The sequence below is a fragment of the Streptomyces sp. NPDC051684 genome (assembly GCF_044453445.1).
Classification (GTDB): domain Bacteria; phylum Actinomycetota; class Actinomycetes; order Streptomycetales; family Streptomycetaceae; genus Streptomyces.
This window is the reverse complement of sequence record NZ_JBITCS010000002.1, coordinates 320,114-376,535: the sequence shown is the minus strand read 5'-3', so window position 1 is coordinate 376,535 and position 56,422 is coordinate 320,114. Positions and strand designations below refer to the sequence as shown.

Annotated in this window: 54 protein-coding genes (1 of these 54 only partly in view); 21 read left to right on the top strand and 33 right to left on the bottom strand. The window is 69.0% G+C overall.

All coding sequences use genetic code 11. The annotated features are described in order from the left end of the window. On the bottom strand, positions 1–440 hold the 5' end (the start) of the coding sequence (gene dapA, locus ACIA8D_RS04190) for a 4-hydroxy-tetrahydrodipicolinate synthase (protein WP_399228510.1). 460 nt of this gene lie to the left of the window's left edge; only the first 440 of its 900 coding nucleotides appear in the window; its start codon is at positions 438–440; its stop codon lies off the left edge, out of view. Positions 441–639: 199 nt separating this feature from the next. Beyond that, on the bottom strand, positions 640–1,380 hold the full coding sequence (thyX, locus tag ACIA8D_RS04185; RefSeq protein WP_399228509.1) for an FAD-dependent thymidylate synthase: 741 nt from the start codon (positions 1,378–1,380) through the stop codon (positions 640–642). 221 nt (positions 1,381–1,601) lie between these two features. On the opposite strand from thyX, the gene ACIA8D_RS04180 reads away from it, so the two are divergent. Continuing rightward, the gene (locus ACIA8D_RS04180) at positions 1,602–1,841 is read left to right on the top strand and encodes a hypothetical protein (protein WP_399228507.1); all 240 of its coding nucleotides are present in this window, start codon (positions 1,602–1,604) and stop codon (positions 1,839–1,841) included. A 115-nt stretch (positions 1,842–1,956) separates the two neighbouring features. Continuing rightward, positions 1,957–2,511, top strand: a complete 555-nt coding sequence (locus tag ACIA8D_RS04175; RefSeq protein WP_399228505.1) for a hypothetical protein — start codon at positions 1,957–1,959, stop codon at positions 2,509–2,511. A gap of 78 nt (positions 2,512–2,589) precedes the next feature. On the opposite strand, the gene ACIA8D_RS04170 is transcribed toward ACIA8D_RS04175, so the two are convergent. From ACIA8D_RS04170 to eccD, 6 genes are all read right to left on the bottom strand, one after another. Further along, positions 2,590–3,042, bottom strand: a complete 453-nt coding sequence (locus tag ACIA8D_RS04170; protein ID WP_399228503.1) for a hypothetical protein — start codon at positions 3,040–3,042, stop codon at positions 2,590–2,592. A 9-nt stretch (positions 3,043–3,051) separates the two neighbouring features. Continuing rightward, positions 3,052–3,807 carry a 4-hydroxy-tetrahydrodipicolinate reductase gene (dapB, locus tag ACIA8D_RS04165; RefSeq protein WP_399228502.1) on the bottom strand — a complete coding sequence of 252 codons (756 nt, stop codon included), beginning with the start codon at positions 3,805–3,807 and terminating at the stop codon, positions 3,052–3,054. 36 nt (positions 3,808–3,843) lie between these two features. Further along, positions 3,844–5,220 carry a M16 family metallopeptidase gene (locus ACIA8D_RS04160; protein WP_399228500.1) on the bottom strand — a complete coding sequence of 459 codons (1,377 nt, stop codon included), beginning with the start codon at positions 5,218–5,220 and terminating at the stop codon, positions 3,844–3,846. Then, positions 5,217–7,433, bottom strand: a complete 2,217-nt coding sequence (locus ACIA8D_RS04155) for a polyribonucleotide nucleotidyltransferase (protein WP_399228499.1) — start codon at positions 7,431–7,433, stop codon at positions 5,217–5,219. The genes ACIA8D_RS04160 and ACIA8D_RS04155 overlap by 4 nt, the downstream gene beginning before the upstream one ends. A gap of 293 nt (positions 7,434–7,726) precedes the next feature. Continuing rightward, positions 7,727–8,014 (bottom strand): 30S ribosomal protein S15, encoded by a 288-nt coding sequence (rpsO, locus tag ACIA8D_RS04150; RefSeq protein ID WP_306323305.1) that lies wholly within the window; start codon positions 8,012–8,014, stop codon positions 7,727–7,729. A 201-nt stretch (positions 8,015–8,215) separates the two neighbouring features. Then, a complete protein-coding gene (gene eccD, locus ACIA8D_RS04145) occupies positions 8,216–9,685 on the bottom strand; it encodes a type VII secretion integral membrane protein EccD (protein ID WP_399228497.1) in 1,470 nt (489 codons plus the stop codon). 282 nt (positions 9,686–9,967) lie between these two features. On the opposite strand from eccD, the gene eccCa reads away from it, so the two are divergent. From eccCa to ACIA8D_RS04120, 5 genes are all read left to right on the top strand, one after another. Further along, positions 9,968–13,909, top strand: coding sequence for a type VII secretion protein EccCa (eccCa, locus tag ACIA8D_RS04140; protein WP_399228495.1), 3,942 nt, complete (start codon positions 9,968–9,970; stop codon positions 13,907–13,909). A 180-nt stretch (positions 13,910–14,089) separates the two neighbouring features. Further along, entirely contained in the window at positions 14,090–14,362 is a 273-nt protein-coding gene (locus tag ACIA8D_RS04135) for a hypothetical protein (RefSeq protein WP_399228494.1), read from the top strand. A gap of 119 nt (positions 14,363–14,481) precedes the next feature. Next, on the top strand, positions 14,482–16,068 hold the full coding sequence (locus tag ACIA8D_RS04130) for an ATP-binding protein (protein ID WP_399228492.1): 1,587 nt from the start codon (positions 14,482–14,484) through the stop codon (positions 16,066–16,068). After that, positions 16,065–17,093, top strand: a complete 1,029-nt coding sequence (locus ACIA8D_RS04125; protein ID WP_399228491.1) for an SUKH-4 family immunity protein — start codon at positions 16,065–16,067, stop codon at positions 17,091–17,093. The genes ACIA8D_RS04130 and ACIA8D_RS04125 overlap by 4 nt, the downstream gene beginning before the upstream one ends. A 41-nt stretch (positions 17,094–17,134) precedes the next feature. Next, positions 17,135–17,614, top strand: a complete 480-nt coding sequence (locus ACIA8D_RS04120) for a hypothetical protein (protein WP_399228489.1) — start codon at positions 17,135–17,137, stop codon at positions 17,612–17,614. A 35-nt stretch (positions 17,615–17,649) separates the two neighbouring features. Here ACIA8D_RS04120 and ACIA8D_RS04115 read toward each other — a convergent pair whose 3' ends face one another. The 3 genes from ACIA8D_RS04115 to ACIA8D_RS04105 all read right to left on the bottom strand — a co-directional run bounded on the left by ACIA8D_RS04115 (position 17,650) and on the right by ACIA8D_RS04105 (position 25,706). Beyond that, positions 17,650–18,021 (bottom strand): hypothetical protein, encoded by a 372-nt coding sequence (locus ACIA8D_RS04115; protein WP_399228487.1) that lies wholly within the window; start codon positions 18,019–18,021, stop codon positions 17,650–17,652. 421 nt (positions 18,022–18,442) lie between these two features. Continuing rightward, entirely contained in the window at positions 18,443–20,812 is a 2,370-nt protein-coding gene (locus ACIA8D_RS04110) for an SUKH-4 family immunity protein (RefSeq protein ID WP_399228486.1), read from the bottom strand. A gap of 40 nt (positions 20,813–20,852) precedes the next feature. Then, entirely contained in the window at positions 20,853–25,706 is a 4,854-nt protein-coding gene (locus ACIA8D_RS04105; RefSeq protein WP_399228483.1) for a toxin glutamine deamidase domain-containing protein, read from the bottom strand. 76 nt (positions 25,707–25,782) lie between these two features. On the opposite strand from ACIA8D_RS04105, the gene ACIA8D_RS04100 reads away from it, so the two are divergent. Next, entirely contained in the window at positions 25,783–28,476 is a 2,694-nt protein-coding gene (locus tag ACIA8D_RS04100; RefSeq protein WP_399228481.1) for an SUKH-4 family immunity protein, read from the top strand. Positions 28,477–29,106: 630 nt separating this feature from the next. Here ACIA8D_RS04100 and ACIA8D_RS04095 read toward each other — a convergent pair. From ACIA8D_RS04095 to ACIA8D_RS04085, 3 genes are all read right to left on the bottom strand, one after another. Beyond that, positions 29,107–30,483: a S8 family serine peptidase gene (locus ACIA8D_RS04095; protein WP_399228479.1), complete on the bottom strand. Its 1,377-nt coding sequence runs from the start codon at positions 30,481–30,483 to the stop codon at positions 29,107–29,109. A gap of 92 nt (positions 30,484–30,575) precedes the next feature. Further along, positions 30,576–31,970 (bottom strand): WXG100 family type VII secretion target, encoded by a 1,395-nt coding sequence (locus ACIA8D_RS04090; RefSeq protein ID WP_399228477.1) that lies wholly within the window; start codon positions 31,968–31,970, stop codon positions 30,576–30,578. Positions 31,971–32,049: 79 nt separating this feature from the next. Beyond that, entirely contained in the window at positions 32,050–32,430 is a 381-nt protein-coding gene (locus tag ACIA8D_RS04085) for a hypothetical protein (RefSeq protein WP_399228476.1), read from the bottom strand. A 456-nt stretch (positions 32,431–32,886) separates the two neighbouring features. On the opposite strand from ACIA8D_RS04085, the gene ACIA8D_RS04080 reads away from it, so the two are divergent. The 4 genes from ACIA8D_RS04080 to ACIA8D_RS04065 all read left to right on the top strand — a co-directional run bounded on the left by ACIA8D_RS04080 (position 32,887) and on the right by ACIA8D_RS04065 (position 34,879). Next, entirely contained in the window at positions 32,887–33,213 is a 327-nt protein-coding gene (locus tag ACIA8D_RS04080) for a WXG100 family type VII secretion target (RefSeq protein WP_399228475.1), read from the top strand. Positions 33,214–33,253: 40 nt separating this feature from the next. Further along, entirely contained in the window at positions 33,254–33,994 is a 741-nt protein-coding gene (locus tag ACIA8D_RS04075; protein ID WP_399228473.1) for a hypothetical protein, read from the top strand. Between the two features lie 50 nt (positions 33,995–34,044). Next, entirely contained in the window at positions 34,045–34,476 is a 432-nt protein-coding gene (locus tag ACIA8D_RS04070) for a hypothetical protein (protein ID WP_399228472.1), read from the top strand. Positions 34,477–34,567: 91 nt separating this feature from the next. After that, positions 34,568–34,879, top strand: coding sequence for a hypothetical protein (locus ACIA8D_RS04065; RefSeq protein WP_399228469.1), 312 nt, complete (start codon positions 34,568–34,570; stop codon positions 34,877–34,879). Positions 34,880–35,059: 180 nt separating this feature from the next. Here the strand turns inward: ACIA8D_RS04065 and ACIA8D_RS04060 are convergent, their stop codons facing one another. The 6 genes from ACIA8D_RS04060 to ACIA8D_RS04035 form a co-directional block, all read right to left on the bottom strand. Next, positions 35,060–35,761 (bottom strand): SMI1/KNR4 family protein, encoded by a 702-nt coding sequence (locus ACIA8D_RS04060; RefSeq protein WP_399228468.1) that lies wholly within the window; start codon positions 35,759–35,761, stop codon positions 35,060–35,062. A 6-nt stretch (positions 35,762–35,767) separates the two neighbouring features. After that, on the bottom strand, positions 35,768–36,577 hold the full coding sequence (locus ACIA8D_RS04055; RefSeq protein ID WP_399228467.1) for a hypothetical protein: 810 nt from the start codon (positions 36,575–36,577) through the stop codon (positions 35,768–35,770). A gap of 82 nt (positions 36,578–36,659) precedes the next feature. Beyond that, the gene (locus ACIA8D_RS04050; RefSeq protein WP_399228464.1) at positions 36,660–37,313 is read right to left on the bottom strand and encodes a hypothetical protein; all 654 of its coding nucleotides are present in this window, start codon (positions 37,311–37,313) and stop codon (positions 36,660–36,662) included. Beyond that, the gene (locus ACIA8D_RS04045) at positions 37,310–38,044 is read right to left on the bottom strand and encodes a hypothetical protein (RefSeq protein WP_399228462.1); all 735 of its coding nucleotides are present in this window, start codon (positions 38,042–38,044) and stop codon (positions 37,310–37,312) included. The genes ACIA8D_RS04050 and ACIA8D_RS04045 overlap by 4 nt, the downstream gene beginning before the upstream one ends. Before the next feature lie 173 nt (positions 38,045–38,217). Further along, a complete protein-coding gene (locus ACIA8D_RS04040; RefSeq protein WP_399228461.1) occupies positions 38,218–39,468 on the bottom strand; it encodes an amidase domain-containing protein in 1,251 nt (416 codons plus the stop codon). Between the two features lie 2 nt (positions 39,469–39,470). Then, positions 39,471–39,794, bottom strand: a complete 324-nt coding sequence (locus ACIA8D_RS04035) for a type VII secretion target (RefSeq protein WP_399228460.1) — start codon at positions 39,792–39,794, stop codon at positions 39,471–39,473. Between the two features lie 268 nt (positions 39,795–40,062). On the opposite strand from ACIA8D_RS04035, the gene ACIA8D_RS04030 reads away from it, so the two are divergent. The 5 genes from ACIA8D_RS04030 (at position 40,063) to ACIA8D_RS04010 (ending at position 43,525) form a co-directional block, all read left to right on the top strand. Beyond that, entirely contained in the window at positions 40,063–40,233 is a 171-nt protein-coding gene (locus tag ACIA8D_RS04030) for a hypothetical protein (RefSeq protein ID WP_399228458.1), read from the top strand. A 124-nt stretch (positions 40,234–40,357) separates the two neighbouring features. Beyond that, positions 40,358–40,714 (top strand): hypothetical protein, encoded by a 357-nt coding sequence (locus tag ACIA8D_RS04025; protein WP_399228457.1) that lies wholly within the window; start codon positions 40,358–40,360, stop codon positions 40,712–40,714. 401 nt (positions 40,715–41,115) lie between these two features. Continuing rightward, entirely contained in the window at positions 41,116–41,775 is a 660-nt protein-coding gene (locus tag ACIA8D_RS04020) for a WXG100 family type VII secretion target (protein ID WP_399228455.1), read from the top strand. Continuing rightward, entirely contained in the window at positions 41,763–42,080 is a 318-nt protein-coding gene (locus tag ACIA8D_RS04015) for a hypothetical protein (RefSeq protein WP_399228452.1), read from the top strand. Before ACIA8D_RS04020 ends, ACIA8D_RS04015 begins: the two co-directional genes overlap by 13 nt. Before the next feature lie 353 nt (positions 42,081–42,433). Continuing rightward, on the top strand, positions 42,434–43,525 hold the full coding sequence (locus ACIA8D_RS04010) for a hypothetical protein (RefSeq protein ID WP_399228450.1): 1,092 nt from the start codon (positions 42,434–42,436) through the stop codon (positions 43,523–43,525). A gap of 22 nt (positions 43,526–43,547) precedes the next feature. Here the strand turns inward: ACIA8D_RS04010 and ACIA8D_RS04005 are convergent, their stop codons facing one another. The 5 genes from ACIA8D_RS04005 to ACIA8D_RS03985 form a co-directional block, all read right to left on the bottom strand. Further along, positions 43,548–44,165, bottom strand: coding sequence for a hypothetical protein (locus tag ACIA8D_RS04005; RefSeq protein WP_399228449.1), 618 nt, complete (start codon positions 44,163–44,165; stop codon positions 43,548–43,550). A 108-nt stretch (positions 44,166–44,273) separates the two neighbouring features. Then, a complete protein-coding gene (locus ACIA8D_RS04000) occupies positions 44,274–44,564 on the bottom strand; it encodes a WXG100 family type VII secretion target (RefSeq protein WP_399228447.1) in 291 nt (96 codons plus the stop codon). A gap of 107 nt (positions 44,565–44,671) precedes the next feature. Further along, complete coding sequence (locus ACIA8D_RS03995) at positions 44,672–44,998, bottom strand: WXG100 family type VII secretion target (protein WP_356389436.1); 327 nt, start codon at positions 44,996–44,998, stop codon at positions 44,672–44,674. Positions 44,999–45,296: 298 nt separating this feature from the next. Next, positions 45,297–46,496 (bottom strand): PE-PGRS family protein, encoded by a 1,200-nt coding sequence (locus ACIA8D_RS03990; RefSeq protein WP_399228445.1) that lies wholly within the window; start codon positions 46,494–46,496, stop codon positions 45,297–45,299. A gap of 67 nt (positions 46,497–46,563) precedes the next feature. Continuing rightward, complete coding sequence (locus ACIA8D_RS03985) at positions 46,564–46,917, bottom strand: WXG100 family type VII secretion target (RefSeq protein WP_399228444.1); 354 nt, start codon at positions 46,915–46,917, stop codon at positions 46,564–46,566. 300 nt (positions 46,918–47,217) lie between these two features. Between ACIA8D_RS03985 and ACIA8D_RS03980 the strand changes: the two genes are divergently transcribed. Next, a complete protein-coding gene (locus ACIA8D_RS03980; RefSeq protein WP_399228443.1) occupies positions 47,218–47,832 on the top strand; it encodes a hypothetical protein in 615 nt (204 codons plus the stop codon). Positions 47,833–47,850: 18 nt separating this feature from the next. On the opposite strand, the gene ACIA8D_RS03975 is transcribed toward ACIA8D_RS03980, so the two are convergent. From ACIA8D_RS03975 to ACIA8D_RS03965, 3 genes are all read right to left on the bottom strand, one after another. Beyond that, positions 47,851–48,381 (bottom strand): hypothetical protein, encoded by a 531-nt coding sequence (locus ACIA8D_RS03975; protein WP_399228442.1) that lies wholly within the window; start codon positions 48,379–48,381, stop codon positions 47,851–47,853. A gap of 111 nt (positions 48,382–48,492) precedes the next feature. Beyond that, positions 48,493–49,137 (bottom strand): hypothetical protein, encoded by a 645-nt coding sequence (locus tag ACIA8D_RS03970; RefSeq protein WP_399228440.1) that lies wholly within the window; start codon positions 49,135–49,137, stop codon positions 48,493–48,495. A gap of 14 nt (positions 49,138–49,151) precedes the next feature. Next, positions 49,152–49,505: a hypothetical protein gene (locus ACIA8D_RS03965; protein WP_399228439.1), complete on the bottom strand. Its 354-nt coding sequence runs from the start codon at positions 49,503–49,505 to the stop codon at positions 49,152–49,154. A 238-nt stretch (positions 49,506–49,743) separates the two neighbouring features. On the opposite strand from ACIA8D_RS03965, the gene ACIA8D_RS03960 reads away from it, so the two are divergent. After that, positions 49,744–50,349 (top strand): hypothetical protein, encoded by a 606-nt coding sequence (locus ACIA8D_RS03960; protein ID WP_399228437.1) that lies wholly within the window; start codon positions 49,744–49,746, stop codon positions 50,347–50,349. A gap of 78 nt (positions 50,350–50,427) precedes the next feature. Here ACIA8D_RS03960 and ACIA8D_RS03955 read toward each other — a convergent pair whose 3' ends face one another. The 4 genes from ACIA8D_RS03955 to ACIA8D_RS03940 all read right to left on the bottom strand — a co-directional run bounded on the left by ACIA8D_RS03955 (position 50,428) and on the right by ACIA8D_RS03940 (position 53,053). Next, a complete protein-coding gene (locus tag ACIA8D_RS03955; RefSeq protein WP_399228435.1) occupies positions 50,428–51,066 on the bottom strand; it encodes a hypothetical protein in 639 nt (212 codons plus the stop codon). Between the two features lie 5 nt (positions 51,067–51,071). Continuing rightward, positions 51,072–51,422 carry a hypothetical protein gene (locus tag ACIA8D_RS03950; protein WP_399228433.1) on the bottom strand — a complete coding sequence of 117 codons (351 nt, stop codon included), beginning with the start codon at positions 51,420–51,422 and terminating at the stop codon, positions 51,072–51,074. Positions 51,423–51,463: 41 nt separating this feature from the next. Next, on the bottom strand, positions 51,464–52,621 hold the full coding sequence (locus ACIA8D_RS03945) for a hypothetical protein (RefSeq protein WP_399228431.1): 1,158 nt from the start codon (positions 52,619–52,621) through the stop codon (positions 51,464–51,466). 93 nt (positions 52,622–52,714) lie between these two features. Continuing rightward, positions 52,715–53,053: a hypothetical protein gene (locus tag ACIA8D_RS03940; protein ID WP_399228429.1), complete on the bottom strand. Its 339-nt coding sequence runs from the start codon at positions 53,051–53,053 to the stop codon at positions 52,715–52,717. 315 nt (positions 53,054–53,368) lie between these two features. Between ACIA8D_RS03940 and ACIA8D_RS03935 the strand changes: the two genes are divergently transcribed. Both ACIA8D_RS03935 and ACIA8D_RS03930 read left to right on the top strand, forming a co-directional pair. Beyond that, a complete protein-coding gene (locus ACIA8D_RS03935; RefSeq protein ID WP_399228428.1) occupies positions 53,369–53,917 on the top strand; it encodes a hypothetical protein in 549 nt (182 codons plus the stop codon). Positions 53,918–54,122: 205 nt separating this feature from the next. Further along, the gene (locus ACIA8D_RS03930; protein WP_399228426.1) at positions 54,123–54,866 is read left to right on the top strand and encodes a sporulation protein; all 744 of its coding nucleotides are present in this window, start codon (positions 54,123–54,125) and stop codon (positions 54,864–54,866) included. An 83-nt stretch (positions 54,867–54,949) separates the two neighbouring features. Here ACIA8D_RS03930 and ACIA8D_RS03925 read toward each other — a convergent pair. After that, positions 54,950–56,422: AAA family ATPase (locus ACIA8D_RS03925; protein ID WP_399228425.1), on the bottom strand; the 1,473-nt coding region annotated here is incomplete at its 5' end.

Genomic DNA, 56,422 nt, shown 5'->3' with positions numbered 1-56,422 from the left:
CGACCCGGGATGTCGTAGAGCATCACGGGGAGCTCGGTGGCGTCGGCGATCGCCGTGAAGTGGCGGAGCAGGCCCTCCTGCGGGGGCTTGTTGTAGTACGGCGTCACCGTGAGCAGGCCGTGCGCGCCGGCCTGCTGGGCCTGGCGGGCGAGCTCGATGCTGTGGCGGGTGTCGTTGGTGCCGACGCCCGCGACGACGTGGGCTCGGTCGCCGACGGCCTCGACGACGGCTCGTACGAGATCCGCTTTCTCCGCGTTGCTGGTGGTCGGGGACTCGCCGGTGGTGCCGTTGACGACCAGGCCGTCATTGCCTGCGTCCACCAGGTGGGCGGCGAGCCGCTGCGCGCCGTCGAGGTCGAGTGCGCCGTCCGCCGCGAAGGGCGTGACCATGGCGGTGAGGACCCTCCCGAAGGGGGTCTGCGGAGTCGAGGTCGGAGCCATGGGTAACACGCTACTCGCTGCTCAGTACCGGGTCCCCCCTCGGGGGATGCGACAAGTCGGAACAAAGGTGGAGCCCGGCACTGCCTGCTCGGGGGTTCAAGCAGTGCCGGGTCCGTTTGATCAGGCTAGATGAACTTTCCGAAAAGCCGCAATACGGACACTTCAGACGAGCATCCGTACATCTGTGCCGGTGCCCGAACTACGGCGCCACGCGGCCGTTGGCGTTGAACGCCGCGTACGTGAGCGGCATGAGGGCGGCCCACTCCGCCTCCATCTTCTCGCCGACCATCTCGATCTCCCGCTGCGGGAAGGACGGCACCTTGGCGAGCTCGTGCTGCGTGCGCAGGCCGAGGAAGTGCATCAGCGAGCGCGCGTTGCACGTCGCGTACATCGACGAGAACAGGCCGACCGGGAGCACCGCGCGGGCCACCTCGCGGGCGACACCCGCGGCCAGCATCTCCTGGTACGCCTCGTACGCCTGACGGTACGAGTCCTCCATCACGCGGCCCGTCAGCTCCTGCTGCGCCTGCGTGCCCTCGACGAACTGGTACTTGCCCGGGCGCCCCTCCTGGACCAGCTTGCGCTCGGCGTCCGGGACGTAGAACGTCGGCTGGAGCTCCCTGTAACGACCCGACTCTTCGTTGTACGACCAGCCCACGCGGTGCCGCATGAACTCCCGGAAGACGAAGATCGGGGCACTGATCAGGAACGTCATCGAGTTGTGCTCGAAGGGGCTGCCGTGCCGGTCCCGCATCAGGTAGTTGATCAGGCCCTTGGAGCGCTCCGGGTCCTTCGACAGCTCGTCGATCGACTGCTCGCCGAGCGTGGAGACGCGGGCCGCGAACAGCACGTCCGTGTCGCTCGCGGTGTGCTTCACCAGCTCGACGGTGACGTCGCCGCGGAACGTCGGCTTGAGGTCTTCAGCTGGGGTTTCGGTCATGCTGCCGGGGTCCTTCCCATCACTTCGCAAGGGCGGCGCCCACTCTACGGGCCGCCACTGACAACAGGGCATTCGCTCGCTTGTCACGACGATCTCCGGCGAAGAGGAGCGAAGTTTGGTGAATTTGGTGAAACAGGGCACCCTTTGAAGCGATCGCTCGTCTGTGTAGATGAACACATTTTTGATCGAGCATCACGAGTCGCTTGAGGAGAAGCAGTCCCATGTTCCGTCGGCGCGAGCCCGTACCGTTCGCCTTCATAGCCGAAGCCGACAAGTTCCGCAGCAACGTCACACCGCCCGCGCGCGAACGCCCCTCCGCGGGGCAGCGCGCAGGCCGCGCCCTCGTCGGCCTCACCGTCGTGGCCGGTCTCGTCGGCGCACTGTTGATCGGCATGCCGGCCCTGTCCATCGATCAGACCTCGCAGCACGTGAAGCAGTCGGAGGCAGCCGACAGCCGCTGACGGTCGCCGGCCGGCCCCCGCCCCCTCCGGACCCCCTGGAGTGGAAGGGCGGTGCGACCCCGGATAGCCTCACCGGGCACAGCCCCATACCGCATGGACCGAGTGAGGACCCGTCGTGCCCCTGCCCTTCCTGACGGCCGACCGTGCATTGGACCAGGCCGCGGACATCCCGCTGCCCTTCGACGACCGCGACCAGTGGCGCCGCCCCTACCGCCCGGGCCCGTACCGGGTGGGCGCGGCCGCGCTGCTGCTGCTCCTGGCGTCGTACGTGCTGTTCGCCTCGGTGATCATCGCCGTCGCGGGCGACACTTCCGCCGCGACGGTCTGCGGCGTGCTCGCGGTGCTGATCATCGCGGCGGCGCTGCGGCTGCTGCGCATGGGCACCTGGGTGAGCGCGCGCGGGGTGCGGCACGTCGCCTTCTTCGTCACCCGGACGGCGCCGTGGGACCGGGTCGCCACCGCGCGCACGGTGCAGCAGCCCGTGCGCTGGCTCGGGCTGCCCCGCACCGTGCAGGGGCAGGCGCTGGTCCTCGTACAGCGGGATCAGCAGGGGGATCGGACGACGCTGCTCACCAGTCACAGCGCCGACTTCCTGGGGCGGGGCACGGCGTTCGACCGGGCCGCCGACACCATCGAGGTCTGGGCCGAGGAGTACCGCGCCCAACGTTGACGCACGCGCGCGTGCACGTACGCGTACGACGAAGGGGCGGCACCGGCACGATGCCGGTGCCGCCCCTTCGTACGTGGCTCAGACGCCCACGGAGCGGCCCTCATGGAGTGCGATCGCGCGCTGCATCGCCTTTCGCGCGCGCGGGGTGTCCCGTGCGTCCCGGTAGGCGACGGCGAGGCGGAACCAGCAGCGCCAGTCCCCCGGCGCGTCCTCCGTCTCGGCCCTGCGGCGGGCGAAGACCTCGTCGGCGGAGTCGCGGTCGATGCGGCCGTACTGGTCGCGGCGGAGTTCGTCGACGGGCAGGCCGCCCTCCGCCTCCAGGAGTTCGCCGAGCCGGTTGGCCTTGGTGACGAACCGGGTGTTCGCCCACAGGAACCACACCCCGATCAGCGGCAGGATCAGCACCGCGACACCGAAGGTGATCGTCAGCGCCGTGCCCTGCTGGAGGAGCATCACGCCGCGGTCGCCGGCCAGGACGAAGTAGAAGACCAGGACCAGGGCCGTGCCGGCGTAGGTGAATTTCGCGCGCATCGCAGCAGGTCAGCCGTTCAGATCGAGGAAGTGTTCCAGGCCGAAGGTGAGGCCGGGGTTCGTGGTGACCTTGCGGGCGCCGAGCAGGATGCCGGGCATGAAGCTGCTGTGGTGCAGCGAGTCGTGCCGGATCGTCAGCGTCTCGCCCTCGGCGCCCAGGAGGACCTCCTGGTGCGCCAGCAGGCCGCGCAGGCGGACCGAGTGGACGGGGACGCCGTCGACGTCCGCGCCGCGCGCTCCGTCGAGCGCTGTGGCCGTGGCGTCGGGAGCGGGGGCGCTGCCCGCCTTCTCCCGTGCCGCCGCGATCAACTGCGCGGTGCGGGCAGCCGTGCCGGACGGGGCGTCGACCTTCTTCGGGTGGTGCAGCTCGATGACCTCGACGGACTCGAAGTACGGCGCCGCCGCCTCAGCGAACTTCATGGTCAGGACCGCGCCGATGGAGAAGTTCGGGGCGATGAGCACGCCCGTCTCCGGGGAGTCCGCGAGCCACTGCTGGAGCCGCGCGAGGCGCTCGTCGGTCCAGCCGGTCGTGCCGACGACCGCGTGGATGCCGTGTCCCGTGCAGAACTCCAGGTTCTCCATCACCGAGTCGGGCGTGGTCAGTTCGACCGCGACCTGGGCGCCGGACTCGACGAGGGTGTCCAGCTTGTCGCCACGGCCGAGGGCCGCGACCAGCTCCATGTCCTCGGCCGCCTCGACGGCCCGTACGGCCTCGGAGCCGATGCGGCCCTTGGCCCCGATGACCGCCACGCGCAGCTTGCTCATGATCTCCCAGTTCCTTCGGTGCGTACTGAAAACGGTTTACGCGACCGCTTCGTGCAGGCGCGCGGCCTGCTTGTCCTTGAGCGGGCCGATGACCGACAGGGACGGGCGCTGTCCCAGGATGTCGCGTGCGACCGCGCGCACCTCGTCCGGGGTCACCGCCGAGATGCGCTCCAGCATCGCGTCGACCGACATCTGCTCGCCCCAGCACAGCTCGCTCTTGCCGATGCGGTGCATGAGCGCCCCGGTGTCCTCGAGGCCGAGGACCGTGGAACCGGCGAGCTGGCCGATCGCGCGGCTGATCTCGTCGTCGCTGATGCCGTGCTGCGCGACCTGGTCCAGCTCGTCGCGGCAGATCTTCAGCACGTCGTGCACCTGGCTGGGCCGACAGCCCGCGTAGACGCCGAACAGGCCGCAGTCGGCGAAGCCCGACGTGTACGAGTACACGCTGTACGCGAGGCCGCGCTTCTCCCGGACCTCCTGGAACAGACGGGACGACATGCCGCCGCCGAGCGCCGTGTTGAGCACGCCCATCGCCCAGCGGCGGTCGTCCGTGCGGGCGAGGCCCGGCATGCCGAGGATGACGTGGGCCTGCTCGGTCTTGCGGCCGAGGAGCTCCATGCGCCCGGCGGTGCGCAGGGTCTTGCGGCCGCCGCGCGGGGCGACCGGCGCGGCGAGGTCTTGCGGGGCACCGGCCCTGTCGAAGGCGGCGCGGACCTGGCGGACGACCTTGTTGTGGTCGACGTTTCCGGCCGCGGCCACGACGAGGTGCGTCGGGTCGTAGTGCTTCTTGTAGAAGCGCGTGATCTGGTTCCTGCTGAGCGCGTTGATCGTGTCGACCGAGCCGAGAACCGGGCGGCCCAGCGGAGTGTCGCCGAGCATCGTGTGCGAGAAGAGGTCGTGCACGACGTCGCCGGCGTCGTCCTCGGTCATCGCGATCTCTTCGAGGATCACGCCGCGCTCCGCGTCGACGTCCTCCTCCTCGATGAGCGAGCCGGTCAGCATGTCGCAGACGACGTCGATGGCGAGCGGCAGGTCGGTGTCGAGCACGCGCGCGTAGTAGCAGGTGAACTCCTTCGCGGTGAAGGCGTTCATCTCCCCGCCGACCGCGTCGATGGCAGCCGAGATGTCCAGCGCGCTGCGCTTCTTGGTGCCCTTGAAGAGCAGGTGCTCCAGGTAGTGCGTCGCGCCGTTCAGCGTCGGCGTCTCGTCGCGCGAGCCGACGTGCGCCCAGATGCCGAAGGTGGCCGAGCGGACCGAGGGCAGCGTCTCGGTGACGATGCGCAGGCCGTTCGGCAGCGTCGTCTTGCGGACCGTACCGATGCCGTTCGCGCCCTTGATGAGGGTTTGGGTACGGGCGACGGCCCGCCCCTCCGAAGAGGTGCGGGCCGTCGCCTGGGTGCTACGGGACGTCACTTGTCGGTGTCGTCCTTCGCCTCGTCGCCCTCTTCACCCTCGACCACGGGGATCAGGGAGAGCTTGCCGCGGGAGTCGATCTCGGCGATCTCGACCTGGACCTTCTGGCCCACGCCGAGGACGTCCTCGACGTTCTCCACGCGCTTGCCGCCGGCGAGCTTGCGGATCTGCGAGATGTGCAGCAGACCGTCCTTGCCCGGGAGCAGCGACACGAACGCACCGAAGGTCGTCGTCTTCACGACGGTGCCCAGGTAGCGCTCGCCGACCTCCGGCATGGTCGGGTTGGCGATGCCGTTGATCGTGGCGCGGGCGGCCTCGGCGGCCGGACCGTCGGCGGCACCGATGTAGATCGTGCCGTCGTCCTCGATCGTGATGTCGGCGCCGGTGTCCTCCTGGATCTGGTTGATCATCTTGCCCTTCGGGCCGATGACCTCACCGATCTTGTCCACGGGGATCTTGACCGTGATGATCCGCGGAGCGTTCGGGGACATCTCGTCCGGGACGTCGATCGCTTCCATCATCACGTCGAGGATGTGGAGGCGGGCGTCCTTGGCCTGCTTGAGGGCGGCGGCCAGGACGGAGGCCGGGATGCCGTCGAGCTTCGTGTCCAGCTGGAGGGCCGTGACGAAGTCCTTGGTACCGGCGACCTTGAAGTCCATGTCACCGAACGCGTCCTCGGCACCGAGGATGTCGGTCAGGGCGACGTAGTGCGTCTCGCCCTTGATCTCCTGGGAGATCAGGCCCATGGCGATACCGGCGACGGGGGCCTTCAGCGGCACACCGGCGTTCAGCAGCGACATGGTGGAGGCGCAGACCGAGCCCATGGACGTCGAGCCGTTGGAGCCCAGCGCCTCGGAGACCTGGCGGATCGCGTAGGGGAACTCCTCGCGCGTCGGCAGGACCGGCACGATCGCGCGCTCGGCGAGCGCGCCGTGGCCGATCTCGCGGCGCTTCGGGGAGCCGACGCGGCCCGTCTCACCGACGGAGTACGGCGGGAAGTTGTAGTTGTGCATGTAGCGCTTGCGGGTCACCGGGGAGAGGGTGTCCAGCTGCTGCTCCATGCGCAGCATGTTCAGCGTGGTGACGCCCAGGATCTGGGTCTCGCCACGCTCGAACAGGGCGGAGCCGTGCACGCGCGGGATGGCCTCGACCTCGGCGGCCAGGGTGCGGATGTCGGTGACACCGCGGCCGTCGATGCGCTTCTTCTCCTTGATGACGCGCTCACGGACCAGGGACTTGGTCAGCGAGCGGTACGCGGCGGAGATCTCCTTCTCGCGGCCCTCGAACTCCGGGAGGAGCTTCTCGGCGGCCAGACCCTTGACGCGGTCCAGCTCGGCCTCGCGCTCCTGCTTGCCCGCGATGGTGAGGGCGGAGGTGAGCTCGGGCTTGACCGCGGCGGTCAGCGCCTCGAGGACGTCGTCCTGGTAGTCCAGGAAGATCGGGAACTCGGCGGTCGGCTTGGCGGCCTTCGCGGCGAGGTCGGCCTGGGCCTTGCACAGCACCTTGATGAAGGGCTTCGCGGCGTCCAGACCGGCGGCGACGACCTCCTCGGTCGGCGCCTCGGCGCCGCCCTTGACCAGCTGGATGGTCTTCTCGGTGGCCTCGGCCTCGACCATCATGATCGCGACGTCGCCGTCCTCCAGGACGCGACCGGCGACGACCATGTCGAAGACGGCGTCCTCGAGCTCGGTGTGCGTCGGGAACGCGACCCACTGGCCGTTGATCAGCGCGACGCGGACGCCGCCGACCGGGCCGGAGAAGGGCAGACCGGCCAGCTGCGTCGACGCGGACGCGGCGTTGATCGCCACGACGTCGTACAGGTGGTCGGGGTTGAGCGCCATGATCGTGGCGACGACCTGGATCTCGTTGCGCAGGCCCTTCTTGAAGGACGGGCGCAGCGGGCGGTCGATGAGGCGGCAGGTGAGGATGGCGTCCTCGGAGGGACGGCCCTCACGGCGGAAGAAGCTGCCGGGGATCTTGCCGGCCGCGTACTGCCGCTCCTCGACGTCCACCGTGAGGGGGAAGAAGTCGAGGTTGTCCTTGGGGTTCTTCGAGGCCGAGGTGGCCGACAGCACCATGGTGTCGTCGTCGAGGTAGGCGACGGCGGAGCCGGCGGCCTGGCGGGCCAGCCGGCCCGTCTCGAAGCGGATGGTGCGGGTGCCGAAGGAGCCGTTGTCGATGACGGCCTCGGCGTAGTGGGTCTCGTTCTCCACTAGCGTTTTCTCCGTTACTTTCGTCTGTTACGTCTTTTGTCCGCTGCTGCCCGTGTGGCAGAGGGACGAGGTGGAGAAGCGCGCCTTGGGTGCGGGCCGGTCTTCGATCGAAGCTCCCGGGGATCCTCTTGCGTCTCCGGGGGCCACTACCGAGGACCGGCGGCGGCGAGGTGGCGCTCCTCCTCGTATGCGCAGTCTTACGTCACCAGACTACAAAGGCTCGGTGACAGTGCGCACGTACGGCAAAAGGGAGCGGCCCCCTCAATCGGGAACCGCCCCCTCTCACAGCGTCTTTATCGGGCGCCGGCCGCACCGCGGCGGATGCCGAGGCGCTCGACCAGCGTACGGAAGCGCTGGATGTCCTTCTTGGCCAGGTACTGCAGCAGGCGGCGACGCTGGCCGACCAGGATGAGCAGGCCACGACGCGAGTGGTGGTCGTGCTTGTGCGTCTTGAGGTGCTCGGTCAGGTCCGAGATGCGGCGGGAGAGCATGGCGACCTGGACCTCGGGGGAGCCGGTGTCGCCCTCCTTGGTGCCGAACTCGGTCATGATCTGCTTCTTCGTAGCGGTGTCGAGAGCCACGCTTACTCCTCGTAGAGTCTGATCGCCGCCGAGTGCCCCTGGTCTACATCTCAGGAGAGCTTCCGAAACTCGGGAGGCGGGGATCCGCTGGGCGCTGCCCCCAGGAATGTCCTGCAATGCCGGGGGCGCGTACACAAACGGCCGTCACACAGCGTACCAGCAGCCCGGCGGCCCGCCGGACGGCGGCCGCCGGGCCCCGGATCAGCTGACCATGCTGCGCACCTGCGTGTAGAGGCCGAGCACCGCGAGGCACAGCGGTACGAGGGTCAGCAGCACGAAGCCGTCGAACAGGTCGAGCATGCGGCCCCAGAACGGGGAGACACCCTTGCGCGGCACGGACAGGCCGACGATCACGAGCAGGGCCGCTCCCCCGCCGATCGCGGCGGCGAACCAGAGGATGTGGATGTTGAGCGGCGCGCTGTCGCCCTGGAGGAAGCTCTGCAGCAGGTCGTGCGGGGTGTTCAGGGTCACGCCGAGGATCAGCAGACCGAGGATCAGCAGACCGCCGACCACCAGAGAGGCGACCTGCGCGGTGTAGTCGAACAGACGGGCGCGCAGCATGACGGCGATACCGGCGGCCAGGGCGAGCAGCTGCGCCCAGACGTCGTCGGAGAAGCCGAGGACGACACCGGCCGAGGCGACGGCGAGGGCCGCGCAGCCGATGACGAGGCCGAGGAGCAGCTCGTGCGCGCGGCGGACCTGGGCGCCGATGCGGTCGAAGTCGATGTTCTCTTCCTCGTCGCGCCCGTAGTCGCGGCCCTGGGAGATCTGGTCGGGCGAGCGGTAGCCGATGGGCAGCCGGGCGGAGCGGGCGGACATGCCGGGCAGCCAGGCCATCGCGATGATCGAGACGACCGCCGTGACACCGGCGACCTCGCTCGGCGATGCCTCGGTGATCAGCGCGCCGAACGTGGCCAGAGCGCCGACGGCCGAGCCGAGGGCGGCGGCGACGAAGACGGCGTCGCCGTGCGGCAGCAGCACCACGAGCAGCGCGGCGGCGATCAGCACCACGACACAGCCGGACAGCAGCTGGAGCCGGCCCGGGCCCGAACCGGCCTCGGCCGGGAAGATCCCCGAACCCGCGATGAGCAGGTGCGGCAGGGCGGCGAGGCCCAGCGAGGTGGACGCGGCACGGTCGTCGTACACCCTCGCGCGCACCACGGAGAGCGCCACGAGCAGTCCGCCGACGACACCGGCGATGATGCCGGGCAGGCTGTGCATGTCACGGTCGACCGGGTTCGAGAACCAGAGGGCGAACGCCATCAGCGTCAACAGCAGGACGCCCGCGCCGAGGCCGACGACGCTCATCAGGGCGTCGCTCCAACGGCGCCGGTCGCGGCGGACCGCGGAGGCGACCGCGTCGGACACGTCGTCGAACACCGCGGCGGGCAGCGACTCGGCGAACGGGCGCAGCAGCAGCACGTCGCCGTCGAGGACCCGCTGGTCGGCGAGGGAGCGGCCGGCGTCGAGGACGGTGCCGTCCCGGCGGACCAGGTGGTACCCGGTCGGGTCGCCCTCGGCCTGGCTCTGCCCGGAGAGCTGGAGGATCTCCGGGTAGATGTCGGCCAGGGCGGCGTCTTCGGGCAGGGCCACATCGATACGTGCGTCCGGTGCGGCGACGGTGACCCGGCAGAAGCCGGTTCCGCCCCCGGCAAGAGCTGTGGTGCTCACCTCGCGGTTCCCCCTAATGTCATGACTTGGTGTGGCATCGGTGCGGCGGCGCGGCATCCGGACGGCGTCACGCGCGGTGCGACAGCGTAGCGTCCTGAGCCCATCTCACCCCACAGGCCCCGCTACTTGACGGGAGTCAGTAGGATCACCGGGCACGCCGGAGCTCTTTGCCTTCGGCCTGGGGGAACCGCCAGTAACGGGGGCGGTCCGACATGTCCCGACGTGCACGACATCCGTGCGCGCCAACTGATCGACGACTGTGATTTAAGGACTGGTGCTGCGGTGAGCGTGGTCATCGTCAAGCGACCGCCTCGGGTGTTGCCACCCGACGTACCGACGGACGAGGTGCGTCTCGAACCGCCGCCGGAGCTGGCGCGGGCCGAGGACCAGAACCTGATGATGAGCCTGCTGCCCATGCTGGGCATGGGCACCTCCTCGGCCTTCTTCTTCACCTCGGGCCAGTCGATCATGAAGATCATGGGTGGCGTCATGATCGTCTCCACCCTGGCGATGGCGCTCGCACAGCTGATCAAGGCCCGGCAGGGCGGCGGGGCCGAGATGGCCCAGGAACGCCAGGACTACCTCAAGTACTTGACGCAGGTCCGGCGCGACGTGCGGACCACCGCGCGCATGCAACGGGACGGACAGTACTTCCTGCACCCCAACCCGGAGCAGCTGTGGGCGCTCGTCGCCGAGGGCCGCCGGGTGTGGGAACGCCGCTCCAGCGACTCGGACTTCACCCAGGTGCGCCTCGGGCTCGGCCCGCAGCAGCTGTCAACTCCCCTGATGGCGCCGGAGACCGCACCGCTCGACGAGCTGGAACCGCTCACCGCGCACGCGATGAAGTCGTTCCTGGAGACCCACGGCACGCTGGACGCGCTGCCGTTGGCCGTGTCCCTGCGCTCCTTCTACCACGTGAGCGTCTCCGGCGATCCGGACACCACGTACGGCGCCGCGCGCGCCATGGTCTCCCAACTGTGCACCCTGCACTCCCCCGAGGACCTGCGGGTCGCCGTCGTGGCCTCGCCCGGCGCGATGGCCGAGTGGGAGTGGACGAAGTGGCTGCCGCACGTACAGCACAGCAGCAGCGACGGCGCCGGCTCGCAGCGCGTGATCGTGGACGACCTCGGTGAGGTCGAGGCCATGCTCGCCGACGAGTTGGAGGGCCGCGGCCGGTTCAACCCGCAGGGCCCGCCGGTCGTCGACCAGCCGCACCTCGTCGTCGTCATGGACGGCGGCGACATCCCCGACGAGTCGATCATCGCGGGCGCCGAGGGGCTGCAGGGCGTCACGATCATCGAGGTCGTCCCCGGTGTCGTGGAGGAGCTGCGCGGCTCGCTGTCCGTGCAGGTGCAGCCGGGTGAACTGCTGCTCGAATCGCAGGGCGGCACCCAGTACTCCGGCGTCTGCGACACCCTGTCGCTCACCGAGGCCGAGGCGCTCGCGCGCCAGCTCGCGCCGCTGCGCGCCGGTTCGGCGGACGGCGACGAACCGCTCCTCGCCAACCTGGACTTCACCGAGCTGATGGGCATCGGCGACGCCGGTTCGGTCGACGTCGCGCGCACCTGGCGGCCCCGCACCCTGCACGAGCGGCTGCGGGTGCCGCTCGGTGTGGACCGCGACGGGCAGCCGGTCATGCTCGACATCAAGGAGGCCTCGCAGGAGGGCATGGGCCCGCACGGCCTGTGCGTCGGCGCCACCGGTTCCGGTAAGTCCGAGGTGCTCCGCACGCTCGTGCTCGCCCTCACGGTGACGCACTCCTCGGAGACGCTGAACTTCATCCTCGCCGACTTCAAGGGCGGCGCGACCTTCGCGGGCATGTCCGAACTCCCGCACGTCGCCGCCGTGATCACCAACCTGGCCGACGACCTCACCCTGATCGACCGCATGCGCGACTCGATCACCGGTGAGCTCCAGCGCCGCCAGGAACTGCTCCGCTCGGCGGGCAACTACGCGAACATCACCGACTACGAGAAGGCCCGCGCGGCCGGCGCCCCGCTGGATCCGCTGCCCTCCCTCGTCATGGTGCTCGACGAGTTCTCCGAACTCCTCACCGCGCGCCCGGACTTCATCGAGATGTTCATCCAGATCGGCCGCATCGGCCGTTCCATGGGTGTTCACATGCTGCTCGCCTCGCAGCGCCTGGAGGAGGGCAAGCTCCGCGGCCTGGACACCTTCCTCTCGTACCGGATCGGTCTGCGTACGTTCTCGGCCGCCGAGTCCCGTACCGCGATCGGTGTCCCGGACGCGTACCACCTGCCGAACGTCCCCGGCTCGGGCATCCTCAAGTACGACACCGAGACGATGATCCAGTTCAAGGCCGCGTACGTCGGTGGCGTCTACCGGGCCGGTGGCTCCGGTGGCGGCGGATCGCGCACGCACCGGCAGCCGGTGCTGTTCACGGCCGCGCCCGTCGCCGAGCAGATCATCCACGAGCCGGAGCCCGAGGTCGTTCCCGACCAGGTCGACGACGCGCTCGCGGACACCGTCCTCGACGTGATCGTGGCGCGCATCGTCGGCCAGGGCCCGCCCGCCCACCAGGTGTGGCTGCCGCCGCTGGAGGAGTCCCCTTCGGTGGACTCGCTGCTGCCGCCGCTGTCGACGACGCCGGAGCGCGGCCTGCACGCCGCCGACTACCCGGCGCTCGGCAAGCTGGTCGTGCCGATGGCGCTGGTGGACAAGCCGTTCGAGCAGCGTCGCGACATCCAGTACCTGGACTTCTCCGGTTCGGCCGGTCACGGTCTCGTGGTCGGTGGTCCGCAGTCCGGCAAGTCGACCCTGATCCGGTCGATCATGACCTCGTTCGCGCTCACCCACACCCCGTCCGAAGTGCAGTTCTACTGCCTGGACTTCGGTGGCGGCGGCATGCTCGCGATGGAGGGTCTGCCGCACGTCGGCGGGGCCGCCTCACGCCTCGACTCCGAGAAGGTGCGCCGTACGGTCGCCGAGGTCCGCGGCATCCTCAACGAGCGCGAGGAGTTCTTCCGCGCCAACAACGTCGACTCGATCGGCACGTTCCGGTCCCGGCGCGCCGCCGGACAGTACCCGGACCAGCGGTGGGGCGACGTCTTCCTGGTGATCGACGGCTGGGCCGCCTTCAAGACCGACTACGAGCAGCTCGACCCGGTCATCCTGGACCTGGCCTCCCGCGGTCTCGGCTTCGGCATCCACCTGATCATCGGCTCCGGCCGCTACACCGAGGTCAGGCCCGCCCTGCGCGACCAGCTCCTCAACCGCGTGGAGCTCAAGCTCGGTGACCCGATGGAGTCGGAGTTCGACCGCAAGAAGATGGAGGCCGTGCCGCTCGGCATGCCCGGTCGCGGTCTGACCCCCGACAAGCTCAGCTCGCTCGGCGGACTGCCCCGGATCGACGCGTCGTCCGACGTGGAGACCCTCGGCCAGGCCATCGAGCACATGGTGACGACGGTCTCCGAACACTGGCAGGGCCCGCCGGCCCCGCCGGTGCGGATGCTGCCGACCAAGCTGCACATCAGCGAGATCCCCAAGGGCAACGACTTCCCGGAGCGCGGTGTCGCGATCGGTGTCGACGAGACGACGCTGTCGCCGTCGTTCATCGACTTCGAGAACGACCCACTGATGGTCGTCTACGGAGAGTCCGAGTCCGGCAAGTCCGCGTTCCTGCGCATGATCGCCAAGCAGATCTCCGAGCGGTACGCGACCGACAAGGCGCTCATCGTCGCCGGTGACTACCGGCGCGCGCACCTGAGCGAGCTGCCCGAATCGCACCTCTACAAGTACTGCGCCTCGGGCCCGCAGCTCCAGGAGGTCGTCACCGGCCTCGCGGGCTCCATGGGCCGCCGTATGCCGGGTCCGGACGTCACGCCGGAGCAGCTGCGCAACCGGTCCTGGTACGACCTGCCGGACGCGTTCGTGATCGTCGACGACTACGACCTGGTGGCGACCAGCTCCGGCAACCCGCTCCAGTCGCTGCTGGAGTACCTGCCGTTCGCCCGCGACCTGGGTCTGCGCATCATCGTCGCGCGCAGCTCCTCGGGCGCCGCGCGTTCGTCCTTCGAGCCGGTCATGCAGCGCATGAAGGAGCTCGGCGCGACCGGTGTCGTGCTGTCCGGCGACCCGGCCGAGGGCCAGATCTTCGGCCCGCTCAAGCCGCAGAAGCTGCCGCCGGGCCGAGGCATGCTCGTCACCCGCAAGGGTGGGGCGCAGCTGGTGCAGACGGCGTGGCTGCCGATGCGCAGTGGCTGACGGGTGCCGCTGACGCGCGCGTAGTTCTTGCGTACGGTACGGCGCCGGGGATCGGGACACCGATCCCCGGCGCCGTTCTTGCAACGAGGCCACTGACAACGGGACGACTTGCCACCAGATCACTCGCACCGAGTTCACTTGCACCAAGTTCACTTGCAACGGGACCAGAGGAGACGGAAGTTGACCACCGCACCGCGCACCGCCGACGAGGCCCTCGCGATCGCCCGGACGACGTTCCAGCCGCTGTGCGCGGACGGGACACCGGCGACGCTCAACGTCCAGGAGTTCGACCTGGGCTTCCTGATCTACGCGACCTTCCCGCCGACCGAGCCGCCGTCGTACGGGGGCAGCCACCTCGTCATCTCGAAGGCGGACGGCTCGACGATGTACGTCCCGAACTTCCCGCCGGAGTCGGCGATCAGCCTTTATCGACGACAGGTGGGGCAGGGCTGAGGCCGGCCCCACCGGGCCTCGGCCGGCCCACTGTCACCGGGCGGCACTAGACTTCGCGCACAGTGGTCAGCACGCTGGTGGGCGAGAGGTCACCGCGCAACTTCGGGGGAAGCGGAACCATGGGGGAACACGAACAACTCGGCCATGAGCCACACCCGTTGATCGGGGGCCGCGGTGCCGCGCTGCGGGATCTGGCTGTCTGGCGGGCCGGCGGGGCGGGCGCGCCTCGCGTCGTGGCGCTCACCGGGTCGCCGGGGTGCGGGAGTTCGCGACTGCTGACCGGGTTCCTGATGCTGTGCGACCCCGGGTATCGCGAGCGCATCGCCCTTGAGCGGCTCGATCCCGCGACGGTTCCGCCGCCGCTGCCCGCTCCCGCCGTGCCGAGCACCGCGGGGCGCACACCCGCGCAGGTGCTGTGGCTGCTCGCCGACCACTACGGCTTCGATGTCGCGCGCGATGCCGCGGTGTACGAGGCGTTGGGCACGGCCGAGCGCGTCGTCGTCGTGCCCGATGTGGCCCAGGCCGGTCCCGTGCGGGCCGGGCGGGGGCCCGAGCGGATGGTGCGGGAGCTGTTGCTGCCGCTGGCGGGGATCGAGGGCGTGCGGCTGCTCGCCGAGGTTCCGCGCGAGGGGGCGTCGGCGCTCGTATCGGCGCTGCCCGCCGGGACGGTCCAGGTGATCGATCTGGACGCGCCCGAGTACCTCGACGTCCCGGGGCTCTCCTTGCAGGCCGAGGTGGCGCTCGATCCGGCGTTCGGCGCGCCTGAGCTGCCGTTCACGGTGGACGCGGGGGCGCGGCGCGCGCTCGCCTCCGCGCTCGCCGGGCGGGCCGCGTCCGGGGGCGACGGCAGTCGGCTGACCGTGCAACTGGCCACCAGTGGCTGGCTGTTGGCGCCCGAGCCCGCGCCGCGGCCCGATCTCGTTCCCGGCACGCTCGCCGAAGCACTCGCCCTCCACGCGCGCCGTCTCGGCGCCGACCCGGTCGTCCTGCACGCGCTGCTCGCGCCGCTCGCGCTCGCGGAGGGCGAGGGGCTGCCGCTGGACCTGTGGGCGCCGCTCGCTTCCTCGCTCGCGGGGCGGGACATGGCGGCGGAGGTCGCGGGCGGGATGCTTCTCATGGGGCCGTTCGTCCAGCCGGTCGAGGGGGCGGCGGCCGAGGGCGAGGGCGACCGTGATGATTCGGGCGAGGTGCTGATCGCGCTCGCGCACCCGGCCCTCGGCGAGACGATCCGCGCTCGGCTTCCCGACCTGGCGGCCGCCCAGCTGAGCCTCGCGCAGGCGCTGCTCGGACGGGTCCCCGAGCAGGACTGGGCCCGGGCAGCCCCGTACGTGCGCGACGGGATCGCGGGGCACGCCCTCGGCGCCGGCCAGTTGCCGCGGCTGCTCACCGACCCGTCGCTGATGGCGTACACGGACCCCGTGGTGCTGCGCGCGGCGGTCGAGGAGGTCGCGGCGGACGAGGCGTCGGCCGCGCAGCTGCCGCCTCCGGCGCGTACGTATCTGCGCACCGCCCCGCTCCTCACCCGTACGCAGGCCGATCCGCCGTTGCGGGCGAAGTTCCTCGCGGCGGCGTTCGACGAGGACGGGCTGCCCGAGTACGCGCAGGCCCTGCGGTCCCGCCCCGAGTTCGCCGAGCAGGCCGGTCGGCTAGCCTCGACACCTTCCCCGACCGTCCCCCGCCCCCGTCCGATGGAGACCCAGCCGTGACCACGCACGACCAGGACGAACGGCACGCCGCGCAGCCGGACGGCGGCGGCTCCCCCGCCGCCACGGGCCCGGGCAACACCGCGGTGTTCACGTACGTCGATCCGCGCACCGGCGAGGAGACGCACCTGACGCGCGTCTCGGGGCCCGGCCTGCCGCACGTCGAGTACCAGGTGTGGGCGGACCTGCGCGCCGCGGAGGTGCCCGCGAGCAACGTGGTGGCGGTCCACACCGACCTCAGCCCCAGCTCCCTGCCTGGCGGCTACACAATCAACGCGCTCAGGGCCGGTTTCCCGAACGCGGCCCTCTCCTCCGGCCACTCGTACGGGACGGACCCGGCCGAGCGTGCGCAGGGCGTCGCCGCACTGACCGCGCAGGTCGAGTCGATGGCGCAGCTCACGGGCCAGGCACCGCCGCCGCGCCCGCACCGCGTGCCGCTGCCGGAGCCGGATCCGGCGGCCTCGGCGCCGACGCTGTCGGCCGAGCTCCCGGGGAATCTTCCGGTCCAGGTCTACGGGACGGAACTGCTCGCTTCGGCCGCGCTCCCCGACGCCGCGCGTGCCTTCCTCGCGAGCCCCGGACTCCCCGCCGACGTCCGCTTCTTCTTCACCGCGGACCGGCCCGACAACCCGCCGCGCGGCGGCCTGTTCGTGGACGCGGCGACCCACTTGCGGGAGCTCGGGGCGGAGCTGACCCCTGCCGCCGCCGACATCCTCTCCGCGCACACCCGCCTCGGCACGGACGGCCAGTACATCGTCACGGTGCAGCAGGAGGCCGGCAGCGTATGGGCAGCCAACCCGGCGACAGGCAGCGGCCGTTACGTCAACGCGTCGGTCGCCGCCTTCGCGCACTGCCTCGCGACGCTCGCCACCACACGCGAGCTCATGGTGGGCATGAACCCGTACGAGGCGGGGTCGACGGTCGCCGACCTCCAGGCCCGCCTGATCGCGCTCGACCCCACGTGCTTCGACGACGCCGACAACTGGTGGTCCGTGATCATCGAGCAGATGTGGCACGGCCTGTTCTGACGCACTGACCGACCGCTGAAATCCCACCCGAGAGGAGCCTCATGCCCCGCGAAGGATTCGGCACCGATACGACGTCCCTGGCCAAGGAAGGCACCAACTTCCAGGACCTCGGCACCGCGTTCGCCGAAGCGGCCAAGGCCCTGCAGAACGGCCTGGCCTCGGTCAACGCCTGCGCCCCCACGAGCGGCGAGGCCCCCGCGCCCGAGAAGGGCCAGGTGGAGGGCTTCGTCCAGGGCCTGACCAGCTTCGCCGACAAGGCGGACATGCCGCCGTGGGGCGACGACGAGATCGGCGAGAAGTTCGGCATCGCCTACGAGGGTCTACAGACCGGCATGTTCGAGTCGATGCAGCACCTCGCGCAGGAGCTGACGAACATCGGCGGCGCGCTCGGCGCGATGGCCAAGAATCACGACGAGAACGAGTCCTTCAACGAGGAACTCATCAAGCAGGAGAAGAACGACATCAACTTCGCGGCGGGCGGGGGCGGCGGCACGATCTCCACCATGAGCAAGATGACGTGACGGGAGCGGAGGGGCGGGGCCGGTCCGCGGCCCCCTCAGAAGGCCTGCCCCACCCCGATGACCAGCAGCGATCCGACCATCAGCCAGAGCCCCTGACGGCCCATGCCGTTGGCGCCGCGCACGGCGAGCCAGAGCGCGCCGCAGCCGCCGACGATCCCCAGGGCGTTGGCGCCGAGCGCGACCGCGCCGGCGCTCCCGACCACCTGTCCGACGAGCGCGGCGACGGCCGCCACGACGAAGACCACGGCGCAGACGATTCCCCGCTGCCGCTCGCGCCGCACCACCTCGGCGCCGCGCGCCCGCTCCTCGGCGAGGGCACGCTCCTCCGGCGGAAGCTCGGTCTCCCACTTCCGCGAGAAGTCCGCCTCCCACTGCAGGCCGGTGCTGTCTCCACCCGTACGTGTCATGCCCGCGACCCTAGCCGACGAGCGGCCGGCGACTCATCCTGAGCCCCGTCGGCCGCCCGGCTCGTAGTGATCGGCGAGACTGCCGGTGGCGGCCTCCCAGAAGTGGGCCCCGCCCGCATCCTCCGGCAGCGCCTCGACGAACGCCCCGAACTCCAGGAGCGGCGCCTCCAGCGCCTCCGCGCTCTCGTCGTCGTCCTCGGTGCCGTGAGCCTGTCCAACTCCCGTACGACAGTCCTGGGTGGGGGTTCAGATCACCTCTTGCAGATTCTCGGTCCACCAGCTGTATGCGGCGTGCGGGTGGAACAACGTCCATGCGGCGGGGTGGGATTCGGGCATCACAGACCTCCGCGGAAACCATCGTGCCCGACGGCCGTGGCGACTGGCGACAGGCGACAGACGACAGGCGAGTACACGACTGCTCCTAGATCTCCCGCAGGGCCACGTCCCACATGCCGGACGACGCCCCCATCGGGTCGATCGCCGATTGGAGACCACGCACGCGGTCGGGGAGTCGGCGGTTCGCGTCCCGGTCGCGTTCGTTGGTGCACAAGCGCAACGCCAGCAGCCATACGGAGGTCATCGCCAGGAAACTCTCCAGGCTCCGCCCCACCACTTCCGCCTCACGGAACATCGCACGGTCCGCGCCGGGCAGCGTCAGAACCTGGCCGCTCGGACCGTCGATCACCACGTCCGTGCCCATCCACGAACCGATGACGAAGAACGGCCCCGCGGCCTCGATCTCGCGGTCCCACCGGTCAGTGGCGCGAGGAACGTCGACGGGCCACTCCACCTCACGCAGGAACCGGTCGGGCAACGCCGGGGAGGGCCCGCTGTGCGTGCCGTGCGCCACACGCCACCAGGCGGAGTCCCACTCGAGACCGTGAAAACCGAGACCGTGCCGGTCCCGGAACGATGGCACCCCTTGGGTGGTGAGGAACTCGCGGGTGGCCCGGTCGGTGAGTCCGTCGGGCAGCAGCGGCGGCGGGACGGACACCAGTTCCCCGGACACGGACCCGGACCCAGCCCCGTACCCGTCCTCGTCCGCGTCCTCGTCCTCGTCCTCGTCCTCGTCCGCGAGCAGGACATTCAGATCGGTCGCACGGGGAGCCGGACCATGGTGCGGAACAGTGGCCGGCGCCTCCAACCAGTACGGGCAGGAGGCGAGGGACGGGGGCAGAGTGATCCCGGTGAAGGGGACGCCCGCGGCCGGTTCGATGCAGAAGAGACCACCGAGGCCGCCCATCACCACCAAGCCTTCGACAGGAACGGGCTGCAGCTCCAGGAGGTAGGGGTGGAACATCTCCTCGCCCACGACGGTCAGGGGCTCGGGCAGCGGTGTCACCCGCGCGTACTCCTCCGGGGTGAGGGTTCGCACCGCGGCGACCAACTCGTCGTTCTCCTCGGATTCCGGCCACAGCTCGGAGGAGAGCAGTTCGCCCGTCGCGACGTCGTAGATCTTGGTGACATCACGCCGCTCCACGGCCACCAGCACCGGCCGGTTGTGCAGGCGCGCCTGGAATGCGTCGGACACGTCGTGAAAGGGCAGGTACGACAGGTGGATACCGCCCGGCGGGCGCCAGTGCGACCAGCGCACCCGCCACGGCAGCGCGATACCGCTGGCCTCGACTCCGTCGGCGAGTTCGGTGTCTCCGCGTACGGTCGCCTGGAAGTGCAGCCATGCCGCCCACGTGGGCTGCGTACACGGAAACAGCCGGTACTGGCGGGCATGCGCCGCGTCGGCGAGCGCCGAACCCACGGGGATGTCCGCCATTCCCATGCCCGCGCCCTCGGCCGCCTCCAGCAGCGACTCGGGCGGGAGGTGCGCGACGTGACGCCCCTCGCGCAGCAGCGTCGTCAGCTCTGCGGTGTCCCCGTCACCGGCCCCGTCACCGGCTTCGTCGGCCGCCACGCAATGCGCGGCAAGCGTCGTCGCCGCGTAACGCCCCTCCGTTCCCGACGCGACCCAGCCGTCAGGGTGCGCGAAGTTCGAGCTCAAGTCCTTGATACGGGCCACCAGATGACGGTGCACCCTCGCCTGCTCGTCGAGGGGAGTCTGCGACCGCAACGCCATCGACGCACTCTCGTCGGCGAAGGACACGACATCGTCACCGTCACCGTGACCATCACCGGCCGTCGTCCTCACCACGTCGCGGTGGGCCTCGGCCATGTGCAGCAACTGCTCCCGGCCGGGCCGGCGCCCGGTCAGTCCGGCCACCAGCTCCTGCCAGATGCCTACCGGAACCTCGTACGCCTGCGCGAGCGCCAACGCTCGCAGCTCGCTGGGCAGAGCGCGTACGGACGTGTCCGGCGCCTCGGCCGCGACCCGGAGAGGCCGCGCGTCGTCACCCAGCGCCTCCAGGGCGTGGCAGGTCGAAACGACGGAGTGCCCCCGCCGGGCAACGCGCTGCAGCGCCGCCATCAACCGCTTCGGATCCCCGCTCGTGCGCGTGCGTCCCGCGAGGTCGAGATGGCACACCAGGATCAGTCGCGCCGGCTGCTTCGGCACATTCCGCGCCGACCACAGCCCCGAAGGCGGAAACGGCGCCTCAAGACCCCGCAGGATCTCGGTGATCGCTTCGTCCCCCGTACCGGCCGACGCATCGACGAGAACGCTGCCGGGTACCCGCTGGTGCACCACCGCCAGCGCCTGCGCCGACACATGTCCCGACGGGTCGACCACGGCCCGCACACCCCGGCCGCCGAGCCCTTCCCAGCCCTCGACCAGAACGTCGACGAGCTCGTGGCCTGTCAACTCGCGGTCGGGCCACGACTGTTCTTCCTGGGCGTTCATTCTCCTGCTTTCCGCGTCCTGCCGTGGTGCGCCCCTGACCCTACGCCGACGTGGAACCCGACCCCGCGGCCCCGCCGGAGGCAAGCATCTGCCTGCGCATCAGCATCCATATTTCCGTGACCTCATTGAGGTGATCGGTCATCTCCCCGTCCATCGCCTGCTTGTCCGACTGCGATGTCGTGTGCCTGTACGTCGTGCTGTAGTAGACCGGGACACCATTCATGGACTTGTACTCCGTGATGGCTCGGGAGCATTCGGCGTATCCGGGATTGAGCTTCCTGGATCCGCAGGGTTCCCGCTCCGTGTAGAGGCCTGCCACGGTGTACGTGGGGGTGTCGCCCTCTGCCGTCGCCTCGTTGATGCGGTCGACCCAGCTCAAGATGTGGGACTCGGAGTGCAGCGGCGTCGCCCGGTCCGTACCTGTGGGCACGGAAGAGTCGATGACGTACGTACTGTTCCCCTCGGCGTCGACGATTTCGACGACCGCGTAGTTCTTGTCGGAGAGGTCCGGGCCGACTCCGCTGTCCTTCGAACCTGCCATGACGGCGGGGTTCGACGACGACTTCTTGCCCGTCCCCTGCGCCTTGGCATCCTCCGACTTCAGGTTCCGAAGGTTCTGCACCGCGCTCGCGCCCTTGCGCCTCTTGGGCTCCACCTTCGCGGCCGCTTCCTCGCGCCGCCTGACCGCCGTCGACCGGTAGTCGTTCGTCGCGGGATTGGGTACCGCGTCGTCTCCGGTTCCCTTGACGGTTCCGTCGTACGGGCTCTTTCCATCGGGCGAGGGGCGGGGGCTGACACCTACCGCGTTGACACCGTGGAACGCGTTGCTCATACGGGCGAGCGTGACGATCACCGCATATTTCTGGCCGTCGTTCATGGCGGCGAAATCATCACCGAGCGCCTCCCTCAGCTCGGCATCGGTGAAGGCAACCGGAGGAATCTTGTCCACGGGGTGCTTGGCCACGGCTTGGTCATACGTCTCTTGCGCCGCGTCCCTCTTCTGGACCGCATCGGCAAGTGGGCCCGCCCTCTTGGCATCGGCCTGCGCCGTAGCACCCGCTTTCTCGAGCTCCTCGATCTCCTTCTCGATACCCCACACCTTTGCGTTTGCGTCCTGCAAGGCACGCCTGGGTGTTTCCAGAGGCTCCATGGCCTTGTCGTACCGCTCCCGACGGTCGGCAGCCTCCCGCATGAGATCGGCCAGCGGCGCGTCGGGGTCCTGGACCATGTCACGAATGCTGTGGTCCACGGATTCGATGTCGATCGGGTACACGTTGTGAGAATCGCGCAGGTCGTCCTGGACCGAATCAGGTGGGGTGTTCTGCCGGATGTCACCCTGCTTTTCAGGCACGAGCCCGGCGTTTCGCTCGGCGCGGGTGTCATCCAGGTCCCGTCGGGCCCGGCTCTCGGCCTCGGGGTCCGACTGCGAGGAGTCGTCGTCGTTGTCCGGGTTGTCCGGCTGCGAGGAGGGGTCCGGCGCGGCGCCGTACGAGCCCCCGCTTTGCCCGTCCTGAGGCTGGTTTTGGGGCTGGTTTTGGGGCTGGTTTTGGGGCTGGTTTTGGGGCTGCGATTGAGCGTCGGGCTGGGACTGGGATTCGGACGGGGACTTCGCTTCCGAGTCGTCTTGGCTCTCGCCCCCCTTCTTCTCCGTCTGCTGCTGGTTCTCTTCCTTATCGGTCTGCTGCTGGTCCCCTTCCTTCTCCGTGTCCTGGTCCTGCTTCTTCTCCCATGGGGCGTCCATGGTCTGGCCGTTGGGGTCGAAGGGGACGTAGCGGACGCCGGCGGCGCCGGTGTGGATGGGGTTGGGGCTGACTTCGCCGGTCTGGTGGTCGACCCAGATGATGTTGCCGTTGTGGTTGTAGACGTTGAAGGCGTGGCCGCCGCCTCCGGGCCACTGGACGCCGACGACGGCGGCGGAGCCGGGGCCCGCTTCCTGGAGGTGGTGGGCGATGCGGCCGTAGGGGTTGGGATGGTCGGCACCGGCCCAGATCTGGGGGCGGCCCGCCCAGGCGTCGAGGTTGTTGTACGAGTCGCGCTCGGGCGAGATCCGGTCGGGGGTGCCGTCCTGGTTCTGGTCGGGGGTGCGGGGTGCGGAGACCTGGGGGTCTCCGAACCAGGTGGACAGGCCGGCGCGGGCGTTGTCGAGGCAGTTGTTGGATCGGCCCGGCTGCTGGAGTCCGCCGTCGTTCTGGAGTTGGGCCCATTCGCCGTTGGGGTCGGGGTGGCGTTGCGGGGTGCCGTCCTCGTTGCGGGGGACGGCGTCCGCCAGTGCCTGTTGGTGGGCCGGGTCGGGTGTGAGGAGCCCGTAGGGGGCGTGGTTGAGGCTGTCGCGGATCTGCTGAAGGCTCCGGCCCTGGGAGAGGGGGGCCGGCTGGTCCTGCTTGGGAGGCGTGGTGTCCGAGGACTCCTGCGCGGGGGCGGGGTGACCATTCGAACTGTGCTGCTGGGTGCCGAGGTTGTTGTTGCTCGGGGTCTGGATCGGCACCGGGTTCTGGTTCTGGTTCTGGTTCTGGTTCTGGTTCTGGTTCGCAGGCTGATGCGGGGTCTGGTTCGGCGCCTGGTTCGGGGTGGGTGTGGCGGAGAGGCCGGGCTGGTTCGGGGTGTTGGAGTTGGTGGTGCCAGGCCTGTTGGTGGCGGAGGTGTTGGGGCGGGGCGTCGAGGGGGTCGTCGGCTCGGGGCGGCGGGGCGGCGTGGGTGTTGTGCGTTGGGGGGTCTCGGTACGGGGTGCGTCCGTACGGGGATTCGTCGTGGGGGTCGTGGGGTTGGGCTGGCGCGACGGGCCCTGATTCGGCGTGGTGGGTGTGTTCATGACCGGGCCCGGGGTCGCGGTCGGTGCGACGTTCGGCGTCTGGTTCTGGGCCGGTGTCGTGGGGTTCTGGTCGCCGGTGGGCGCGGGGCGCGTCGGGGCGTGGGCCTCGGTGGCCGTGGCGCTTTGTGTGTGGAACGTGGGGCTGGACGACGTACGCGAGGACGAGTCGGAGCCCGTGTGGGCACCGGCACCGACGCTCGCGCTCGGTATGGAGCCCGGCGTCGCGGCGGTGGAGGCGGACATGGGTGACGAGGTGTCGGTGGGCGTGGGGGTGCCCGCCGACGTCGCCGCCGTCACGGGTTGTTGGGCCTGGGTACGCGGATCCGTCGCGGTGGACGGATCGTTGCCGCGGTCGGGTGACGGCGTCTGTGCGGCAGGGCCGTTGGACTCCTGCGTCGGGGCGGCACTCTCCGAGGCCGTGTTGATGCCCTGGGACGGATCGGGCTGGCCGACCGGCGGCGCCACATCCGGCGTGGGGCTCGGCGCGGGCGACGGCGTGGTCGCGTCCGCATCCACGCGCGCGTGCGGCACCGAGGAGGACGGGTCCGACTGCGCGGCGGGCGCGGGCGTGGCCGCCTCGCTGCCATTGCGCTGCGCGTCCGTACCCGTCGACACGTCCGGCGTTCCGGAGGGCGGTGCGGCGTCCGGCGTGCTCTGCGCGCCGGGTGATCCGGACGAGCCGGGCGAGGAATCCGGTGTGCTCGACGGACCCGTGGAGCCGCCGCCATCGGACGACGGCGAAGATGACGACGGCGAGGATCCGGACGCATCCCGCTGCTCGTTGTAGCCCTCGTCGAACGGCGTCAGCGGCCGGTCGGACGACGGCGCCGGGGACGGCGTCGGCGCAGGCGTCGGCCCACCGTCACCGCTCGGGCCCGCCTGCCCTCCAGCTCCCGTAATGTCATTGCCTGTTGCTCCCGCGCCGCCAGTGTCGCCGGTACCGCCGGAGGCCGACGCACCAGACGTACCGCCTCCGCCTCCGTCACCCCCGGACCCGGACGCCCCGGAACCAGCCCCTGAACCACTGGTACCGGAACCACCAGAGCCGGCCCCGGACCCGCCGGACGCCGCTCCACCGGAGCCGGCTCCCGCCCCGGCACCCCCCGACGTACCTCCAGAACCGTCCCCGCCGGAGCTACCACCGGCACCGGACCCGGAACCTGAACCGGACCCGGAGCCTGAACCCGCGCCGGCATCCGTCCCGCCGCCGTCCGACCCGGACGACGTCGAGTTCCCCGCCGCACTGTCAAGACCGCTCCGCGCGTGATGCCCGGCCCGGCCCGCGCCCCCGTCCCGCAGCGACTCACCCAACGTGGAACCGAAGTTGTCGAAGCCGTCCTTGACCGCCGTCTTGCCCGCGTCCGCGGTGCGGCCCAGGTTGTAACCGTCCTGCGCACCGAAGTTCTGATTCACCGTCTGCGCGACGAGATCCTTGCTCATCTCCTCCAACGCGGAGACGAACGGCTCCTTCACCGCCTCAAGCGCCGCCTCCAGCAGCGCCTGCGCGGCCTCCTTCAAAATCTTGCGCACCGCGACCCGGGTCACCTGCGTCATCGCCGCCGACGCCGCAGCCGATATCCCGAACGTGACCACCGCCGTCGCCGCCGCCACCGCGATCTGGACCGCCAGCACGATCAACTGAATGATCACCGCGATCTTCATCCCGATGATCAGCATCGCCGCGACATCGAAAACCCCGGCGATCACCTCGGCCGCCTGCCGCGCATCGTCCAGATACCCAGACCCGCCGGAGAACTTGTCCCACTTCTCCACGAACGCGTCGATCGACTCGCCGTAGTTGTCCGACGTCACATTCCCGGCCGACTTCATCGCCGACACCTGAATGTCCCCGACCTGCGCCCCGAAATCCCGCCACGTCTGCGCGGCCTGCATCATGTGGTCCTCGTTGGCCGTCGGCCAATCGAAGCCCAACATCTCCAGCAACCACGCCAACTCGTCCGGCAGCATCATCGCCATGGCGGCATCTCCCCCGTGTCGCCGTACATCCGCAGGACCCCACGTGCCCCAACAGACGTAATTTTGCACGGAGTTTAACAAGCCTGACCGACAACAGAACAGTCCCACCGGCCGCGCCCGCGCCACTGTCAGAGGCCCCCACTAAGGTGGACAGTCATGTGATTACGGGGAACCAGGGAGAGTCGTGAGCTGGCAGAACAGCCCCATGGCGGCGCCGCAGCAGCAGCCCATGCCGGCTGCCCAGCAGGTCGCCTACGAGCCGCATCCGTTCATCGGCGGCCGCGCCTCCGCCCTGCGCGCGCTCGCCGCCTGGCGGGCCGCCGTCCCGGAGGCGCCGCGCGTCGCTCTCCTCACCGGCTCCCCGGGGTGCGGCAGTTCGCGTCTGCTGACCGGATTCCTGATGCTGTGCGACCCCGGCCACCGCGAGCGCATGGACCTGTCCCGCCTCGACCCGTGGACGGTTCCGCCGCCACTGCCCGCGCCCGCCGTACCGAGCGCCGCGGGACGCACGCCCGCGCAGGTGCTGTGGCTGCTCGCCGATCACTACGGGATCCGCGTCGCGCGCGACGCGGAGGTCTACGAGGCCCTGGGCGCGAGCGAGCACGTGATCGTCGTGCCAGATGTGGCCGAGGCCGGCCCCGTACGGGCCGGGCGCGGGGCCGAGCGAATGGCGCGCGAGCTGCTGATGCCACTCGCGGGGCTCCCCTCCGTACGGCTGCTCGCCGAGGTCCCGCGCGCGGTGGCCGCCGAAATCGCCGGCGCGCTTCCCGCCGGGACGGCACAGGTCATCGATCTCGACGCACCCGAGCACGCCGACCCGCACGGCCTCACCCTGCAGACGCAGATCGCGCTCGACCCGAACTTCGGGGCGCCCCGGCTGCCGTTCACCGACGACCCACAGATGCGGCTCTGGCTCGCGCAGGGCATCGCGTCACGGACGGCCGCGGGCCCCGGCGGCAGCCGCCTGACCGCCCAACTGGCCGTCACCACACACTTGTTGGCCCCGGAACCGCCGCCCAACTCGGCCCTCTTCCCCGCCGGTCCCGCCGATGCCGTCGCCATGCACGCCCAGCGCCTGGGCGCCGACCCGGCTCTCCTGTCGGCAATGCTCGCACCGCTGGCCCTGGCCGAGGGCGAGGGGCTGCCGCTTCCGTTGTGGGCACCACTGGCCTCGGCACTCGCTGGGCGCGATCTGTCGCAGGACATCGCAGGCGGCATGCTCCTCGCCGGCCCGTTCGTCACCACGGTGAACGACGAGTCCGAAGCCGAACCCACCCTCGTCACCCTCACCCACCCGGCAGTCGGCGAGGCGATCCGCGCCACCATGCCGGACGTACGCGCCGCCCACCTCTGCCTCGCGATGGAGCTGGCCGACCGGGTGCCCGACGAGGGCTGGGACCAGGCCGACGCCTACGTACGGGACGGCATCGTCGGCCACCTCCTGGGCGCGGGCCAGTTGCCGCGCCTGCTCAAGGACCCGTGGCTCCTTGTGCACACGGACCCGGTGGTGCTGCGGGCGGCGCTGGAGGAGATCGCCGCGGACGACCGTGCGCGCGCGTCGCTGCCCGCTCCGGGACGTACGTATCTGAGGATCGCCCCACTGCTGACGCGTACGCAGGCGGGGCCGGCTCAGCGGGCGCGGATGCTGGCGGAGGCGTTCGAGGAGGACGGCCTCGGGCAGTACGCGGCGGCACTGGGCTCGCCCGCACCGGACACGCCCCCCGCGCCCTCCCGCCCCACACCGACACCGACACCGACACCGACGGTGGTGGACTACCCGCTGGCCCCACCCGCACCACCCACGACATCCCCTCAGCCGCACCAGGCGGCGCCCGCTCCGACGGCACCCGCCCCGGCCCCCGCCACCCCACCGCCCGGTCGCCCGGCCACCGGCCCGGGCAACACGGCCGTGTTCACCTACGTCGACCCGCGCACCGGCCAGGAGGCGTACGTCACCGCCGTCTCGGCACCCGGCAAGCCCCCGGCCGAGTACCAGGGCATGGCACAGCTGGGCGAGTTGAGGGTCCCGGTGGACAACGTCGTGGCGATCCACACGGACCTGATCCCCGGATACTTCCCGGGCGGCTACACGGCGAACATCCTGCTGAACACGTTCCCGAAGGCCTCCCACTCGCACGCGCACCCGTACGGCCGGGACCAGGCCTCCCGCGCGGAGGGCGTCGCCGCGCTCACCTCGCATGCGCAGCTGATGGCCCAACTCGCGGGCCAACAAGCACCGCCGCATCCGTCCCGCGCCCCGCTCCCCCACCCCGTACCGCCGACGCATGTCCTGCCGGACGCGGAGCTCGGCCCGCTGCTCGTACAGACCTTCGGCGAACAGAAGGTACGCCGTTACGCTCCCCAACTCCTGGCCACGGCGACCCTCCCCGACGCGGCACGCGCCACCCTGGCAACGGCCGGCCTCCCCGCCGACGTCCCCCTCTTCTTCCTGGCGGACACGGACGAGCCCGGTGTCCCGCCGGTCATGGGCGGCATGTTCGCGGACGTACGACTGCACCTCATCGGCACGGGCGTCCAGCTGTCCCCCGACGCGGCCAACACCCTCGCCACGCACACCCGCATCGGCACCGACGGCATGTGCGTCATCACGGTGCAGCGCGACACCGGCCAGGTCTGGGCGGCCCTGCCCCTGGACGGCCGCCTCCAGTACGTGAACTCCTCGGTCGCCGCCTTCGCCCACTCCCTCGCCACCCTGCACGCGACACGCGGCCACATGCTCGACGCGAACCCCCACACGGCCGGCAACATCGTCGCCGACCTCCAGACCCGCCTCCTGACCATCGACCCGAACGCCCTGTCGGAGCCGGACCATTGGTGGTCACTGATCGTCGAGCAGATGTGGCACGGGGTGTTTTGAGGGGCGGGCGTCAGCAAGACGCGAACGACCGGCGCGAAATCGAACCGCGCCGGTCCATGAGGCAAACGCCGCCGATGCCCGACGGCCAGGGATTCACCCCACACGCGTCGACCTGGCGCACGCACGACTGGCGCGCGCGAGCTTGGTGGCTGCCTGCACAGTGGGAAGACAGCGGAATGACGCGGAGTCCGCCGTCCTGCAGTAACACCCAACCGAGGGCGAGTTCCCCATCGACGAATTGACTCAGCTCTCGCCGGTTCCAGGAGAGCCGAACAGACGCCCCCGCCGTCTGGCAAGGGACAGTGGTCCTCAAGTCCTACCCTCTTCAATTCCGCGCACCAGTGGCGCAGATGGGCCGGTCGGGAGGCGCACGATCATCGTGCCAGGCACCGGCGAGCTACTCACCGTAGTACCCAATCCCGAGATGTCCGCCGACGGGCCTGCCCTCCGCCACGAGTCCCGGAAGGACCACCATTTACGTGCGAACGTGCCGCTGGAGTTGCTGCACGCACGATCCGCGAGGGGGCGTAGACCCCACTCCAACCATGAGGCGGCCGTGTCCGGCGATAGTCGCGGAACGCAAAACGCCCGCCCTGCCATCCAGGCGAGGCGGGCGAAAGGCAGCAACTACTACTGACCGTAAGGCGGTTGCGAGGGGGCTTGCGGGTAGGAGCCCGGCGCGGGGGGCGCCTGCTGTTGGTAAGGGTTCGGCTGCTGCGCCGAGTACTGGTGCTGCCCCGGGTACGGCGTGTGGCCTCCGCCGCCCCAGCCACCGCCGGGAGGCGGGGGCGGGCCGCCGCCATTCTTCTTGCGGCTGACCACGATCGCTACGACGATGATGGCCAGGATGACGATGACGCCGACGGCGATCCCGACGATCAGGCCGGTGCTCATGCCGCCGGAGTCCGAGGAGTCGGAGGCTGCATCGGGCGCCGAGGAGGACGGGGCCGAGGCGTCGCTACCCTTGGCCTTCGCGATGGCGCTGTTCAGCTCGTCGACCTTCAGCGGGCCGTTCTTGGGGCCCGCCGGGATGTCCTTGGTGAGAGCCGAGTACGGCTTGATGATGCCGTAACCGTAGCGATCGTTGGGAAGCGTCACGCTCTTCTGAGCGTCCGTGACCCCCGCGGTCTTCACCAGCCGGTTCACGAGCTGACCTGCGGAGAGGTCGGGGAACTTCTGCTTGAGGAGGGCGAGGGCAGCAGAGGTGTAGGCGGTGGAGCCGGACGTACCTGTACCCAGGTCGTAGCCGTCGGAGTCGAGACCTGCGACGACGTTCTTCACACCGGGTGCAGCCAGCATGACCTGAGGTCCGTAATTGGAGTCGTCCCAGATACTGCCGCCAGAGTCCACCGCACCAACCGTCACCACACCAGGCTCGACCGCAGGGTAGCTAGTGGATGACTTACTGATTTCCTCACCGTCATTTCCCGACCCCGCGACAACAGGCACACCGTGGTCCACGGCGTAACTGATCGCCTCTCGCTCTACCTGAGCATCCTCGGCGCTCCCGCCGATAACCTGGGAAATGTTGATGACGTCGGCGCCATGGTCGACGGCGTACCGAATCCCAGGACCGAACAGTCCGGCCCTTGAGCTACCGTCGTCTCGGACAGGGAGGATCTTGGCATCAGGTGCCAGACCCTTCACGCCACTCGCATTACCCGCACCATGGCCGTGCCCCGCGATGATGCTAGCCATCGCGGTGCCGTGTTCCGGCTTGTCTTCGCCCATGTCTGGCTCGACCGACGCGTCCCCGTCGACGAAGTCTTTACCCTTGAGGAACTGACCGGTGAGATCGGGGTGGTCCGTCTTGAAGCCGCCGTCGATAACAGCGACCGTGACACCCTTGCCTGTCGCCTCGCTCCAGACCTTTTCAGCAGCGAACGCTGACAACGCCCACTGGTCGTTTCTGACCTGGTCCGCTGACGCGGTCGGCGCGGCCGCGAAAAGCAGCGCTCCCGCCGCTGCTGCAGCGCCGACCGTGCGCAGCGCTCGCGTGAAGCTCATGCCGTAACACCTTCCCTCGCAGGGCGGGGCCCACAGCCCGAAGGCTGCGGGCCCCGTCTTGTCTTCACCGCATACTTAACCAGTAGGCCTGACTATTCCACGACCTTGGGGTTAACAGTCCGGCCGTTTGCCCAGGTCTGCTCGTCCTCGACGAGATAGTCGGGACGAGAGTTCTCGCGCCGCTTCTTGTCCTTGCCACCTGTCTGAGCACCGTGCCCGGCAAGGCCATTACGCCCGGCATTCTTGCCCGTACCGCCCGTAGCGGTCTTGGGCTTCTGACGCAAGGCGGACCCGCCTTGCTGCCCGGACCCCGGCTTGACGACGGACTTGCCGATCTCGCCACCCTTGGTACGAGCGAGCGAGTTGCCCTTCAAGCCCTTCGCGGCATCCTTGCCAGCGGCTCCAGCGCCCGCACCACCACCGAGACCGCCGCGTCCCATGGCGCCTGCGCCGCCACGGCCTGCGGCACCTGCGCCGAGGCCTGCGCCAGCGCCGATCCCGCCGCCGATCCCCGCACCACCAGTTCCGCTAGCACCGGCCCCGGAACCAGACATGCCTCCACCGACGCCGCCAGCTCCGGCGCCGGAGCTCGCGCCGATGCCAGCAGTTCCGGCACCGGAACCGCCTCCGAAGCTGAGGTTGCCAGCACCAATCTGCGACCCGGCGGTTGGCTTCTGAGAGCCAATGCCGCCGCTAATGCCGTTCGCAGTCGGTGACTTGACGCCCTTGGCCGATGAACCGGAGCCGCCAGCGCGGCTGAGGGCGCCACTACCAGTACTCGCTGAAGGACTGGCTACAGATCCAGCAACGATCGGAACCGGCGCGGCGCCGGACGGCTCACCTGGATAGGCATCGCCGTCTTCGACCTTCTTACCCGGTCCCCTCCACGTCCCCATCGCCTTGGTCTGAGCGCTATACCCAGCCCCCAGCTGCTCCATCTTCACAGCCATCTTCATCTGCGCCTCACGACCCTCCGACATGTCGCCTTCGCGACCGTCGACGATCTGCTGCGCAGACACGTTTTTGTTGGCGATGTCCCGGTTGAGGCCGTCCTCGTCGCGGCCACCGTCTGTCACCTTGTCCCAAGCGCTGCTGCCACCGCTCGGCTTTTCCATAGCCATGACCTCGGGCTTGATGTCACCGAGTACGTTGCCTGCGCTCGTCATCGCCGTGGAGACGTACGACGCATACGTAGACGTATCGTGAATCTTCTTCGAAACCACCTTGGACCGGGCCTGGAACTGGTCGGCCGACGTTCCCTCCCAGTCCTGCAGGACCTCAGCTACGGCGGCCTCATAGACCGACTTGATCTCAGCAAGCTGGTCGTGGACGCCCTTCCAGCCCTGCGCGGCCTCGTGCACGGCGCCCGGGTCGGCGTTCTGGACCATGGACTTCATGGTGTCCATGTCGTGGTTCTTGAAATTGGTCGTGTTGTCACCGACGTAGCACTGCGTCGGCGCCTGGTATCCGTTGCTGTCACCACTCATACCGTCGGCCCCCGGTCCTCTCGCCCTCTGCCGTTCACAAAGTCCGTAACGTTTACGACGTCTATGCGGTGCAGGTCACTCACGCCAACGACCCATGCGTCGCCCCGGAGCTGGTACCGGACGACGCCGACGACGCGTCAGACCCCGAACCGTTCACCGCGCCGGCCGTGTCCGCCTCCGCGTCCTGATACGCCCCGTGCGCCTTCTTCGTCTTCGTGCCGAAGTCGTCCATCACCTTCTCCAGGTGGTCGACGACTTCCTCAAGATGTGTCTTCATCTCGTCGTGGGCGGCGCCGAGTTGGTGCGCCTCGTCGAACCCGGCCCCCAACGCTCCCTTGGGGAGATACGTCCTGTGCTTCGTGTCCGCGTTCGCCTTGCCGAGGTCGCCGATAACCCCGTTCAGCTTCCTGATGACCTGATCGAGCGCGCTCAGATCGACCTTGTACCCATCACCGGCCATGCGCTTGGCCCTCCCCGTTCATCCCGCTAGTCCCGTTCTTCCCGTTGGGGGCGATAAGTCCGGTCCCCTGTCACAAGTCTGCTCTCAGTCTATCCAACGGCACCCACACCCCGCTTGGTGCTGCCCGTCACAACTCCGCGACAGTTGCGGCGGATACGCCACCTCGCAGGACATAAGGCGCGCAATCGCCTCGCCCACATGCCCCCGCCGGTCAAGCCGGCACGGGCTTGGCCCCTTACGGAGACTCCGACGTCACTGATGCAGCTCAACTCGCGCGCTCACCAGGGCAGTTCCGGCGGCGACCGCAATGTCAGTACGGATTAGACCATTCACCACTTCCAGCGAGCGAGCAGGCGGCGCATCGAAAGCTTCCTCATCCATCAAGACCTACGCCACTCTTCCGCCTGGCCCATCAACCGGCAGGTAGGGTGCTTCGGACCGATTGGAGACGCACACATGGCATTCCATGTAGAACCGGACAGTCTGCGGAATTTTTCAAAGCAGCTCGGCCGGGCCGAGGCCGACACGCAACGTGCGCTGGAATACGTGCAACGCGACTGTTCCATCGGAACGTTCAGTAAGGGTCCGCTCTCAGAAATCGCCCACCTCTGGGGAGGGGGGCACGACAACGTCGTGGCGAACGTGCGCTCCGCCCTGGAACACCTCCAACAGGTCGTGGGTTCTTCAAAGCGGGAAATCACTCGGAGTGCAGACTTCTACGAGGAGACCGACCAGTCTCAAGCCTCCAAGATGGATGCCACTTATCCTAAGAGCAAGCGGTAAACGAGAAGAAGGCGCCGACGAATTGGCGTCAGGGGGGCCCATGGCCTTTGAAGACGCTACCGAGCCTAGCAAGCGGCTCAGCAAGCCGACGGTCGGCAAGGACGACGAACCCACCTCCACATACAGGGACCTCACGTCGTACGGCGACGTATTGAGCCCGAGCGCAATTGTGAGCAAGGGCCTTGAGCTCGCCTTCGACTTCAATCCGGTCGATGAGGCAAAGAAGGCCCTCGGGGGAAACTGGGAAGAGTATGCGGAGTGCGCCAAGGCATGGGGGAGTCTCAGTCAGTTCTGCAAGGACTTGGCCGAGAACATCAGGGCGGGCAACAAGGGGCTCGATTCCGCCTGGTCCGGCAACGCCGCAGATTCCGCGTACGTTTATTTGGAGTCCCTGGCCAAGGACGTCGAATCCTTCGCCGCAACTTTCGATGACCTCAAGGAAAATTACGAGGTCGTCACCGAAGGTGTCTGGCAGGCAGCCGAGGCCAGCGGCGACCTGCTCAGCGGAATCCTGGACCTCGCCATGATCGTCGGTATCACTGCAGCAGCCGGTGCATCGACCAGCTTCACTCTCGTCGGCCCCGTGGTCGCAGGCGGGGCCATCGCGGGCGAAGTTGCCGCGATGATGACCATGTACGCCCGGATCACAACCGTAATCTCAGAGGTCCAAACCATGACCAGTGCCGCTGTCGCAGCAGTGGAGCAGGTCAGCAGGCTCGGGCAGTCCAGTTTCGCGAAGTACCCACTGCCGGAAAAGGGTTACGACAATCCCGCAATTTAACGTGGAACTCCCATGCAAACACACGGCTGCGTAATCTGGAGTGAGGAATAGTGACCGATTCATCTGGAAGCCCTCGGGGGCAACAACACATCGACGATTCCGAGTTCCTGGAGATCGCTCGTGATCCCGCTCTCGCACGGCTGTTGCGCAAGCAGTTGGAGACGCTCGCGGAAGGCAGGTCCGGAAAAGTTCTTGCCGAGATGGCCTCTGAGGTGCTCGCCGGCCGCATCGGCCTCCGCGAAGCCGTACGCGTAGGTGCCTACGACGAGGCCCTGACCAGTGCTGCTGGAAAGTTCCAGGAAGGCTGGGACAACATGACGGAGTTCGAACGTTCCGAAGCCGAGAAGGAGGGATCACGAGTTCTCAGCCAGCAGCAGGAGGAGATCGACCAGGAGCGATTGTCACAGAACCCCTCCGGGACAAGGAACGGCGACTTTCGAGGTGGAAATCGCCACAGCTCCAAGGGCTGGAGCCTGTACTGAACATAAGAAATCATTCAGGGCAACTATCGGCCCCTCACATTCATTGCGCCTTCTGCGTCTAGCGTCAGGCGCGCCACCGCGGAGCCTCATCATGAATCCTGAACTTCCCGACCTTGATCGGCCATCTGACACCGACAAGCTCCACCTGCACAACCGAAGCATGGTCAAGATGATCGTGGTGGGCGGGGCCGTGCTCTTCCCCCTGGTGTGGCTGATCATGTCATTCGTCACCGGGAAGAACCTCTGGCTCGCAGCACTCAATATCGTCGGCATGTACGCCGGCGTCTACGTCATGTTCCTTGGCTGGCGGCGGGACAATCGGCAGCTGGTGTACCGCGGAGGGGCCATTGCTGCTGCCGTCTTTCTACTGACAGTCAGCACAGGGTCATACCTCTCCGCTTGATGCGAGCAGATTCGAGGCCGGCGTACGCCGCATCGAGCCGTCCGGCAGAACGGCCGCCTGCCGCCCGACCGGCCCGCGGGCCGGCATCCCCGTCATGCGGGCCCGCGTGGACAAGGGCTTCTCCTCGGAACACGGTCGAGGCCCGAACTCACCCGCTCCCGTCCATCGCCGCGACGACAGTCACCCGAAGGGATTCGCGCTCGGCAGACGCAGCGTCGCCCCGTCGGGGAGGTCGAACACCTGCTGGGCGATCGGTCCGCGGATCCGCATCGCGGTCGCCGCGTCCACGACCTTGAAGTTGTCGAAGTCGTAGCCGCCGCCCGCGACGAAGAAGCGGCGGGGGATCAGACGCTCGGCGGGGTCAAGCGCGCCGTTCGCCTTCTGGTACGCGTACGCGAAGCTCGCTGTGCCGTTGACGTCGGGGTCGTCGAGGAGCCACTGGGCCCAGTCGTTCAGGCTGGTGCCGAGTTCGGTCAGCTCGGCGGATTCCGGGTTGAGCGTGACGACCTTCGCACCGTCGACGATGCCGAATTGCGTGCCGAAGAGGTCCTGGCCGAAGCAGAAGATGTCGTCGGCGAGGTCGTCGTAGGTGTCCTTCCACGTGTCCTCGGCGTTCCAGGAAAGGAGGTCGGGGCCGAGGCCCTCGTCGCCCGCGCGGAACACCTGGACGCCGGCGTTGAAGAGGAAGAAGCCGTTCATGCTGGAGATGATCGTGCCGAGTTCGGCGAGCGGGCCGGTTTCCCAGCCGAAGTCGAGGTCGATGGCCGGGCCCATGGGGCCGCGGGCCCCGCTCAAGAGCCGTTCCAGAGCACCCTCGGATGTTGCGCCCTCGGGCGTCGCGTCGTCGGGTGTTGCGCCCTCGGGCGTCGCGTCGTCGGACATTCCCAATCACTTCGCTTCCGGGCCGATGGGCCGTGTCAGATAGTGCTCTCGTACCCGATCGGTGGTGACCAGGCGGAGGGTGGGCTGGAGAACGGGGGCCGTCGGGATGGCGTCCCACTTCTTGTACGGGTGCCATCGGCCATGTGCGGCGAGCTGCATGGCTTCGCCGCGCTCGATGTCCCCCTCGACCGCATACCATCCTGCCATCCACGAGCACTCGGCGTAGCGGGGAGGGGTGTGCCCGCCCCGCACGACGAGGTCGTGTGCGCGCGGGAAGTCGTTGGCGGTCCTGAGTGACATCCACACGACGTGCTGCTCGTCAGCGGTGAGCGTGTCGAAATCACGCTCCACCAGGGGCGAACGATGCTTGGCGCCCGACGGCGGAAGTGGTACTCCCCAGGGCCTGAAACCCGGCATCAGTTGGGCCAGGGGGCGCTGCGCCAGCTGCCCGGAGAGGAAGGACAGCCGCTTCTGCAGCACCCGACCCACCGGCAGTGTCTCCGCCACCGCGGCGAGGCGGTCCGCAAGGGCCTCTGGCGTGACGTCCGGTGTGGCCAGGAAAGCCTGGTCGAACGGCATGTCCTGGTCGCACAGTTCGCCGCCGCTCGGTCCGTCCGTCCGGATCAACGACTCGGCCAGCTCCGACGCCTCTGCGGTGCGGTCGAGCCACAGCAGGATCTGGATCGACGCGGCAGCCGCTTCCCAGGCGGGGCCCCGCGCGCCACCGGGCCGACGAGCGATCTCCAGCAGCTGAGGCAGTGCCTCCTGGAAGTGCCCCTCGCGGGCGTGTGAGATCAGCTTCTCGGCAGAGTTCATGAGGTCATCCTCTCCTTTGGCCTCTGGAACGGGGGCCTTCCACGGCGTCGCGCGTCGGTTGCCCCGGAACTCCGGCTCTCACTCACCGCACCGAGATCTTGACTCTGGTGCCGTCGGGTAAACCGCGTACTGCGCTGCCCATGGCCGACCCCGACCCTTGGTTGTCCTTCGCCGAGATGTACTGGACACTCGCACCCGCACCTCCCTCCTTGTACATGGCCGGAGGGTATTCGTCCCGGTCTCGCGGGCTGTCGGTCGGAATCCCGCGCAGCGAGTCGGCCCGGTTGTCGTCCGCCCCGTTCCTGTCGATGGTGAGGACGTTGGGCTTCGGGGTGTCCAAGTCGTTGTCGTCGCCGCGCCATATGGTGCCGCTCTGGGCATCCTCGATGTGCTGGGCGGACTCCGGGTACTTGTTCCTGTCGAGGACCAGTTCCGCGTCGTACTCGGTCCGCCCGCCGGTGCGCTGGTTGAAGTCGTCCCGCGCCGCGGCCTGTTCGCGCATTCTGCGTCGCGAGCCCTTGCCGGTCTCGCCGCCGTTCTTGGCGACCTTGTTCGCGAGGCTGATGAGCTCGTGGGCGTGCTGGCCGTCCGCGTCCTGGATGTTCTTGACGACCTTCTTGGTGCCGTCCCCGACCTGGCTGTACATGTCGCCCACGGCCTTGGCGGCGTCCTTGCCGAGTTTCCTGCCCATGCGCTGTGCGGCGTCTTCGAGCGCCTTGGCTATCGGGTGGCTCATCCGAACGACACTCCCGCCGCCGCGTTGCTGAACTTGACGGCATGTCCGGCGACGGCCTCGGAGTGCTTCTTGAAGTCGTCGGCGTGCTTGAGCAGTTCGTCCGGATGGACGGAGAATCCGGTGCCACCGCCCGCGTCGGCGGGGCCGGCGATCGCTTCGCTCGCGGACTCGACGCCCTTCAGGACCAGGCCCTTCAGCGCACGTCCCACGATGTCCTCGAGCGGCTCGACCGCCTGGGTCGCGAGCTGCGCGACCACCTCTTCCAGGGCACGTTCGAGGAGCTCGTTCACCACCTTCTTGGTGACCTGGATCAGTGCGGCCTCTGCCGCCGCTGCGGCCCCGAGCGTGACGATTGCCGTCGCGGCGGCCACCGCCAACTGGGCCGCGATGAATATGAGTTGGGCGATGACCGCCACCTTGGCCGCGACGATGACAGCCGCCGCGACCTCCAGGGCGACCGCAGCCATCTCGCAACCCTGCATGAGTTCGCTCATGTGGCTGGTCGCCATCCGGCTCCAGGTCTCGGCCAGCCGGTCGTACGACGACCCTTCGTAGCAGGCCGCCATGGCCTGGATGGTCGCGGACGCTTCCTCCTGGGAGGAGCCGATGTCCCCCGCGAAGGTGCGGACGTGTCCGGCGAACTCGTGGACCGCGTCCTCGTTCACCTGAGGCCAGTTCAGGCCCATCAGATCCATGACCCAGACGAGCTCGTCAGGTAACTCGATTGCCATGCGCTCCCCCTGTGTCCCCGTGGCGCAACTGCCGTTCTTGTGACAACAGTTCGAGGGTAGTTGCCCGGACGCGGCGCTTTCTCATCACGTGAGGTCATGTCAGGGCAAAGCGCGAGTCATTTTCAGCAGCAGGAGGAGCGGGACCAGCAGGGGTACGTAGCGGGGGGGCGGCATCAGTACCAGTTCGGGCTCGGGCGTACGAAGCGCAGGTTCTGGTCGCCCTGGTTCTTCTCGGTCGAGGGGAGACGGCCTTCCAGGCTGACGTTCTGGTACTCGTCGTTGTGCTGGGTGTACTTGATCTCGCCGTCCGGCATCACCGCGGTGACGATCGCCGCGTGGTGTGTGTTGCCCCTCTCGGCCGTGTCAACCGCGCCCGCCTGCTCGTAGTAGATGATGTCGCCCGGCTTCGCCTCCGACTGCGGGACCTGCGAACCGCCGTGCTCCAGCATGAAGTTCTGCTGGTTCTCGGCCGCGGCCCAACTGTCGGAGTAGGAGACACGCCTGTCGATCGCGTCGATTCCGGTACGGGGTCCTGCCATCCACGTGTCGTCGTCCGCGGGGCCCCAGAAGCTGGTCTTCTCCTTCATGCCCGAGTGCGAGAGGGCGTTGGAGACGAAGTTGGCGCAGTTGTTGCCGAAGTCGGTCGGGTCGGCCTTGTTCCAGTTGGCGAGGGCGTACTCGACCATCTTCACGCGGTCGAACTTGCCGTCGGTGCCGCGCAGTTCCCGCTGTACGTCGGCCGGGAGACCGTCGAGATCCGCGAGGGCGACGGGCTGGGCCAGCATCATGTCCTTGCGCTGCTCGGGGTTGAGGCCGTTCCACCAGCGGCGAACCGTCGCCTTGTCCTCGCCCACCGGGAGGTCGGCCGCGAGCATCCGCATCTGGACGTGCGAGGCGTGCTCCTGGAGGTCGCCGAGCGCCTTGTCCGGGTCGGCGACACCGGTCTGACCGGCGAGCTTCGCGAACTCGGATGCCGCCAACTCGTCTGCTGTGGTGACCTGTTCGAGGGCCTGGTCGATGAGGTCCTTCACCTGGGACTTGTACGAGTCCGCGTCCTCGGCTCCCGGCGACGGATCGGTGATCGTGCCGTCCGCGGCGACCTCCAGGCCGTGCCGCGCGGCGAGGTCCTGTGCGGCGTGCAGGGTGCTCTGCGCGGTCTCGATGGTCGTCGTCATGCCGTCGGCGACCATGTTGACCGCGAGCAGGATGTCGTACGCGGACTCCAGCTGGTTCGCGAGCTTCTCGAGCTCGGCCGCCGCCGTGGCACCGACCTCGTCCGTCCAGTTGTCGGCGAGCGGCTTGGCACCGTATTCGCGCAGGTCCTTCGCCGTGCCCAGGGCGTGCTTGGCGAGGGCGTGCCATTCGTCCGCGGCGGTCGCCCAGGTCTTCGGCTGGGCGCCTGCCACACCCTCGTACGCGACCATGGTCAGGCCCTCCCGAGGTCGGCCAGGCCCGCGCGCAGGCGCGATTCGGCCTCGGCGTCGGCGCGGTCGTAACCGTCCGCGGAGTCACGCAACTTCTCGCTCAGTTCGCCCATCCGCCGGGCGAGGGACACCATGTGCTCCTCCCACGCGTGCGCGCAGGCCCGCAGCTCGGCCGGGCTCCGCCAGCCGTGGCCGTGGTGGGACGCGGGTACCTCGTCGCTGGTGTCGAGTGCGTGGCCGAGGCGCTTGGCCGTCTGGCGGGCCAGGGACTCGGTGTCATCGGCCGTGGCGCGTACGCGTGCGGCGTTGATGTCGATGTCTGCCATGGGTTTTGGACAACTCCCCCGTTGTGAACCGCTGTTGGCGGTCGCCGGCCACCGCCCGGCCGCCGCTGTCGGTCGCCATTCGCCGGTTCGAATCCGGCGATCATCGTACGGGCCTCGGATCGGCGTCAGCGCGGCCACGTCGGTTCTCGGTGGCCTCAATGGTTCGGCGCACCCAGGTGGCCGGACTCGCGTTCCGCCTCGCCGAGCCACAGCCCGGCCCTGTCGATGCTCACCGTCGAACGGCGCGACGCAGGCGGAGATGAGGCTGGTGACGCTGACGAAGAGGATGAGCAGCCCCTGCACGATGCCGACGACGCCCTTCGGGCCGGGGTCGTCCGCACCGAGCCCGGCGGTGATCGCCACCCCGCCGAACGCCACGAGCAGCCCCACCGCCGTCCACACGACGCCGAGCGGCAGCGCCTCGGTCGCACCGCGCTGACCAGCGCGTACGACGGTGGCGCCAGGTGCCGGGGCGTGGGCGTGAGGTGTCGACATGGGCAGGGAGTGTAGGGAACCTGTCGCGTCGGGCACCTGGGAGATCGGTGGCGTCTAGGCTCCGCGACATGACTTACGGCTCGGAACTCGACGAACGGCTGAAGGCGCCCAAGACGCTCAAGACGCGGTTCCAGGGCCAGGGACGACAGCGGCTCGTGACGGACCGTCGACGCGCGGCCCGGCAGGCGCGCCGGGTGGCCGCGGGTGTCTCGGGGCTTGTCGCCCTCGTCGCCGTCGTCGTCACGGGCGTCCGCCTCGGCCAGGACAGCACGGCCGGGGTGTGGACGGTGCTCTACCTCGCGGGCGGTGTCGTGAGTGGGTGCGGAGTGCTGTTGGCACGGTTCGGGCGGACGCGGTGGGCTTTCGCGGCGATGTGCGTGGGGGCGGGGATCGCGACGTTGGGCGACGGGCCGATGTTCGGCTGAGAGATCCGGCGCTTCGCAGATGCTGCCACTGACCCTGAGTTGTTTCCCCGGGCGGCATTCCGGGCGGCATGACAACTTCCCCGACTGCGTCTGCCCACTCCGCTCCTCTCCCTGCCACCCACTCCCTGCATGACCACAACCTCTTCACACCCCCCAGCGGGGTCGACCTTCGCACGCAAAGGCCGACCCCAGGGGAGTTGAGCGCGTGGCCGACGACATGTACATCGACGAGCTGGAACTCACGAAGCTCGGAAAGAGCTTCGAGACGTACGCATCGACCTAGAGAGCTACGTCAAGGAGTTCAGTTCCAAGACCGGAAGCGAACAGATTCACGACGGATTCGGCATCCTCACGGAATCCGCGGACGACGCCATGGCCGACCTCTTCAAGGGGGACGGTCAGTGAGCGAGGAGGGCGTCGCGGAAAAGGTCTACGAAGCAGGAATCGAGATCGTCAATCCTGGTGGTCGCCCTGATGTCGTGCGGGACGCCGCTCGAGGCTGGCGGGCCATGAGCAAACACCTCGATTCGATGTTCTCCGAACTCGACAGGCAGGTGGAGAACACTCTTGGCGATCACTGGCGAGGCGATTCGGCAAATGCCTTCAAAGCACACTGGCACGAGCTGAAAAGGGCCGTCGACGACACGCTTCCCGTGTTCGAAGAGGCAGCCAAGGGCCTGGACGAGGCCGCGGACGCCATCGAAGAGATCAACGATGAGATCCACCAGATCTATCTGGAGATCGGCGTCTCGGTCGCGGCAGGCGTGGCCTTGTCCTTCGTCACCATGCGGTGCAGACCTTCGCGCGTGCGGGTAAGTGGCAGCGGCTCCTGGTGGAGATGGGCACCCAGTACGCGGGCGGATTCGCATCCGGAGTGGGCACCAGCATCGCCAGCGGCAAGGGGCCCGAATGGCGGGACAACGCCATCAATGCCGGGTACGGCGCGCTGGGCGGCGCGGCGGCGGGAGCAGCCATCGGTGGGCGTCTCGGAGGCGGGATCGCCGAGAGCGCGGTGTCCGGCGGCCTCGGCGGGGCCGGAGCGAGCGTCGTGGGAGACCTGACCAACAACGCGATCAAGGGCGAGGACAATGACTCCACCCAGATCGCCATCGGCGCCGTCGCCGGAGGGCTCGGTGGGGCCGCCGGAGGTGCTGCCACCCATCACGCCACGAACGTGCCGAGCGGCCTGAACGGGACACGTGAGCTCGGCATCGACGTCGGTATCAATGGCACTGTCGGGCTGGGGACCGGAGAGGCCGGAAACGACGTCAAGGACGTCCAGGAAGCCGCCTCGAAGTCGAATGAGAAGGGCGCGAACAGCGTGAAGGAAAGGCCTGACACCGAGCAGTTCGGGGCGTTCGGATGAGTGGGACGACTGGGGCGAGTGGGATGAGCGCGGGAGTTGTTCGGTGCGGGCGATGGGTCTGCGGAGGTGGACTTGTCGGTCTTCTTGTCCTGACCGGCAGTTGGCTGTTGTTGGGGGCCGGGGCCGTCAGGACCGCGTTGACATGGGCCGGGCTCGCGGTACTTGTGGTGTGTGTGCTCGCGGTCGCCGCGCAGGTGGTTTCCGGTGGGCCGGTTTCGCGCGCGGAGGCGTACGGGGCGGCGCTGGCGGCGGCTCGTGAACCGGGGGCGGGGCAGTAAGGATCGGTCGGCGTACCGGCCACCCTCCACGGCACCCGCTGGGGCTGGATCCGTGTCACGGCGGTCGCGGTCGCCGTGGCGAGCACGGCCGTGCTCGCCGTCTGCCTCGGCTTCGCCCAGCCCGAGCGTTCCGCGACGGCCGCCGCCGTCGCGGAGGCCGACCACGTGATCCAGGAGCTGCCGATCGTCGACGTGGGGGAGGTGGACGCCGCCGGGAGCAGCCCGCGGAGTTCGACCATGGCGGAGTACACCGTCGAACTGCCGTCGGCTGACGGAGGCAAGGCGGTTGCCGCGACGTTCCGCGCGTACAACGGCAAGGGCGTACGGGAGGTCGGCGAGACCTACCAGGTCGCCTACGCTCCGGCGCAGCCCGGTCTCGGGGCGGTCGGCGACACCTCGGTCGAAGCCGTCGAGGGGCAGCTCTCCGGACGTGCCCTGCCGCAGTGCAACTCCGTCGTGGTCGCGGCCGCGTGGGCGCTCGCGGTCGCCGTGTCAGTGGCCGTGGGAACCGGTGTCGCTTCGCGCCCGCGTGGTTCGCGGCGCGTGGGCGGCGACTGGGTCGCGCTGCGGGCGGTCGTCACCGGGCAGGCGGAGCACGTCGAGGAGGCCGGTGGCGGTGGCAGCGGCGGCGCCGGTTCCGGCGACAAGTCCGGGCGCGAGCAGAACGGGAAGAGCCCCAGCCGCTACGCCTGTCTGACCCTGCGGACCGAGGCGGGCGAGGACGTGCCGTTGGCGATCCCCGCGAAGCCGGCGGTCACGGCGCCGCTGCTCACCGGCGCGGCGGGGTGGGTCCTCTGGGACCCGGCGGGCAACGGCAAGGCCAAGGCCGCCGCGAACTTCGTCGCCGACGACGGCTGGCAGCTCCCCGGCCTCGTACCCGCAGCGGTCGCGACCCGGATCTCCGCCGCACCGCGCGACCCGGCGCCGATCGACCCCGACCGCCGCACACGGCTCCTCGAACTCGGCGGATTCTGGCCGCGCACGGTGGCGGTGGGCCTCGTGGTGGGGATGCTGGTCGCGGCGGCCGCCGTGGGCGCGCTGCTGCTTCCGGTCAACGGTGGGTGGCGGATCTGGACGGCCCTCGCGGTCGTCCTCGCGCCGCTCGCGGGACAGCTGCTGGCCGAGGAGTCCAACGGCTCAGTGGAGTTGAAGGAGCCCGCGGCGTAGATCTCCCCGGAGGAAGCCGTGTTCAGCGCACGCGCGCGGCGAACGGCGCCGCGTGCGTCGGCACCGACGCCACCAGCGCGATCCATGGACCGTCGGCGAAGACCAGATCGAAGCGGCCGCGTTGGACGAGGCCCTTGGGGTTCGCACGGATCCCGGCGACGGCGGCTCGCGGCGCCTCCCACTGAGGTTCGTACACCTCCTTGACCTGCCACAGCTTCGCGCGGTCGGCGAGCGCCAGGACCCGGTGGTCGGTCACGGCGAGCATGAGTGTCACTGCGGGCAGGAACGCGGCGCTGTAGTGCGTCGTCAGGAACTGCCCGGCCCGGCCCTCCCAGCCGCCGTGCAGGGCCTTGCCGTGTGCGGCCCGCGTCAGGGCGTTGTCGATCGCCCACTGGGGCGCCTCCATGGCCCTCTCGAAGCGCCCCATGGGCTTCGGTTCGCTCGGCCTCAGGAAGTTCCGCACGGTCCCGGGAAGCCGGGACTTGATCCGACGCTCCAGGTCGGACTGCTGCGGCCGCGGCCGCTGCAACCACAGCGGTGGGTCGGGCAGTCCTGGCGCCAACTGGCAGGCGCAGGCGGCGATCAGTTCCTCGCCCGGCCGCAGGCGCGGCTCGACCTGGCTGCGGTATTCCGGCTTCATCGAGTAGGTCCCCCCGTACATGCCACCGGGGGCGGCCGGTGCAAGTGCACCCGCCGCCCCCGGTCACGTATGGCTACGCGTCAGGCGTTACGCATCACGCGTCACGCATTACGACCAGACGCTGGTGTTCCGGCTCTCGGTCGCCTGGTAGTTCTGGGCGGCCGTGTCGAGCGCGCGGGCGATCGACTCGAGCGTCTGGTGCAGGGACGCGGCGCGCTGGTCCCACTCCTGCTGCTTGGCCTGGTAGCCCTCCTGGGCCGAACCTTCCCAGGTCGAAGCGATGCGCTTGACGCCGGCCTCGAGGTCGTCGAGCTGCTGGCGGACGTTGCTGGCCGTGGACTTGACGTCCTGCGAAGCCTGGGAAATGGTCTGGAAATTGACCAGAACCTGACCGGACATGATGTCTCCCCCGGGGGATGTTGGACGGAAAGGTGAAGAAGGATTACGTCGGTGACGCGCTGCCCGCTGTCGGCTCCTCGCGGCTCCGAATCAGCGGTCGGGGCGGCTCATCCGAAGGGAGAGGCCTCCGCGCCAGAGGCGACGTGCGAGATCGACGAGGCCTGCTCGTCCTCGGACGTCTGGTAGTTCTGGGCGGTCGCGTCGATCGCTTCCTTGATCTCGTTCAGCACGCGGTTGAGGGCGGTGGCGTCCTCGTTCACCTGGTTCTGCAGGTTGTTGTACGCAGTGGCCGCCTGGCCCTTCCAGCCAGAGGTGATCGAGTCGACCACCGTCTGCAGTCGCTGGATCTCACCCTGGATGGACTCGTTCACCTGGGAGATACGGCCGCTGAACGCGACCATCTCCTCGTGCGTCACATTAAATTGACCGGCCATGGCCACTAGCCCCCATGAGAATTCGACATCGGTCCCCGCGCCGCTCGACTCCCGAAGGGAACTGGGGCGCGGGTGGCACTTCTCGATAGTGCCGCGACAGTACTTTAGCCACAACTGACACGGTCACCCAAGGCGGTTCCCAGGTGACCGGCCGTGCCGTGACAGGATCCACACAATGTCACGGATCGCCACGGGGTCACACCGCTCACACAGGCCCCTTACGTCCGTTACATCAGTTACGACAGTTACGGCGGTTTCGCCGCTTACACGAATTACATCGGTTACGTCACCCGGAGGGTCACCCGAAGACCGACCTGGCGCGGGCGTCTTCCGTGGTGTGTCCGGAGCGACCGGACGAACCGGATGTGCCTGATGTGCCGGACCCGCCACTGCCCCCGTTGCTCGGCTCGGCACTCGGCTCCTCCGTCGCCGGCTGCTCGCTCCTCAGGCGTCCGAGGCCGCCCTGAGCCGCGTCCCCGAGCGCCCCGGTCGCACCCTCGACCGCGCCGTCCACCGCACCCTGGGCGGCCTCGCCCGGTGACGAGACCATCGATCTCGGGTCCAGCGCCTCCGTAACGGCTTCACCCGCTCCCGGCAGGCTCTCGGCGGTGCTGTCGACGATGCCCTGGGCCGCGGCCCCGGCACCCTGCCCCACGCCCTCGCCCGTCGCGTGGACGCCTTCGCCGATGCCCTCACCGACCGCGCCGAGCCCCGCGCTCGCTGCGCCACCCACCAGTCGCCCGGCCGGGCCGAACCGCCCCGCGGCCTCGTCGATGGCACCCGCGGCACCGCCCACGGCTTCCGAGGCGAACGTGCCCGCGCCGACCACGGCCGCCTCGCCCCACTTCATGCCGTCCTGCGCGCCGAAGTGGCTCTGCACACCTTGCTGTACGAGGTTCTGCCCGGCCGCCTTGCCGGCCTCGACGGCCGCTTCCTTCACCACGTCGAGGACGATTTCCTTGACCGACTGCACCGCCTGCTGCTCGACGGCCTGCGTCACCTGCTGGATGAGTTTCTGCTTCAGCTCGTCCAGGATGCGGCGCACCATGAGCCGGGTCGCCTGGGTCGCCCCGGCCGCGCCGATCTCCGAGAGCCCGAACGTCACCGGCGCCGCCGCCTGCGCCGCCGCGATCTCGAAGGCCAGCGCGATGAGCTGCGCGATCACCGCGATCTTGCTGGCCACGACGATGAGGGCGACCGCGTCGAGCGCGAAGGCGAGGATCTCCGCGGCCATCGCGGCGTCGTCGAGGTAGCCGCCGCCTCCGCCGCCCGAGAACTTCTTCCACGCGTCCTCGAAACCCTGGGTGGCGTCACCGGAGTTCGAGCCGAGTACGGCGTTCGCGGCGCTCGCACCGCCGTTCTGCGTGTCCCGTACTGCCGTGGCGAACTGGCGCCATGCCTCGGCCGCTTCGTGGATCTTGTCCTCGTCGGCGTCGGGCCAGCTGTAGCCGAGCAGGTCGAGAACCCATGCGACTTCGTCGGGCAGGGTCAATGCCATGCCGTGTCACTCCCCCGTGATTCGTGCGTGTGTGTTGGTGGTGGTACGTGTGTCACGCGCCCGGCGGTCAGAACTGCATGCCCAGACCCGGGCGGCTCGACTGCTGGCCGATCATGATCTGGGCCTGGTCGTCCTCGGTCACCTCGTACTGGGTGGCCATGACCTTCAAGTTGCCGCCGATCTTGCCCAGTTCGTCGGCGAGGTGCTCCATCGACGTCGCCATGCCTTCGCGCACCGGCTCGTAGATGTCGTTGAAGGTCCCGATGATGTCTTCGCCCCAGCCCTCCTCGGCGCTCTCAAGGGCGTCCTTGAGCTCCTTGGCCGCGGCCTTGAAGGACTTGCCCAACTCGCCGAAGCTTCCTGCTTGTTCCTTGAGCACCGCCGGGTCGACGTCGAAGCTGCCTGAGCCGAAACCTGCCATGTGCTCCCCCATGAATGTGCGTGCGTGTGCGCGCGTGTATGCGTCGCGCAAGTATGGGCCGGTGGCATGCAGTTGATGCGTACGGCGCCCCGAGCCCCCGGACGTAGATGTCCGACAACGCGACCTTAGTGATCCCGACACACAGGACTCGCCACAAAGTGCCGGTCTTCACCGCCTCCTCGCACGATTGCCATGTACCTGCGGTAGCGTTCCGCGACTGTCCACAACCGCATCCGTGAGGCGCGGTGAGGGCGGTACAGCGATCCGTTCGCCACAGGGGGAATCACCCGAAAGATGTCCATGGCTCCCGTACCCGCGCCGCCGAAGCACCAGGTCCCGTTCACGGCGCGCCTCATCGGTGTCGGCATCATGCTCGTCACGCTCGTCGGCAGCGGCATCTTCATCTGGCAGGCCACGTACGCAGCCGGGCTGCGCGGTTCGTACGGCGAGTTCACGGTGTCCCAGTGCTCGACGCGGACCGTCGGTTACCGCTCGCACGGCAAGCACCGCACGCGTGAAGAAGTGGAGTGCCAGGGGGAGTTCACCGCGGACGGCGGCAAGGGCGACGACCCCAACGCCCGCCTGGAGCCCGCGTCCTCGCACCCCACGGGCTCGAAGATCTCGGTGACGCAGACCGGCTCCGCCTCGACGCTGCCGAGCCACCAGTTCTCGTACGTCGAGGCCAACGCCTGGAACGCGGGCCTGATGTTCACCTTCGCCTTCGGGATGCTGATCGGCACCGCCCTGGGCGCCTTCGCGACGGTGAGCGGGTACACCGGGACCCGTAGCCGGGTGCCGTTCGGCACCGCGTGGCGCTCGACGGCGGGCGGCGCGACGCGGCCGGTCCTCTTCGCACTGGCCGGGGTCGGGGCGCTGGGTGTGGTGGTGTCGCTGTTGTTGGCGCTTGCGCTGTAGCCGTCGCCCGTCCGGGCCTCAGCGATACAGGAGCGACACGACCGCGCCCCATGCGGCGATGAGCACACCGGCGCCTGCGACCCCACAGAGGATGAGACGCACCGGCCCCCAGTCGCCCAGACCGCGCCACGCCTGTGCCAGGCCGATGCGGCCGTACGACGGGTCAGGGCGCCGATTCGTATAGCTGGGGCGCGGCGAGTAGCCGGTGAGGACGGCGAACAGGCCGCAGGTCACGGCGAACACCCCGGCCCCGACGAGGAAGAGGCCGCGGGAGAGCTCGCTCGGTTCGAGGCCGCGGATGGCGTACTCGGAGTACCCGTCCGGCAGCTTGTAGGCGTCCAGCCGCTCGCCCGGCTCGCCGCGACCGATCTTCTCCATCGAGACACCGGTCGCCGTATCGCCGTTGAACTTGTCCTCGAACGTGCCCTTGCACATGTAGTCGTGATCGGCGAGTTCACAGGACTGGACCTGGAACGTTCCGGGGCGGGCCGTGACGGTCACATGCCCGTCGAGGGCGCCGGCCCCGGCCAGCCCGAAGAAGAGACCCATGAGGATGACGAAGGTGCCGAGCAGCCAGCCGCCCAGGTGCCCAGGTGCCGAAGAACGTAGGCACTGCGCGACGCGAAGCGCTCCCCCAAGTCGTCGTTCTGCAACGTCATGTCACGCGCCCCCGGCCAGCCGGCTCCCGACGAACAGTACCGGGCACAGCACCGCCACGACGACGAGGATCGGCAGCGCGGGACCGCGTTCGTGCCGTACGACGTGCCAGCCCTCCTCCAGAGTGACCCGGCCGAAGCGGCGTTCGCGTTCGCGCCAGACGCCGATGAACGGGCCGTAGTGGAGGGCCGGTCGCGGCTGGTAGCCGGTCAGCAGGAAGAAGGCGCCGACGAGCCACAGCACATCCGTGACGCCGAGCCAGAACAGGGCCCGGGACAGCTTGCCCGTGGTGAGTTCGCCGTCGTCCGTGGACGTGTAGCCGTCGTCCGTCCTGAACGCGGGGATCGCGGCGCTCGGGATGGCATCGCGCTGCCACGTCATGGTGGCGCCCCCGCTCCGCTCACCGGTCTTGTCGTCCTCGAACGTGCCCGTGCAGGTGTACTCGGCGCCTGCGGGCTCGCACGACCGCACCACCAGCGAGCCGGGCCGCGCCGAGACCGACACATGCCCGTCGAGGTACCCGACGCCCGCCCAGGCCGTGGCGCAGCCGATGGCCACGATGCCCACGCCGACGATCCAGCCGAACATGCGCCGGAAGATGTAATCGCGCCGAGCCACGTACTGCTCGGCGGCCCCCGTGGATGTCACGTGTGTGCCTGTCCTCAACGAATCCGCCCGTCGCGCCCGGGCGCGTTCTTCGGGTCCTCGTCCGGGTCGTATTCGCGGACCTGCTGCCGTTCCTGCGGCGACATGTTCCGCCACTGCTCGCGCATCCCGGCCAGCCCCTCACCCAGGGCACGATGACCGGACGGCGAGTCCAGTACGTCCTTCAATTCCATACGTCCACCGAGGAGTTGACGCGCGAGATCTTGCAACGCGGGCGGCGCGTCCTTCATGTCGCGCACCTTGCGAAGCGACGCGGTGAGGTGCTCGTTCTGCTCCTCGGTGAGGTTCTTGTCCTCGATCGGATACTCACGCTCGCCCTGCGGACCGAATCCATTGCCACCACTACTCATGGTGTGTGGTGCCCCCTAGCTGTGTGTCTGTGGATGTGGCGAAGCGTCTTCACCGCCGCCGTCCGGCGCCTGGCTCGCGCGCGGGCTCAGGCGGGTCGCGTCGCGTCCCGTACCCTAACGGACCGGGCCGCCGGGCCCGCGACCATATCCCCCCCCCCACCGAAGGTCGGTAGTCGTGAGTCAGCCTGTGCAGGCGCAGCCGAAGACCCGCTTGCGGGATCGCGGCATTCTCGGATTCATGTTCGTTGCGATCTTCGTGGTGATGGCGGCCTGGTTCTCGTTCCAGGCCGTCTACTCCAGCGGAAGTATCGGAACAGGCGGGACATTCACGGCGACTTCATGCGAGGAGTCCTTCGGTAGGACTCCCGGCGGCTCCCACAGGAACGGCTCCTCGCACGAACCGCAGGTGACGTGCGAGGGCGCGTTCCGTCCCGACGGGGGTGCCGCGACCGCCACATCCGTCCGTATGACGCTGCATCCCGGGGACGCCCCGGTCTCGGACGGCGACGAGTACATCCGCCGGCTGATGGACTCCGGGGGCAAGGGCACGGAGCTGCACACCGCCCGCCTGAACCCCGACTCGGCGATCGGAAGCGTCCTCGGCGAGTTCAACACGTCGAATCCGGAGAAGACTGAGCAGTCCGTGCTCGCCGTGCTGTTCAGCCTCTTCTTCCTCGCGGCCGGGATCTTCTGCCTCAGGGCAGACTGGCCGCGCGGCGGCGGCGGGAGCGTCCCGCTCAAGGTCGCCTGGAGCCAGAGTGTCGGCGCCGGGACGCGCGGCACCGTGATCACCGTCGCCGCCGTGGCGGTCGTCGGCATCGTGCTGACGCGAATCTTCATCTGACCGGTCACACACGTGGGCCCCGAGTCAAATACGACTCGGGGCCCACGACGTTTCCGCCACGACGTTGCCGCGTATGCGTTACGCCAGGAACGTCACCAGTGGTCCCGTCACCAGCAGCACAAGACCCAGGACGCAGAAGCCGACGATCGACCACAGGAGCAGAGCGCGGGAGCGCACGATCTGCCACGCCTCCCCGAAAGAGACCCGACCCCAACGGGACCAACTGCCGGACATCCGCGACGGACGCGGCGTGTATCCGGTCGCCAGGAAGAAGGCGCCGACGCCGATCATCAACACGGCAGCACCGAACGCCATCGACGCCCCACCGAGCATCCCCGTGGTGACCTCCCCCGGGTTGCCGTACGAGTAGCCGCCGTCCGGCGCCCGGTTCACGGCCGCGAGTCCGCCCTTGACCTGCTCGGTGGGCACCACGAAGACGGCGTCGTCGAACACGCGGTGGTCCCCAGTGTCCTCCCGGAACGCGCCCGTGCAGCGGTAGTCGTCCCCGGCGGGCGCGCACGCGGCGAACTTGAACAGTCCGGGTGTGCCGGCTCCGTCCTGCGGGGTGACATGCCAGCCGACCCAACCGCCTGCGGAGATCAGAATCTTGATGGCGAACACGACGAACACGGCGCCGATGATCCAGCCCGTACCGCGCCGGTACACGAACGAGCGACGGTCCCGATGGCGCTGCCACGCCTCGCTGTTGGTGGCCATGGTTACTAGCGGATCCTGCCGTCGCGTCCGGGGGCGTTCTTCGGGTCCTCGTCCGGGTCGTAGTCCCGGACCTGCTGCCGCTCCTGCGGAGACATGTTCCGCCACTGCTCCCGCATGCCGGACAACCCCTCACCCAGAGCACGATGCCCCGACGGCGAGTCCAGCACGTCCTTCAACTCCATACGCCCACCCAGAAGTTGACGCGCCAGATCCTGCAACGCTGGCGGCGCGTCCTTCATGTCACGCACCTTGCGGAGCGACGCGGTGAGGTGCTCGTTCTGCTCCTCGGTGAGGTTCTTGTCCCCTATGGGGTACTCGCGCTCATGCTGCGGGCCGAAGCGGTCTCCGGTGCTCATGATGTCCTGGTCTCCTCGTCGGGGCGTGTCGGTGTGGCCGGTCAGCCGAATACGGTGCGGACGCGGTCGTTCTCGGGAACGCCCTCGGCGCTCGTCGCGCTGCCCTGCCTGGGCTCCGGCGGCGCCTGGGCCGCGGCGGCCTCCGGCGAGGTGCCGTTGCCCGACTCCTGCGAGGTGCCTTCTCCTGATCCCTCGGTCGTACCGCCACCGGACTCCTGCGACGTCCCACCGCCGGACTCCGACGTCGTGCCACCGCCGGAACCCTCGCCAGACGTTCCGCCGGACTCCGACGTCGTGCCGCTGCCCGACTCCTCGCCCTTCTTCTCCGTGAAGTTGTTGAAGAGCTCGCCGGAACCCTGCGCCATCTTCGACAGGCCTTCAGAGTCGCCCTGGGCCACACCGATCGCGCCCTCGACGACCTTGCCACCGGCCTTCGTCTCGAAGTGGTAGCCGGAACCGTCGTCGTCTTCCTTGATCTCGCCGGCGACCTTGCCCAGCACCGGGTTGGCGGCGGCGACGCCGAGAGACGTCAGGTTCTCGCCCCAGCTGCCGCCCGCGCCGAACGATGCCTTGATGCCCTGGGAAGCCAGCTCGCCGGCCACTTTCTTGCCGACATCCTTCGCCAGGTCGACGGCCATGTCCTTGGCCTTGACGACGACGCGCTCCTTGACGGCCTTGATGACCGCCTCCTCGACCTTCTGCGCCGCTTCGGTCAGGGCCCGCTTGACCAGCATCCGGATCATGACGACGCGACCGGCGAGCGCGGCCTCGGACGCGCCGAGCGTGACCGGAGCGGATGCCTGGGCGATGGCGAACTCGATTGCCAGGTCGATGAGTTGGACAATGACGAAGATCTTCAGGGCGATGACGGCGATCGCGCAGATCTCGAGCATCAGGGCCAGCACTTCACCGGCGCCGGCGAGTCCGTCCAGGTATCCGATCCCGTGTCCACCGATACCGAGACCGTTGTCGGCGAACTTGCCCCACTCCTTCATGAAGGCGTCCGCGGCGTCGCCGACGTGCGCGCTCATGACGAGACTGGCCGCCGTATTGCCCTGCTCCTGGTACTCGGAAACGGCCTGACCGAAGTCACGCCATTCCTGAGCGGCCTGATAGAGCAGGTCCTCATCGATATTCGGCCATTCAAAGCCCAGCAGATCGAGAACCCAGTCGAGCTCCCCGGGCAACATAATGGACACGGGATTTTCCCCTCAGGACACAGAGTTGCGCCGCCGTATCGGCGCACGCGGATGGGACACGGACGGGCGACCCGACGGCCGCGCGCGATCGGCTCAGCCGTGACGCTGCTGAGCCGCCTGCTTCAGCGCGTGGTAGTGATCCTCTTCGGTCTGCTCGTAGCTGCGCGCCGTGGAATCGAGCTTCTCGCCCACGCCCTTGAGAGCCTCACCGAGGTGATCGAGGGCACCGAGGATGCCTCCGCTCACCGGCCCGTACACATCGAGAAGCGCGCTGACGAGCTTGACGTCGTCCTCGCCCCAGCCCTTCTCGAGCGCCTTGATCCGTTCCTCGAATGCCTTCGCCTTGGAGGCGAAATCGCTCGCCATCCGGTCAAAGCTCCGAGCCTGCGCCTTAAGGACGTCCGGATCGACATCGAACTGCGGGCCCGCCATGTCATCCCCCTGCTGCCTGTCATCGTCGGGACCACAGTCGAATCCCGGCCACTAGGTTAGTCGACAGCCGCATCGGCCAGAGCCGGACAAACGGCATCTTCACACGTCACACGCAACGCAGTCACCGTGGTCCGCCAGAGTTCTGCTGCCATTCGACCGCCCGGACGTCGATGCGCGACAAACCGATTCGGCCAACCGGCAAAGATCAATTTCAAGTGGCCGCCCGTCGCTCACCGCCGGCCACCCGGGGGCCTCATGCCATCAGCGCACCTGCCGCCACCACCCGCCAAGGGAGTCGCGGGGGCTTCGCAGCCCATGTCCGACGTCGCCCCGCCGTCGCCGCTCGGGCGCGTGTTCGGCATCGTACTGGTGGTGCTGACCGTCGGCGGCATGTGCTGGACCTTCTTCAACGCCACCATGTCCAGCGGATACGTCGGCTCGCACGGAAAGCTCGCCGTCAGCAAGTGCGCGGCAGACTACAAGGAGGGCAAGTCCGCGAACGTGGGACCTGTGGCCTGCCAGACGACGTGCCACGGGACCTTCCGCCCGTCCGACGGAGACGTCGTCGACCGGTCCGCTCAGATCACATGGAGCATGAACAGCGCTGAGTCCGACGCCGCCAAGAAGGTCACCACGGAGCACGCCGACGAGATCGCGGTGAACCGTGCCGACAGCGGCACGCGTGCCATCACCAACGTGGAATCCGTGGCCAACTACCTCTGCGGCGGCTTCTTCCTTCTGCTCGTATTCACGTACGGGTTCAAGTGCGCGCTGACAGGATCCTTCCCGAAGGCAGGCATCGGTCCTTCTTCGAAGCAGGCGGACCAACTGATTCCCAAGCAACTGAAGTCCACAGAGGAATGACTGTGGGTGATCGGCGGAATCGGGCTTGTCCTCGCGGTTCTTTTCCGTCTCGCCGTTGGCGTCTTCGGACTGGCCGCGCTGCCCTTCCAGTGAGGTCGATTTCACACCATGCGCCCAGGCTCATGATTTAGTGTCGCGGCGGCGGGTCGGGGCGGGTGCCTGGATGGTCCGGGTGGTGGTGCCGGCGGCCCGGGGAGTGGGATTCGTGGCTTTTCGGAAGTTCCTCAGTTCGCTCGGGGTCGGTGCGCCCGAGGTCGAGACCACGCTCAGTGCGAGTGCCGTACGGCCGGGGGATCAGCTGCACTGCAATGTGCAACTGCAGGGCGGTTCCGTGGACATCGAGGTCGAGCGGGTCCGGATCGAGATCGTCACCCGGTTCGAGGACCGGGAGGAGACCGAGACCCTGTGGGGCAATCCGGGTGTCGTCAAGTCCCTCGTGCTCGGTGAGAAGTTCGAGCTGAAGGCCGGGGAGACGAAGGACGGGCAGGTCACGTTCGAGGTCCCGTGGGAGACCCCGTTGACGCACATCCTGGGCGGGCGGCCGCTCAAGGGGGCGCGGGTCGCGGTGCGCACCGAGCTGACCGTCGACAACGCCGTGGACCGCGGCGACTTCGACGAGATCCAGGTGCACGCGCTGCCGGCGCAGGACGCGCTGCTGCAGGCGTACGCCAACCTCGGCTTCCGCTTCGACGAGGCGGAGGTGAAGAAGGGGACCCCGAGCGGCGGCCGGAACTCGCAGACCGATTACTGGCAGGAGATCGAGATGTGGTTCCCCGCCGACTACCGGCGGCAGGGCGGGCAGTTGGAGACGGTGTTCGTGGCGCGCCACGACTCGCTCGACCTGATCACCGGCCCGCACGGGCCGTACCCTTTCTCGTACAGCAACATCGATGTGCAGGCGTGGACCGCCTGGCTCGACCAGCATCTGCGGGCGACCTTCCAGCGGTGAACCCGTAGCGAACAAAGCACCACGCATACGAGTGAGGGGCTACGTCCGACGCGGACGTAGCCCCTCACTCGTACTGCTGTCGCCTACTGCGGCGGCGGCTGCTGCGTCCAGCCGGACGGCAGGCCGCCGCCACCCGGCTGCTGCGGCGGTTGCTGCTGGGGGGCCTGCGGCGGCTGTTGCTGCGGGTAGCCGTAGCCCTGCTGGCCCGGCTGCGGGGCCGGCGGCTGCTGCTGGCCGAAGCCCTGCTGCTGCTGCGGGAAGCCGGCCGGGGGCATGCCCGGCTGCTGCTGGCCGCCGTACATGCCGCCCGCCTGCATCTGCGCCTCGGCGCGCTGCGCGAAGTCCTCGGCGATCAGCGCGGCGATCTCGAAGTACGCCTCACGCGTCTTCGGGCGCATCATGTCGAGGTCGACCTCGGCACCCGCCGCCAGGTGCTCGTCGAACGGGACGACGACCACGCCGCGGCAGCGCGTCTCGAAGTGGCTGACGATGTCGTCCACCTTGATCATCTTGCCGGTCTCTCGGACACCGGAGATGACCGTGAGGGAACGCTGGACGAGGTCCGCGTAGCCGTGCGCCGACAGCCAGTCGAGGGTCGTGCTCGCGCTGGACGCGCCGTCGACGGACGGCGTCGAGATGATGACCAACTGGTCGGCCAGGTCCAGGACTCCGCGCATCGCCGAGTAGAGCAGACCGGTGCCCGAGTCGGTCAGGATGATCGGGTACTGCTTGCCCAGGACGTCGAGCGCGGAGCGGTAGTCGGCGTCGTTGAAGGACGTCGAGACGGCCGGGTCCACGTCGTTGGCGATGATCTCCAGGCCGGACGGGGCCTGCGAGGTGAACCGTCGGATGTCCATGTACGAGTGCAGGTGCGGGATGTTCTGCACCAGGTCGCGGATGGTCGCACCGGTCTCGCGACGCACACGGCGGCCGAGCGTGCCGGCGTCCGGGTTGGCGTCGATCGCCAGGATCTTGTCCTGGCGCTCCGAGGCGAGGGTCGCGCCGATCGACATCGTGGTCGTCGTCTTGCCGACGCCGCCCTTGAGGCTGATCACGGCGATGCGGTAGCAGGACATGACCGGCGTACGCATCATCTGGAGCTTGCGCTGCCGCTCGGCCTCCGCCGCCTTGGCGCCCAGCTTGAACTTGCTGGGGCCCTTGTTGTTGTTCTTGCGCTTGGGCTGGTTGCGCAGCAGACGGTCCGAGCTGAGCTCGACCTGCGCGTTGTAGCCGAGCGGCGCGCCGGGCGCCGAACGCTGCTGGCCCGCACCCGGGTCCCAGCCCGCGCGCGGGTCGACGGCCGGCTGCGGATACGCGTTCGGGGCGGGGGCCCCGGGAGCGGCCTGCTGGCCCGGGGCGGGCTGGCCGGGGGCCGACTGACCCGGCGCGGGCTGGCCCTGCTGAGGCGGCTGCCCGTACGGGCCCTGCGGCGCGGGCGGCGCCTGGGCCGCCGGGTCCTGGCCGGGGACGGGCTGACCCGGCTGACCGGGAGCGGGCTGCGCCTGGGGCTGGGGCTGCGCCGGAGGCTGCGGCTGACCCGGCTGCTGCTGCGGCGG

Bases quoted from the DNA above. Each gene is read 5' to 3' on its own strand.
- thyX (WP_399228509.1), bottom strand. From the start codon at position 1,380: ATGACCGAAACCCCAGCTGAAGACCTCAAGCCGACGTTCCGCGGCGAC.
- ACIA8D_RS04180 (WP_399228507.1), top strand. From the start codon at position 1,602: ATGTTCCGTCGGCGCGAGCCCGTACCGTTCGCCTTCATAGCCGAAGCC.
- ACIA8D_RS04170 (WP_399228503.1), bottom strand. From the start codon at position 3,042: ATGCGCGCGAAATTCACCTACGCCGGCACGGCCCTGGTCCTGGTCTTC.
- dapB (WP_399228502.1), bottom strand. From the start codon at position 3,807: ATGAGCAAGCTGCGCGTGGCGGTCATCGGGGCCAAGGGCCGCATCGGC.
- ACIA8D_RS04130 (WP_399228492.1), top strand. From the start codon at position 14,482: ATGGGGGAACACGAACAACTCGGCCATGAGCCACACCCGTTGATCGGG.
- ACIA8D_RS04120 (WP_399228489.1), top strand. From the start codon at position 17,135: ATGCCCCGCGAAGGATTCGGCACCGATACGACGTCCCTGGCCAAGGAA.
- ACIA8D_RS04115 (WP_399228487.1), bottom strand. From the start codon at position 18,021: ATGACACGTACGGGTGGAGACAGCACCGGCCTGCAGTGGGAGGCGGAC.
- ACIA8D_RS04110 (WP_399228486.1), bottom strand. From the start codon at position 20,812: ATGAACGCCCAGGAAGAACAGTCGTGGCCCGACCGCGAGTTGACAGGC.
- ACIA8D_RS04095 (WP_399228479.1), bottom strand. From the start codon at position 30,483: ATGAGCTTCACGCGAGCGCTGCGCACGGTCGGCGCTGCAGCAGCGGCG.
- ACIA8D_RS04090 (WP_399228477.1), bottom strand. From the start codon at position 31,970: ATGAGTGGTGACAGCAACGGATACCAGGCGCCGACGCAGTGCTACGTC.
- ACIA8D_RS04085 (WP_399228476.1), bottom strand. From the start codon at position 32,430: ATGGCCGGTGATGGGTACAAGGTCGATCTGAGCGCGCTCGATCAGGTC.
- ACIA8D_RS04080 (WP_399228475.1), top strand. From the start codon at position 32,887: ATGGCATTCCATGTAGAACCGGACAGTCTGCGGAATTTTTCAAAGCAG.
- ACIA8D_RS04075 (WP_399228473.1), top strand. From the start codon at position 33,254: ATGGCCTTTGAAGACGCTACCGAGCCTAGCAAGCGGCTCAGCAAGCCG.
- ACIA8D_RS04065 (WP_399228469.1), top strand. From the start codon at position 34,568: ATGAATCCTGAACTTCCCGACCTTGATCGGCCATCTGACACCGACAAG.
- ACIA8D_RS04060 (WP_399228468.1), bottom strand. From the start codon at position 35,761: ATGTCCGACGACGCGACGCCCGAGGGCGCAACACCCGACGACGCGACG.
- ACIA8D_RS04055 (WP_399228467.1), bottom strand. From the start codon at position 36,577: ATGAACTCTGCCGAGAAGCTGATCTCACACGCCCGCGAGGGGCACTTC.
- ACIA8D_RS04050 (WP_399228464.1), bottom strand. From the start codon at position 37,313: ATGAGCCACCCGATAGCCAAGGCGCTCGAAGACGCCGCACAGCGCATG.
- ACIA8D_RS04045 (WP_399228462.1), bottom strand. From the start codon at position 38,044: ATGGCAATCGAGTTACCTGACGAGCTCGTCTGGGTCATGGATCTGATG.
- ACIA8D_RS04040 (WP_399228461.1), bottom strand. From the start codon at position 39,468: ATGGTCGCGTACGAGGGTGTGGCAGGCGCCCAGCCGAAGACCTGGGCG.
- ACIA8D_RS04035 (WP_399228460.1), bottom strand. From the start codon at position 39,794: ATGGCAGACATCGACATCAACGCCGCACGCGTACGCGCCACGGCCGAT.
- ACIA8D_RS04025 (WP_399228457.1), top strand. From the start codon at position 40,358: ATGACTTACGGCTCGGAACTCGACGAACGGCTGAAGGCGCCCAAGACG.
- ACIA8D_RS04005 (WP_399228449.1), bottom strand. From the start codon at position 44,165: ATGAAGCCGGAATACCGCAGCCAGGTCGAGCCGCGCCTGCGGCCGGGC.
- ACIA8D_RS04000 (WP_399228447.1), bottom strand. From the start codon at position 44,564: ATGTCCGGTCAGGTTCTGGTCAATTTCCAGACCATTTCCCAGGCTTCG.
- ACIA8D_RS03995 (WP_356389436.1), bottom strand. From the start codon at position 44,998: ATGGCCGGTCAATTTAATGTGACGCACGAGGAGATGGTCGCGTTCAGC.
- ACIA8D_RS03990 (WP_399228445.1), bottom strand. From the start codon at position 46,496: ATGGCATTGACCCTGCCCGACGAAGTCGCATGGGTTCTCGACCTGCTC.
- ACIA8D_RS03985 (WP_399228444.1), bottom strand. From the start codon at position 46,917: ATGGCAGGTTTCGGCTCAGGCAGCTTCGACGTCGACCCGGCGGTGCTC.
- ACIA8D_RS03980 (WP_399228443.1), top strand. From the start codon at position 47,218: ATGGCTCCCGTACCCGCGCCGCCGAAGCACCAGGTCCCGTTCACGGCG.
- ACIA8D_RS03975 (WP_399228442.1), bottom strand. From the start codon at position 48,381: ATGGGTCTCTTCTTCGGGCTGGCCGGGGCCGGCGCCCTCGACGGGCAT.
- ACIA8D_RS03965 (WP_399228439.1), bottom strand. From the start codon at position 49,505: ATGAGTAGTGGTGGCAATGGATTCGGTCCGCAGGGCGAGCGTGAGTAT.
- ACIA8D_RS03960 (WP_399228437.1), top strand. From the start codon at position 49,744: ATGTTCGTTGCGATCTTCGTGGTGATGGCGGCCTGGTTCTCGTTCCAG.
- ACIA8D_RS03955 (WP_399228435.1), bottom strand. From the start codon at position 51,066: ATGGCCACCAACAGCGAGGCGTGGCAGCGCCATCGGGACCGTCGCTCG.
- ACIA8D_RS03950 (WP_399228433.1), bottom strand. From the start codon at position 51,422: ATGAGCACCGGAGACCGCTTCGGCCCGCAGCATGAGCGCGAGTACCCC.
- ACIA8D_RS03940 (WP_399228429.1), bottom strand. From the start codon at position 53,053: ATGGCGGGCCCGCAGTTCGATGTCGATCCGGACGTCCTTAAGGCGCAG.
- ACIA8D_RS03935 (WP_399228428.1), top strand. From the start codon at position 53,369: ATGTCCGACGTCGCCCCGCCGTCGCCGCTCGGGCGCGTGTTCGGCATC.